We start from the raw sequence: 56,774 nt of genomic DNA on the forward strand, positions 1-56,774 counted from the left end.
GTAGACACACTATGTGCTGGATTACCTTCAGAACTATGTGCACAACTTGAAACAGAATCACAAGTCATAAAAATAAAGCTAGAGCGCAGAAAAATGAGTAAGGTTGTAACAGTAATAGAAGGTATAGACGATAAAACCTTTGACTTAAAGAAGCTTGCTTCTTACCTAAAAACAAAGTTAGCTGCTGGAGGTACTCTAAAGAACGGTAGAATAGAGATACAGGGAGATCATAGATCTAAAGTAAAGAAAATATTGGTCGAAGAGCTGGGATTCAATCCTGATAACATAGTATTCATTGAAGAAGGAGGATCATGAACCAGTAAAAGAGGCCAGTAAAAGAGTAGAGTTAATGAAGTATAATAGTTTCTATGGCTCCAGTAATGATATATGCGATCAATCCAAAGTTTTTGTTTTACTTAATACGAACTTATTTATCTATGTTGGGTTCTGTACGCACTAGAGCAGTCAGGGCGAGAGCTCTTCATCACGAAATCAGCCGGTTTGCATAATCATCATTCAACTCAATATATGTATCACAACACTTATCGTTTAATGAGAGATAAAACATATCTGGCTAGATGTAGTGCTGGATTAATACCTGTAGCTTTTTGGATACCTCTCCATTGCGGAGACGCATTAACCTCAAAAATTACGTATCCTTTCTCGGTTTCAGCTACATCTATCCCGGCATAGTGAAGTTTTAGAACCTTCATAACCTTGAAGATAATGGTGTGAAGCTCTTCACTAAGTTTAGTTATGGGTATTGGTTTAGCTCCTTGAGCTATGTTGGTTTTCCATTCATCTTTTGAATTCTGTACACGATAATAAGCTGCGACAATTTCGTTACCTACGACAAGGATCCTTATATCTCTACCAGGCTTTTCTATGTATCTCTGAAGATATATAGGTTGTTTAAGTTGCGCTAGCGTTCTAGCTATTGTGTAAGTTACATCAGGGTTTTCAGTCATAACTATTCCGAAGCCCATACTCCCTATCACAGGCTTTATGATAGTTTTACTCCATTGTTCTGTAACCTTTGATGGTAACATAAAATCTTCTGTTACGAGGGTCTTAGGTACCGGTAGACCGGCTCTATTTAGAAGTAGTAAACTATAGTACTTATCTCTGGCTACAACTATAGAATCCACGGGATTAATCACAGGAATACCAAGTAACTCTAAGTGTCTAAACACATTACATCTCCTAAGGAAATTCTCTAGGGTTATTGTTGAGCCTAGATCCCTTAGAATTACGCCATTGAATTCTATAGGTCTTGATGTAGCTAGATGGAGTATAGTATCGTCTCCTTCACCAAAGACTGAAACAAGTTCAGAAGGTCTTACGTATATTGCTGAAGCACCTAGATATTCTAGAGCAAGTATTATCTGTCTAACACTCCATGGCGGTACCGCTTTATCAGCTACAACCGCTATCTTCATAAAAGATCACTTCAACGGTTTTAAGTTCAATAACTGCAGAGCTTAGCTAAGTTTAAGAATCTTGATGAAGCACTTTAATCAGAAGTGTATGCCAAATAATTGCAGTATTCGAAATATTGATAATATTGATAGAGAGATTATGAGAGATATGGGTATCGAATCTAAAGCCATATATCCTCCGATTACCAACACCTTGCTTTCACTCTCTAGAGATCTATACATGAATATAGATGGAAGTATATCAGAACCTAGAACTATTCCCATAATTGTTGAGAAAGGTAATATGTAGTAGATATCTTCACTATACGTTATAGCTATCGATAGAAGTACGAATGATAATGTGTATCTAACCACATTAACAAGAATCATCTTCTCTGTTGCATACGTATGTACTACGGCTATGGCTATAGCTAATGATAGTAACAGAATTAGGTGTTGTATTTCTACGGTCTTGCATATCATCAGTACTAGTGTAGAGTATAATGGAAGTAAAAAGCCGCAACAGTTAATGGCGATACCATTGATTAGTGGTAAACGTATCGATCGACATACTTTCTTGGGGTTTGCTATACATGGCATCACTATAGCTAGAAAAGTAATGGTTAGTATATTCAAACAATTCAGTAGTAAACAATAAGAGGTATACACTGTTAACAAAAGGATCATCATAGTTCTCTGAATGAGCCATAGTTTTAGCTTGTTTTTCTTCATTCTCAATCATAACTAAAGATTGATTGAGTAACACCATATAAATACATCATCGCTTGCTGGAGCTATAGGTAACCGATATACACAAAATAAGGGCATCATTTAAAGCATCTCCATGGCATAATTTGTTTAAGTACTTTAAGTAACTCATATATTTACATCTATAACTGTTATATGTTTGATGGCTGGAAGAGATACATTAAAGATCTTGGTGGTATTGATCATGGCATAGGTTTTTGTAGAATTATGCACATGACCATGGATAGATATATCAGGTCTAAGATCGCTATCTATATACTCAATTATCTTATAACCTAAGAAATAGTGAATCTGTGGTGGCTCTCCTTGTAGAGTTACAGATGTTGAGGCATAATGTGTTACAAGTATTGATAATCTATACTCTCTACATATATTCAGTAATTCCTTAATTTTTCTGAGCCTATTGCTATACAAATTCTCTATACATGGAATATTCTTTTTCTGCCACGTAGTCGGTCTCTCAAGTACCCCACGACTACCTACAATACATATTTCTGCGTCCTTAATCTCGATGATAGTATATTCATCATCTAGCCATAGAACTTCCGGATACATCTCTCTATATCTGTGTTCAAAGCCTATGTACTCTTCATTACCGAATACAGCTACTATAGGAATACGTCTAGGATTTTTATTGACAAGCTTATTGAGAACAGAGATAATGGGCTTCATGTTATCTATAGAATTCTTTTCCACCATATCGCCTGCAAGTATTATTAAATCAGCTTTTTGATTCACAAGTCTTAACGTAGTTATAGAGGCAAAGAAAAGCGGAAGATATCTAGGGCTATGGACATCAGATACTGATACTATATGTAACATAACTAAACGTCACCAATAAGATAAGTTCATTAACACTTAAAATAGATTTGCATCTTCTCAGCACTATTAAGAGGTGTAAAGCAGTATGATAAAGCCTAGGGGATGTAATGCCTCTGGACATAAAGGATGGATTGAACTTAAGTGCAGGTTATGTGCTAAAAAACTCTACATAGGTGATGACATAATATATATGTGTCCCAAGTGCGGTAGCAAATATGAAGCTTACTTCTGTATAGCAGATGCTAAGAAACTTCACATGAAATGTCCTTATTGTGGTTCAGAGCTGAACCTTTTACTGAATCTTTAATGAATATCTTAACAAAAACTAAGAGATAAAAGACGATTACTAGAGTTTGATGGGTTATTGATGTTTTGTTTGTTCGTTAATTGACTCGGCATGATGATTCAAAATACGATTAGTAATTTTGAATATTCTGAGCTGGGTTGAAGGAAATGAATAATGTTGGTGTCCAGAAGATAATAATAGATAATCATAGAGAGATTGCTATAGTCAATGTAAATCAAGATACAGTTATAGCCATTATAGATGCTGTAGTGAAGGCTACAAAAAGAGATGAATATGTGGAGTTAACGAGCTTTAGCATAGTTGAAATAGCTAGAAAGAAGATTGTTGCAGTACATATATGTGAAAATGCCTATGGATACACACTATATGAAGAAGCACTATGTTTAAAAAATCAAGATACATGTACGGTCATGTCCTATATAGCATATATAATGTGTAATGAAGGGAGTTGCGAGGAGGAAAAGCTTATTAACACAGTTAAATGTATTGCATCCAGATATTAAAATGAGTACCACGTCAGGAAAGAGACTTAGCTTTTAAATTCTGTAGTGATACTCAAAGTTACATATAGGTGTGAACATGAGGCAGGAACTCGCATTGAAAAAACTTACCGAGTATGTAGCTAGAAAAGCAGCTCTATTAGGTCAGAAATATGAACTAAGAGAACTTGTAACACCTTCTATTGTATCAATGATGGATAAAGCCATAGATAAGATGGTGGCGACTATAGTTAAGAGAAATGGAGGATTATGGTGCAATCTTTGTGATAAGGGGCCCTTCACAAAAAGGGGATTTTATCTGCATCTCGTAAGAGTTCACTCAAGAGATATAGAGTTCATGGTTAAAGAAGAGATGAAGAAACTTCTAGAAGCGGTAAACCGTAAATCCTCACCAGTTTAGGTTTGTTTTAGGAGCTGGTGCATGGTAAGAGTGTACGCTTTTGATGTAGATGGAACATTAACACCGATTAGAAGTTGCTGGAGATTCATTCACAATATTCTCAATACTGTGCACAGATCTAGAAACTATTCAAAGTATTTCTTTGAAGGTTTGTTAAGCTATGATGAATGGGTAGCAATGGAGCTAAATCTATGGAAAAATATAGATGTTGAAGTCTTCAAAAGAATTGTGTATGCTATTCCATGGAGAAACGGTATAGAGGATTTAGTAGAATTTAGGCATAAAAAGTCTAGAGACATATTTATAGCTATCTCAGGGGGGTTTAATTTCTTAGGTGAAAGAGCGGTACATGAACTCAAATTCAATTCATATATAGGTGTAGAGTTAGAAATATTGAATGGAAGACTTACAGGTTATGCATTGAGTTATCCAGATTTCAATGGTAAAGGTACGGAATTGATAGAGTATCTGCGTAGCAATAGTATAGAGTATAGCGAATTGATATGTATAGGTGACAATATCAACGATATCGATATGTTTAGACACTGCGATGTCTCGATAGCTTTCTGTCCTTCAAAAAACTTAAGAAGAGATTACATCAACATCTTTATTAATTCATGTAACATAAGAAATCTCGTAAATGTACTTTATACGATCTAATGTAACTACATTTTCACTGATTGCCTTAAACCTTAAGTACCAGCTGCATTATACTAACTAAGGTTGGTGTAACCAGCTCTTGAATTTGAGAAAGATATTTTATACATGTATAATTATAATGCTAGTGTTTGTCACATTGAACATGGAAAACAATATTTCTGAAGAAGGGTCTGAAAACACAATCAAGGTACGAGATAAAGAGATTTCATGGATTTACCGTAGTAAAGTGAGTAGAGCTAATGTTTACTCAAGTTCTATGCTCGTAGTGGGACCATCAAGTATCGAACACCAAATTGAAGCATTATCGAATCTGGATATAGATCAAGGAACAATATCAAATTTATCATATGTTTTTGTAGGTGGCGAAAGACTGTTCTACCAGTTCACTTACACATATTCCAATCTCTCCATACTTATTGACAGCAATATAGTGGTAAACAAGGATTACATAATTGTTCAATGGTTTAGCTTAAAAACAAATCTCCAGGTTAATTCAGGTAATTCTTCTTTTAAATATATGCAGATAAACGATTATGTAAAGGATACTATAAAGAAACTTAACTTGTCTATGATCGAGAACTGGAATACTTTAATGACAGTATTGAGAACAAAAAATGAGGTGCGTGAATACATAAATATATATGATCTCTATATAAATAAGACCAAGTATATCGGGTACCTGGGCTTAAATGATGATACGTATATTTGTCTTAATAGAATACCCATGTATACCTGGATCGAAGTTAACGAAGTCGTGAAAGATAGTAAGCATAATACAATGTATAGGATAGAAAGTATAAATGGTGATGAAGTAGCATCAGTCACAAGCTCTTTGTCTTGCATGATTCCTATAATTGGTATAGTTAATGATATCATCAAGAATCTCGAAATACGGACACTATTTGTAGAGCTTAGCGTCATGAATAAACTTGATATCACAAAGAAGATGAGTGAAATACTTAGAGAATACATCAATAAGGGAATAGAGATATACACACTAATGAGCCATACGGTAGACAGATATAACATATCTAAATTCGTCATAGAGATACAATATATTTCATATCCCTCGGAAACAGTAATAACAACAGTATTAAGCAACATAAACACAGTAGCTCTTAATGAGGATGAGGATTATATACGTACCCTATTAGCTGAAATAATCCAAATCTACAGAGATATTTGCTATTGCAATAATACAATAGATTGGGCAAATATGATAGCTACAGCAAAAGTAAAGCGCATTTATACAGATACCTTAAATGAGGATCACACAAAATACACTTTGACAACTGTTTCCCCAAAACAAGTGTCAGTTTTAGTGCTTATAACATTAGTATTTGTTGCGGTTCAGGTAATGGTAATACTATTTATAATTCTTAAAACATTTAGAGAGGCAACATAAAATTTAACTATATGTATATAACTATGTGTTTCTGCATCACTACTTAATCTATTTATCTATGTCTTCTTTATATCATGCTCAGTATATGCCTATACTAACTAAAGCTTCTATTCGTTGCCCATTTATAAATTTAGTTTCAACTCCTCTAAATTTCAGTATACTATCCACGAACTCCTTCTTGAGATGCTCTATTGGATTGTATTCTTTGGATCCCAAAACAAAGTTACATGAGTATCCAAATGATGGAATCCATACTTGGTATTCTAGATGGTATCTATAGATGTTCTTAATAGAATTAGCTATGGAGTTATAAACATCTCTATAGAAGAATGCTGAACCGGCTTGTGTAACGACTAGACCATTGTTGCTTAGAATCCTATGTATATCTCTATAAAAATTCTCGCTATAGAGTGGTCCAGCTATATCGCTTGAATATGGATCCGTTAGATCTAGTATGACGATATCGTATACTTCCTTTGCTTCAGAGACAAACTTTAAACCATCTTCAATTATTATCCTAGCTCTTGGATCATAAAACGCATTTCCATGGAATGAAGGCAGATATTCTTTCGAAACTTCAATAACATCTTCATCTATATCAACCATAACAGCTAATTCTACTGTTTTATGTTTTAAAACTTCACGCAATGTAGCTCCCTCACCTCCACCAATTATCAAGACCTTGGTTGGGTTAGGATGAAGCACCATAGCTGGATGAACTAGAGATTCATGGTATACGTGTTCATCTGCTTCACTACTCTGAATATATCCGTCGAGAATAAGGCTTCGTCCAAAATCCTCCACCTCTGCTACTACTATCTCCTGATATCTGGATCTCTTTACAACATGTACCTGTTTAACTCTTAAACTCATTGTACTTCCTCTTCCTATACCTTGGGTAACAACTAAACCGAGCAGCCTATATCACCTTGTGTCAATAGTTTCTGGAGATCACATAGTAGTTCTAGGCGTTTTAAAGTTCTAGGTTATATAGTTTTTCTGTGGTTTTGTTGAACCATTAAATATAAAAATCTAGCTAGAATTAATAGTGTTCAGCTGTAAAACAATTCAATAGATGATGTGCATGCTAAATACTGAAAAATGATGAAGGGCCAAAGCGCTGATTCTAAATTTCAATTACTGTAATGGAACTCACTGTATACAGTTTTCATCGACATTTTTTAATAGCTAAACCTCTTATGAGTCGTGATTCGTATCTATTTAACTCAACTCTTTTACCATTTATTAGCAAGGATATCATCATAGGTGATGTAGATTCTATGCATACCTTCTTACTTACCTCGATACCTAGACTGATAACCTTTGCAAGAAGGGAGCTATCAAACGAACATAAAATACGTGTAATAACTATCTCTGTTCCTTCAACAAACTCTGTTAACGGTAGATCACTTATATTATCTGTAACTGAACCCGGTATAGGATTTCCATGTGGGCATCGGCTTGGTTTCTGCATATATATCCAAAGCCTATCCAATATTTCATCTGGTAAATGTTCGAACATATGTGCGTACCTATGCGATTCTATAAGATCAAATCCTAAGTGAAGATGAAGAAAGGTTTCAGCAATTCTATGTTTCTTAATAGCATCTTCAGCTAATCTTCTACCTTTTTTTGTTAGCTTAACACCCTCATATGGTATCCATCTAATGTAGTCTCCTTCAGCTAGTTTCTTCAAAGTTTTAGAAACAGTAGCAGGCGTTACATTAAGCTCTGTCGCAATATCTTGGGTTTTAGCAATACCATATATTTCCTCAAGTCTATACATGGCCTTAAGATAATCCTCTAATGTCTTAGTCTGTATCTTGAAGTGTTTCACAACCATAGCTAGTTCCAGTAGAGATTATAGAATAAAGCTATATAAACATTAAACTATAAATAATGTTAATAAAGTATCTTCAAATACCGAATAAGGTTACGGAGTGGTACTATTATGTTTATGTATCTCAGTCCTTAATAACTACTCTGTAGGATAAAGCAAATTGTTGAAGCATCAACGTTACTGAGATTGTCAAAGGTTATATTTATGGGCATCTCAGTTCACGTACATAAGAAGATTAAGACTGTACCAAAATTCATAAACAGCATAGTGGGTATTGGATCAAGGAATAGTTTAGTCATACATCAAGATTCCACATCTTTAAAAGAACTTAGCGAAGCAGTAGAAGATATCGCTGGGGTGCTTATGAATATTGTTGTTATTGGTAAAGAGAAGAGAAAAATATGTAGGCATTTTGAGCCTGTGAAAGGTGTGTGCAATTTCTTGAATCTAGACAACAACATTCCTACACTAACAACAATACCAGATGGGGGCAGATTCAAAATACTTGTTTCATCTCATCCCGAGATATGTGCTGTGTGTCCCTATTGGTCTACCAGAAGTTAATATCATTAGACGTATTTCTTATGTTAATACTTAACAATACTTTATATTCATATAAACAATACTTTACATAGTGGTAGGTAGATTATGCTAATTGTGGCTCTAGATCCACCTATAAATGTTGGTTCAGAGAAATGGGTTACAGAACGATACAAAGTATTAAGGGATATAGTAAAGGGATTCAAGATAGGATTACCGGCTATAGTTAAATACGGCATCAATTGGTTAAATAATCTATTTAAAGACTACGATGGTCTCTCAATAGCGGATCTTAAGCTAGCTGATATAGGAGATATAATGGCTTTAACGGCAACAATGCTGAGGAATGTGGGTTTCAATGCCGTTATTGCTCATGCATTCGTAGGATACGAGAAAGGTATAGAGGTGCTAGCTAAGGTATGTGAAAAAGAGGGCATTAAGTTGATACTAGTTGTATCAATGTCTCATGAAGGTTCTAAGGAATTCATAGATAGACATATAGATGAATTCGTAGATACAGCAGAACGTGTTGGTAGCTGGGGTGTTGTAGCACCAGCTACACGACCTAATGTAATACAATACATTAGATCAAAAGTTGGATCGAAGATAAAAATAATTTCACCTGGAGTAGGAGTGCAGGGAGCAGAACCTGGTGCAGCTCTTTGTGCTGGTGCTGACTATGAGATAGTTGGTAGAGCTATTACGTATTCAGATTTGGAAAAAGTAAGAGAGCTGGCACATGGTTTATTAGAGTCTCAGAAGAAGAGGTTATTGCTATGTCGTGGCTAGCTGTAGAGCTATTTAGAAAGGGTATGATAAAGATAGGTAGATATAAACTTACTTCGGGTCTAGAAAGCCCATTCTATATAGATTTGAGGCAACTCTATAGCTATCCTGATGTTATTGAAAAACTCGTAACAGAATTATGTTCTGCTTGGGATCTAAGTAGCTACGACGTTATTGTCGGTATAGCTACCTCAGGCCTAGTGTTAGCATCATTCATAGCATGTAGGCTTAATAAACCTCTATCTTATGTTAGGATAGACAGAAAGGCTCACGGTACGCAGTCTATTGTTGAAGGTGTTGTAGAATCAAAAAGCTGCCTAATAGTAGATGATGTAGCAACTACTGGAGGATCTATAGAACATGCATATAATGCCATAAAGGAGGTTAGGGGTATACCAATAGCAGCATTAGTGGTTGTAGATAGAGAACAAGGAGCAAGAAAGAAGATAGAGTCACTCGGTATGAAGTTCTACAGCTACATTAATGTATCAAACATCTTTAAACATCTTTATGAGAAAGAGTTAATCGATACGAGAACCTATGACGAAGTTATTAACTACATTAAGCGTTTTAATCAAGATCTATAGATAGTGTCCAAAGAGTTCATCATTGTAGACAGAAATGTTTTATAGTTTACAGATAGTAGCATTAGATTTGGGCATAAAGATGGTCACATCATTTAAAAATAGAGATGTAGTATCAATACTGGATTTCACTAGGAAGGAGCTTGAGACATTGTTTGAGTATGCAGATAAATTCCGCAAAGTTGAGGGAAAATTGAATCTATTAAACGGGAAGGTGGTCTCTCTCGCTTTTTTTGAACCATCTACTCGTACAAGGCTCAGTTTTGAAGTAGTAGCAAAACGTCTAGGTGCAGATGTTGTATCGATCATAGGTGAGGAAGCCTCCAGTATAGCTAAAGGCGAAAACTTGGCAGACACAATACGTATGCTTGATGCATATTCCAATATTATAATTCTAAGACATAGATATGAAGGAGCAGCAAAATATGCTGCAGAAATAGCCGAAAACCCTGTTATCAATGCTGGTGATGGTATTCAACACCATCCAACACAAGCTATGATCGATCTATATACAGTAAAGATACTCTTTGGATCAATCGATGGATTAGTGTATGTTGTTTTAGGGGATCTTAGATATGGAAGAGCAGCAATGTCATTCATATACGGTCTTTCTCTATATAAGCCCAAGAAGTTGTATGTAGTTGCTCCTCAACTATTACGTATACGTAGCGAAGTTCTACAAATACTGAAAGAAAGAGGTCTACCTATCGAAGAGAAAAATGATGTGAGAGAAATAATCAGTGAAGCAGATGTTCTATATGTTACACGTATCCAGAGAGAAAGGTTTCCAGATCCTATGGAGTATGAAAAAGTTAGAGGTTCGTATATTGTTACATTAGATCTTCTAGAGAAAGGCAAGTCTACATTAAAAGTTCTACACCCTCTACCAAAAGTAGATGAAATAGACCATAAAGTTGATACATCAAGATATGCAGCCTACTATCTTCAAGCTAGATTAGGTGTACCCCTAAGAATGTCTTTATTATCTTTGGTTTCTGGTGTAGAGATATGAGTTCAGAAAACATACACACGTTGGTGGTTCCAAAAATACTGAATGGAACTGTCATTGATCATATACCAGCAGGTAGAGCTCTAGACATACTAAAGGTGTTGAATATAACTGGTGGAGAAGGCTGGAGAATAGCGGTACTATTGAATGTTGAGAGCAAGAAGTTAGGTAGAAAAGATATAATAAAGATAGAGCGTAGAAAATTAACTTCAGCAGAAGTAAACGTTATAGCACTCATAGCTCCTACAGCAACTATAAACATTATCGAGAATTTTGTTGTAGTTGAGAAGTTTAAGGTAAATGTGCCAGAGATTATAGAGGGTGTAATTAGATGTCCGAATCCTACATGTATATCGAATAAAGAACGAGAACCGGTAAAGTCTAGGTTTAGAACATTATCAAAGGATCAGCTTGTATTTCGTTGCGAATATTGTTCAACCATTGTAACTAGAGATGATATACTAAAGCTTATCATAAGATGAATGTTATGTCTATTAAACCTGCCAAAATATTAAGGATAGATAGAATAGCTGAAAATACGTATCTCTTAGCTGTAGAATTATTTACACATGTAGACAGTATCTCTCCGTTCAATTTTTTTATGGTTTGGGTACCTCGCGTAGATGAAATACCCTTAAGTGTGGCATTTGTAGACAACAACATCATATATTTTCTATTCAAAGTTAAGGGTCTAGGTACAGAAACACTCTCTAAAATGTGTAAAGGTGAGATAGTAGGTTTAAAGGGGCCTCTAGGTAGAGGTTTTATCGTTGAAGACTATACGAAAAGTGTACTAGTGATAGCTGGAGGTATAGGTATAGCTCCCATCCCTTTCTTCATATATAGGTCAAAATACAAGAAGCTCGATGTTGTATGGGGAGTTAAACGAAGAGAAGAACTATTTGATTTAAATAGATTTAATCAAGATATTGGAGATAGGTATAGATTATTTATGGCAACAGAAGACTGTAGCTATGGTTTCTGTGGAACAGCTTTAGAGAGGCTAAAGAATATTCCACTAGAAGATTATGACATCATATTAGCAGTAGGACCACAACCTATGTTGAAAGGTATATGCGAATACATAAGAAACACTAACCTAGAAGCATATGTAGCTCTTGAAACAATGGTTAAATGCGGCATAGGTCTATGTGGTAGCTGCTTCATTAGAGCATCAAACAAGCTTCTCTGTATAGATGGACCAGTATTTAGATGTGATGAGGTGATACAGCATCTTGGAAAGACTAATAATAGCAAAAACATATGAAGATGGTTATTTGAAAGAGATAATGGTGTTAGTTAATAAAGGTATTGTTGAAAGAAGATTTAACTATATCGACAAGAATCTATGTAGAGATTATGAATGTATAGATCTTCGTGCTAAAGGCATACTTCTCCCAGGGTTCATAGATATCCACGTACATTTACGTGGACTTAAACTTAGTTATAAAGAAGATGAAGAAAGCGGTACGAAGGCTGCTTCTAGAGGTGGTTTTACAGCTGTTGTAGATATGCCTAACACTTTACCACGAATAGATAACAAACAAGCTCTTCAAGAAAAAATAGAAGCACTTAAGCTAAAGAGTAGAGTTGATTTTGGAATCTATGTATCTCCAGCAAAAGACTATAGGGAAATGTATGACATGTTGTATGAAGAAGGTGTTGTAGGTGTAAAATTCTTTCCTCAAGATCTTCACCTATTCCCCAAGATCCTCAATATTACTAGTTCCAGAGATCTAAATAGAATAGTGATTGTTCATGCAGAACATCCATATATGGTGAATGATTGTGAAGCTGGTTCTAGATGGATGTGTAGACCTATTGAAAGCGAGCTTTCAGCTCTAGATATTGTTCACATGCATGTTAAAGAAAATATGAAGATCCATATCACACATATAACAAATGTTCTAACACTATCTTTAGCAAAAAGATATAAATTCACTACAGATACTTGTCCACACTATCTCTACTTAGATTCTTCTCACGAGAAGGAAATGGGCTGTATAGCTAAAGTAAATCCTCCTCTTAGAACTCCTTCAACAAGATACTCATTATTGAAACTACTGAAAGCATTTGATGCAGTTTCCTCTGATCATGCGCCTCACAGTTTCGATGAGAAACTTCTTGATTTCTCGATGTGTCCATCAGGTATAGCTTCTCTAGAATTGACTGCTTCCTTAATCCTAAACTTAGTAAATTTAGGTGCTATAGATCTAGATGACGTTGTAAAGCTCTTATCTCGAGGTCCCTCCAAAATACTTGGGCTTAAGAGATGGGGATGTACGTATACTGGTTGTGTAGCTAGTTATACTGTAGTGGATATGAATAAAGAATTTTGTGTCGATCCTGAAACATTTTATTCGAAATCTAGATTTTCGCCCTACAAAAAGAATGTATTAAAGGGTGTAGCTACAGCAACTATAGTCAGAGGCGGTATTGTTTATATCGATGAAGGATATGAAGAGAAAATCAAACCTGAACCTTTAACAAAGTTTATGGTGAATTGATCATGCTAGAAACAGTTGTAGCCACAATAAGTCTTAGACATCCTGTAATGAATGCTAGTGGTATACTTGGAACACATAGAGAACATATATCAAGACTTGTAAGTTATGGATTAGCTGCTGTAGTTACAAAGACCATAATCCCAGAACCTAGGGAAGGTTATAGTCCACCAATAATAGTTGAGCTACCTACAGGTGGATTAATTAATGCTGTAGGTCTAGAGAATCCTGGTAAAAATATTATTAGAGAGCTTGTAGAGGAAGCTAAAAAATATGGCACACCTATTATAGTTAGTATTGGTGGTAGAAATGAAGATGAATTCATTGAGGCTGCTGTAGAGGCGGATATGAATAAAGCTGATGCTGTAGAGCTTAACTTAAGTTGTCCTCATACCAAAGGGTATGGCGTCGAGATAGGGGTAGATCCTAAGAATGTGTACTCAGTAGTTAGAGCAGTTGTTTCAACAATAAAGATACCTGTTGTAGCTAAACTAGGGTTAAGCGATAGAGTAGTTGAATCAGCAGAAAAAGCATTAGAGGCAGGAGCCAAAGGTTTAACGCTCATAAACACAATAAAGGCTATATATATAGATGTATATTCTTTAAAGCCTGTATTAACGAATATCTATGGAGGTCTTTCTGGTACCCCAATACATCCTATAGCTGTCAGAATTGTCTATGATGTGTATAAAGAAACTAAAGCCGATATAATAGGATGTGGAGGGGTAGTAAACTGGCAAACAGCAGCAGAAATGATTCTAGCTGGAGCAAAAGCTATTCAAGTAGGAACAGCATTAATGCGTGATCCAAAGAGAATTGTAGAAGATATAGTTAAAGGATTGAGTGAATGGCTAGAAACAATAGGAATGAAAGAAATTTCACAAGCAGTTGGTCTCGCTCATAAGGTGTAAAGGTGTGCCTATACTTGTTATAGCAACATTAAATACGAGTTTAGCGATGGAGATAAATCGATACATTAAAGAGTTGAGTAATAAATATTCATATATAGTGACATATGTATGGGAATACTTGCCTCAACACTCTCTAGAGATACAATATTTCCATAAACCATTGGCTAAACTCGAGAAAGACTTTGAACAAATAGTAAAACTAAAGGAATTGATAGTATTTGTGAACACTATTTGCATAGATTCTGTAAGACAACAATTAATGAATTACATAGACAGTAAGGTGGATAACGTTGTACTAATTGATTATTGTCTCAATCATGTTTCTTGTTATAAGAATCTACTATCGCTACCTCCGTATATTACTATCGTAAAAACATTCATAGACCGTATAACCACAATTTTTTCAAATATCGACGAAATATTGATACGTATAAAGATATGCAGAGAATGCTTGAAGACTCTTTCTATTCTACATAATATCGATACTATCAAGACTATAGATCTGTTCCAAGAACTAATAAGACAAGTTATTAAAAATCATTACAGAATAGAAATTTCAATTAATACGATTACAGAATTTCTTTTAACTGCAAGAGGGATAGTGAAGGGGTACAGAGAAAAGAGAACATATATGTATAGAGTTGAGATATCTGAAGAACATACGAATAAAAGCTACATGCTACAACTTTTAGCAATCCTATTGTTAATAACCGATGGATATAATAAAGCTATGAGAAACATCTGCATCTCAGACATTGGTCTAGATGAAGGACTTTACTCAATCTTCTTTGCATATCTCGTTAAACATGGTGCAAATATCTCTGTGAACATACTCTAGATAATGTTATATTAATGATGTAGTGACACAATACTTTACTAATTGCTAAATACTAGCTAAAGATGTTTCACAATATATAGTGTTGTTTCAAAATCCTATAGAATTACTTCTATTGAGGCAATTTTAATTTATTTACCAGCTATAGACATATTTACCAATACAAGGATAAATAGTTTGGGATAACGATATGGAGTCTAAAAAACGTATAGCCATATATTTGGTAGTGATAATTGTTTTGGCTAGTATTACCGTATATAGCTATTATTATCTAGTGAGAGAAAGTGATAAAGAGGTAACTCCAAAGACATTACCAACAGAATTCACATCTCCAATTACACAAACAACACCTGTGGAGATCTCAACACCTATAACGAATACCATTAGAGATGAGGAAGACATCACAAAAAACACATTAACTACACCTACAACTTCTTCGCAAGAAACAGTAACCACAGTTACTGACTATACTACTAGTATAGCTAGTCAGCCACCTTTATATCACTCACCGACAGAGACCTCTCCACAGGAAAAGGGTCTCGCTATGAATATAATCTATTATCCCAAAACAATTATTTCGTGTTACGAGAAAATCGAAGTAATGTTCAATATATCGAACCTAATGTACAGAAATCCATACAACTCAAGCGACATAGATGTTGTAGGATACATCTATACACCAAATAACGAGGTTATCAAAATTCCAGCGTTCTACACAAGGAACTACACGATTCAAAGTATGGGATCGAGGGAACATATAGTTTTATTCAATACGCCACCTCTCTGGGCATTACGTTTTACACCAAAAGTCTCTGGAGAATATAGGGTAGTTATAGAGGCTAGAAACAGTAGTGGGGTAAAAATTTCGAGTGAAGAGCTGAAGATACAGGTTTCTGAATGTAGAAACAAAAGAGGATTCATATCAGTTGATGAATCAAAGAAATTCTTGGTGTTTGAAGACGGATCTTCAGAAATAATGATAGGCATAAACTTAGCTTGGCCTCCAAACAAACTTGAGGCTATATCCTTCTATAGCTCATGGTTCAAAAGACTTAAAGAATTAGGTGTTAAGGTTGTACGCATAGGTCTTGTTCCATGGTCTCTAAATCTAGAATGGAGTAATTTGAATCGCTATAGTTTAGCAGATGCAGCAAGAATAGATGAAATCATCAGATTGGCAGAAGAACATGATATCTACATAATATTTGTGTTTATGTGGCATAACGAACTTGCAGATGATTGGGAAAACAATCCATATAATGCTTTAAGAGGAGGGCCTATAAAGAATCCTGAAGAATTTTGGAGTAATCCCATAGCCATAGATATATTCAAGAATAAGGTGAGGTACATAATCGCTAGATGGGGTTATTCGCCACATATACTTGCATGGGAATTAGCCAATGAAGCTGATCTAACATCAAACTTCTTTAGTATTAGAGATGCTTTTGTTAATTGGGTTAAAGAGATAAGTAGTTATGTAAAGTTACTTGATCCCTATAAACGACCTGTAACTGTAAATCTTGCAGACTATAACTCAGAACCAAGAGTATGGAACATAGAGAGTATAGATTTGATAACAGTCCATAGATATGGACCCACAGGGTTTAAGGATATAGGATCCTCAATACCAAGTATAATAGATTCTCTATGGAATACCTATAGAAAGCCTGTAGTGATAACAGAGTTTGGTGTAGATTATAGATGGATAGGGATGCAGGGATTTACTGGAATTCCGTATTGGGCTATAGATAGAGAAGGTATAGGTCTTCATGAAGGATTATGGAGTTCCACTTTATCAGGATCTCCTATATCGGCCATGAGCTGGTGGTGGGATACACAGATAGAGAGATACAACCTGTTCTATCACTTTAAAGCTTTATCTGAATTCCTAAAAGGTGTTGACCCAGTAAAAGGAAGACTAAGTAGATTAAATGTATATGTAGAATCAGCTTCAACTATCGAAGGTAATACAACTTCCTTAATACTTTATCCAAGTGCTGGATGGATCTGGGTTTCACCAGTAAAACAGAACATCTACACTATATACCCTAACGGAAAGATAGAGGGTGATACATCGCTACTTAGTGGCTTTGTGTACGGTAAAGGACATAACCAGCGGACTCTGAATCCCATATTCATAGTTACGTTTCTCGATAGAGGTAGAATGATCTTGAATGTAAATTCTGTAGGAAGAGGATCAGCAGTAGTATCGATATATGTCAATAACACAAAGATAGAGGAGAAAGTGTTACCCGATATAGATGGTAAAAGTGATGAAGATGCTAATGAGTATAATATCGACATTACAATAGATTTTGAACCTGGTACATATGAGATTAGAATAGATAATGAAGGTATAGATTGGTATACATGGAACTACATAGTATTCGAAAACACTATATACGCTTCAGCAAAGGTGCAGGCAATAGGTTTAGGTAATAAGAGTTTTGCAATAATGTGGATAAGGAATACAGACTTTAACTGGTGGAATTATGCAGTATTAAACAAATCACCTATACCTCTAAAGAATGTAGTGATTTCAGTAGAAGGTTTAGAAGATGGTATGTATGTAGTTGAGTTTTGGGATACATTTAGAGGAGAAGTAGTAGAAAGTAAAGAGGTAATGGTTACTCAAGGAAAAGCATGCATATCAATAGATAGTTTAGAGAAGGATCTAGCTTTAAAGATGTATAAAACAGAGTAAATATAGAATACAAAGCAGATACCAATGTTTCAACACTTTTATTATCTATTTTGTTTGTATTCACAATATCTCTACATAACATTACAATATTGAACTCTATAGATGGTCGGATACCAATAGATATACTCATAGGGCTCTCTACATGTATAGTTTATGTTACATTTATCAAAATCATTAATTAGGTGATTTATAGAATATGAATAGGGTGTATCTATCTCCTAAATCCTTGTTTATAATCATACTCATAGTCATTATTATAGTGTCAAGTTTAACTGGATATATTATTAGACCATCTTTTAAATCTATTGAAAGAACGATAACATTAACAGAAACAGTAATATCGCCTACAACAGTCTTTATTACTGAAACACTAATTCAACCAATTGAGAGAATAATAACATTAACTAGAACAGAAACTGTAACCTATACTGAGGCTATGATATCAAATTATGTTACCTCATCTCTATTAGCTTCACTACCTACACAATCATTCATACCTATCTCTACTACAGAATCCTCATTACCTCCAGATGTCTATGTAGAATTAGGGGAAAGACTCTCTACAGTAATGCCATTCATATATATATCAGTAATAGTATAAGTTATACTGAAGACCTAGGTTCTATGCCTAATAGATGGATCATTAATGGTTCTTACGAGTTGATAGAGAAAGGTTTAGCAATACATGCTATAGATGCTTGTATAATTGCATATAATAATGTAGTTAAGATAGAGGGATACAAGGTCTACAACATTCAACTCGCTATATCGAGGATAGATGGCGAAATTCGGATATCTATGTCAACAATTTCGCAACTAAATGTTAATCGATTCATAACCATACTGATCGACAGATACATATATACTTATGTGTATCTTCAGGACAAGAGGGTTACTAATCAGAGGTTTATTGATCTCGAGAATGTAGATAGTATAGACATCCTATTTGCGTATGCTCTATCTGCTGTTGAGGTATTTGTTAAGCGTAAGGATATCGATACTGATTGGATTCTTTTAGCACAAGTATCAACACCACAACTCTGGCTATATAATGTTAGAATCTTGGTAGAGGTATGCAACTCTTCAGTAGTTGTAGAGGGTATGACTGTATATGATTTGGCTGGTACTGGTATAAGGGATCTTAGACCTGTTTTTGATTGGAGTGATGGGAAATATAACCCAAGATCTATTCTAAAAGATTCTGAAGGGTACATGATATTCTTTGCTACAGCAGGATTCTATCGTCAGCCATTAGGCATTCTTATTCTTAGGACAAAAGACATGATTAGTTATGAGCCAATTAAGCTTGTTATCATCAGGGGTAACCCTAGTTATACAGGTCAGGGTGCTCTATTTAAGTGGATTGATGGAAATATACACGGCTACTTAATGAATTGGGGTGGATCTTATCAAGGTGATCTTCACAGAATAGTTAGAGTTGTTTTTGATGAAAATTTCAAACTGGTTGAACTTAATGAAAACATAAGACTAGTGAATGCACCACCAGGAGGTAGATGGGGGCACTACGATATAGCTATATTTAAATTTAATGGGAAATGGTATGCAATTACATCAAGTTTTACAGCTGGAACTATACTGTGGGAGATAGAGGATCCTACATCAACGGTTTTTACCTATGTTAAAACAATATTCGAGAGAGGTCGTGAAAATCCCTGTATATATCCTGTTACTACATCTAACGGCGAAATAAGGTTCATGATGTCATTGGCCACAGATACAGAATTTGGTAGTCGTCATAAAATCTATGTATTTGACACACACTTCAACCTTTTAGAGGAATACGACATCATTACATATAGAGTTTGGTCAGCAGGTCACCCATTTTACCTAGATCCATGGTACATCTACATAAATCAAGACCAATCTCCCACAAGAACTTTTCAAAACTCAGGTATATGGCCTGGAGCATATATAGAGGTATATAGACTTAAGACAAACTATAGGCATCACATTGAGGAGAAATAGAATCCTACAGACTGGTCTCAGTAATATAATTGATACTTTAGTAAAATATAGTTGAATGTAGTTCTATTGCTGGAGCCGCCGGCGGGATTCGAACCCGCGACTTCCGGCTTACGAGGCCGGCGCTCTACCCGCTGAGCTACGGCGGCAACCGTTTGTTAAATTGTTAATACAGCTTTAAAAATTGATTTAGCTTTTCCTAATCTAGATATTGGTATGATAAGTGATTTTTAATTAAGTAATGTGTTAGATCTTGATGTTGATGTAAAGTTGTGGCGGGCCCGCCGGGATTTGAACCCGGGACCTACGGGTTAAAAGCCCGCCGCTCTACCTAGCTGAGCTACGGGCCCTTTCTTTTTGTGGTTATTTATGGTTGAGTAGTGTGTTGGTTTTTCTGTGTTAAAAGCTTTTTGCTGAATTGTGCGAGATACATTTATAAGTGTGGTTCTGTGTGTAGAGGTTACTGCTGAGTAATAATGTTGGTTGGATTATTAGATGGTGCGTAGTTAATGGTCGCTAGAAGGAGGGGTTCCTCAATAAACGTAAAGATACTAGAGCATGAGCTTGTGCCTCGTCATGAAGTTGTATCACTTGAAGAAGGACTTGAGGTTCTGAAGAGATACGGTATAAGGCCGGAGCAGCTACCATGGATAAGGTCTAGAGACCCTGTAGCTAGAGCTATTGGTGCTAAACCTGGAGATATCGTTAAGATCGTTAGGAAAAGTCCTACTGGTGGAGAGGTAGTTGTTTATAGATATGTAGTTCCTTAAACATGGTGAAAAGGTTATGAGCTCTATAAATATTGTCGATAGAGAGAATGTATATGCATCACTAGGTCCTATGCCTAAAGCACATACAAAATCAGAGATCTTATCACCTGATGACCGCTGGGCTATAATGGAGTTATATATCAGAGAGAAGGGATTGACCAAACATCATATAGAGTCCTATAACTCCTTTATTACTGATCTTCTAAAAAAGATAATACTCGAAGAACCCGTTATCGAGACATCGATACCTGGTTACAAGGTCTTAATAAAAGGTCTTAGACTTGGTGATCCACAGGTAAGAGAGATAGATGGAAGTATAAATAAGAACATAACCCCTATGGAATGTCGTCATAGAGATTTAACTTATGCAGTTCCTCTCTATGTGACATTTGTTCCCTATGAAAATGATATACCAGAGAGCCCTGTAGAGATAATGATTGGAGAAATACCCCTTATGGTTAAATCTGTTAAAGATCCTCTATCTAAAATGGATCCAGAAGAACTTGTAAAGATAGGTGAAGATCCTAGAGATCCAGGAGGTTACTTCATTATAGATGGAACAGAACGTATAATAGTAGCACAGGAAGATCTAGCCTCCAATAGAGTTATCGTTGATTATGGTCAAGAAGGGTTAAACATAACCCATACAGCTAAAGTCGTTTCTTCAACTATAGGTTATAGAATACCGATTATACTTGATAGACATAAAGATGGAACACTACATGTATCGTTTCCAGCGGTTCCCGGCAAAATACCTTTTGTTGTACTGATGAGAGCGCTAGGTTTAGAGAGAGATATAGATATAGCTCTAGCTGTATCACCTGATCCAGAGATACAGAAAGAGCTTTTTCCATCCTTTATACAGGCAGGCGAAATAGCTACGGTAGACGATGCTTTGGACTATATAGGGTCTAGGATAGCTATAGGTCAAGCTCGTGAAAATAGGATAGAGAGGGCTAAATACGTTATAGACAGATATCTTCTTCCTCATTTAGGTGTTTCATCTGAGTCTAGAACTAAGAAAGCGTTATTCTTAGGTCAAATGGTGTGTAAACTTCTAGAGCTTGTCTTAGGACGTAGACCTCCGGATGATAAAGATCACTATGCGAATAAGAGGGTAAAACTCGCTGGAGATATGTTGGCATTACTGTTCCGAGTAGCGTTTAAGGCCTTTCTTAGAGACTTAAGGTATCAAATAGAACGTGCAAAAGCTAGAGAAAGAAAGATAAACCTTGCTCTCTACATAAGAAGCGATATTATAACTGAAAGGATAAAACATGCAATGGCTACAGGAACGTGGATAGGTGGCAGGACAGGTGTTACACAGATAATAGATAGAACCAACTGGCTTTCATCTATGAGCCACATGAGACGCGCTATCTCGCCATTAAGCAGAAGCCAGCCCCACTTTGAAGCGAGAGACCTCCATGGAACACAATTTGGAAGAATGTGCCCCTTTGAAACACCAGAAGGACCTAACTGTGGTCTCGTCAAGAATCTAGCTCTTTCTGCAACAATAACTGTTGGTGTAGATGAAAAAGTAGTAGAAGTTACGCTCTATCAGCTTGGCGTAGTACCGCTAATCGAGATATTCAATAAACTTAGAGATAATGAGTTAAGCTATGAGGTAATATCTTCATGGAGCAAGGTGTATCTGAACGGTACACTAATAGGTTATCATCCTAATGGATTAGAACTAACTGAAAAGGTCAGGGAGATGAGGAGAAGAGGAGAGATACACTATGAAGTAGGTGTGGCGCACTACAAGACAAAGTTTATAGATGAAGTCTATGTAAATTGTGACTCCGGAAGAATTGTCAGACCGTTATTCATTGTCAAGAACGGTAAATTAGTGATATCTAAAGACATTATAGAGAAGGTTAAGAGGGGAATGATGTCTTTTGAGCACCTTCTAAAGAATGGTTATGTAGAGCTTCTGGATACGGAAGAAGAGGAAAACGCGTTAATAGCCATAAATCCAGAAGATATAGCCAAGGAACATACACATGTAGAAATATGGCCGCCAGCAGTAATGGGTACAACGTCTTCAACTATACCGTATGCTGAACACAACCAGTCACCAAGAAATACATATCAATCTGCTATGGCTAAACAAGCGCTCGGCCTCTATATGTCTAACTTCATGCTTAGGGTTGATACTAGAGCACACTTACTACATTATCCACAGATGCCTCTTGTTCAAACACGTGCACTATCAGTAATAGGATACAATGATAGGCCTGCTGGTCAAAACTTCGTTGTTGCTGTTATGAGCTACACAGGATATAATATGGAGGATGCAGTTATAATGAATAAATCGTCTGTTGATAGAGGTCTGGCTAGATCGAACTTCTTTAGGCTGTATGCTACAGAAGAATTGAGATATGCTGGAGGACAAGAGGATAGAATAGAGATACCTGACACTAAGGTTTTAGGGTATAGAGGTAAGGAGGTTTATTCAAAGCTTGAAGAAGATGGCATTGTTAAAGTTGAGGTCGAAGTTAGAGGTGGTGAAGTACTTATAGGTAAGACAAGTCCGCCTAGATTTATAGAGGAATACAAAGGATATGGAATACTGGCACAAAGAAGAAAAGACTCATCTATTCCTGTTAGACATGGAGAAATAGGGTGGGTTGATGCAGTATTCGTAACAGTTACCCGTGATGGAAATAGACTCGTTAAAGTGAGAGCGAGAGACTTAAGGATACCTGAAGTAGGTGATAAGTTCGCTTCTAGACATGGACAAAAAGGTGTTATAGGAGCATTAATACCTCAGTATGATATGCCTTACACATCTGACGGCATAACACCGGATCTGATAATAAATCCACATGCACTTCCATCAAGAATGACTCTGGGTCAATTAATGGAGAGCATAGGTGGTAAGGTAGCAGCTCTCAGAGGTAGATTTACTGATGGAACACCATTCTTTGAAGAGAACATAGAGGATCTAAAGAAACAATTACTAGTATTAGGCTATCCTATGGATGGTACGGAGCCTATGTATGATGGAAGGACAGGCGAACTTATAGGATCGCCAATATTCATAGGTATAGTCTATTATCAGAAGCTGCACCACATGGTTGCCGACAAAATGCACGCTAGATCCAAGGGACCTGTACAACTTCTAACGAGACAGCCTACGGAAGGTAGAGCTAGAGAGGGAGGGCTAAGGCTTGGGGAAATGGAGCGTGATGCCATAATAGGCCATGGGGCTTCAGCCTTACTAAAGGAGAGATTATTGGAAAGTTCTGACAAAACTGTTGTTTATGTTTGCGATCAATGTGGGTTTATCGGTTGGTATAATAAGAAAAAAGAAATGTATGAATGCCCTATACATAAAGATAAGGGAACTCTTCACCCAGTAGTAATTCCATACGCTTTCAAGTTATTGATACAGGAGATGATGGGTATGGGCATAAAACCAAGACTCGTACTTTCGGATAAACATGAACCATACATAGGAAGCTAAATGGGTGGAGTTGATGACACTAGACGAAGAAAAGATAATAACAGCCATTAAGTTCGGCATACTGTCTCCAGAAGAAATCAGGAAAATGTCTGTTGTCGAGATAAAATCTTCAGAAACGTATGATGAAGATGGGTTACCAGTTTCAGGTTCTGTTATGGATCCCCATCTAGGTGCAATTGATCCTGGCCATATATGTCCTGTATGCGGTAACAGTATAAAGATATGTCCAGGTCACTTTGGTCATATAGAGCTTGCTTTACCGGTTATAAATGTTCTCTATGTCAAACATATTCATGATTTGCTTAAAGCTACTTGCGTTAACTGTGGACGAATCAAGATACCTCCAAACGAGCTGGAGAAATACTTTAGGTATTACAAGAAACTCAAAGAAAGACATCCCTATCTGGCTAAGAGATTTTCTGAGTTCATCAAGAAGAAAACCATAAAAACTACTGTATGTCCTCATTGTGGACATACACAACCAAAGATAAAGCTTGAGAAGCCTACAACATTTGAGGAGCAATACGAAGAAGCTAAAGGTTCGACGCGATTGAATCCGCTGGTGATTAGGTCTAGACTCGAGAGGATACCTAACGAAGACCTGGAGCTTCTTGGCTATGATCCACAAGAATCTCGACCAGAGTGGATGGTTCTAACAGCTTTACCTGTTCCACCAACACCTATAAGACCTTCTATACTCATAGAAACTGGTATAAGGTCTGAAGATGACTTAACACATAAACTTGTCGATATTGTTAGAACTAATGAGAGACTTAGGGAACATATAGCTTCAGGAGCCCCACAGATAATAATAGATGATCTTTGGGAGCTTCTGCAGTACCATGTAACGACATATCTAGATAATGAAGTTCCAGGACTACCGCCAGCTAAGCATAGATCTGGTAGACCTTTGAAAACACTTTCCCAGAGATTGAAAGGTAAAGAAGGTAGATTCAGGGGCAATCTCTCTGGAAAACGTGTTGATTATTCAGCTAGAACAGTGATAAGCCCCGATCCATACATTAGTGTGAACGAGGTTGGGGTACCAATAGATATAGCGATGAAGTTAACTGTACCAGAGAGGGTTACAGAATGGAACTTGGAGGAGCTAAGGAAATGTGTAATAAATGGACCGAATAAATGGCCTGGCGCAAACTATGTAGTTACACCCGATGGTAGAAGAATAGATCTCAGATACGTTAAAGATAGAAAAAGTCTAGCAGAATCTCTTTCACCAGGATACATCGTTGAGAGACATGTAAGGGATGGAGATATAGCTTTATTCAATAGACAACCATCTCTACATAGAATGTCTATTATGGGCCACATAATAAAAGTTCTACCGGGAAGAACATTCAGATTACATCTATCTGTTTGTCCACCGTATAATGCGGATTTCGATGGAGATGAAATGAATCTACATGTACCGCAGACAGAAGAAGCAAGAGCAGAAGCTAGAGAACTCCTCAAGGTACAAAACAACATACTCACACCAAGATATGGAGGTGTAATTATAGGGGCTCTACAAGACTACATAAGTGGTGCATATCTGCTTACGGTAAAAACAACGTTATTGAGTAGAGAAGAGATCATGGATCTTCTATCAAGTGCCGGTATTGTTAAGGAATTCCCAGAACCTGCAATACTATCACCAAAAGAACTATGGACAGGTAAACAGATCATAAGTATGTTCTTACCAAATGACTTCAATTTCCATGGTAGAGCTAATATTTCGGCAGGTCATCTAAAGTGTGAAGATGTTGAATGTTTCTGGGACTCCTATGTCGTTGTTAGAAAGGGTAAACTCCTTCTCGGTGTACTAGATAAGAAGAGCATAGGTGCTGAACAGCAAGATAGTCTGTACTATTTTCTTGTAAAAGAGTATGGTCTTGATTTTGCCGCGAAATTCATAGACCATGTATTTAGGATATTCATACGTATCTTAGAGAAGAAAGGGTTTACGCTGAGACTTGATGATGTTGCTATACCTGATAAAGCGAGAGAAGAAATAAACGATATGATATCCGATGCATTTAGGAAGGTCAGTAAGTTTGTTGAACAGTATGTAAAGGGAGAACTAGAGATAGTGCCTGGAAGAACTTCTGAAGAAAGTTTAGAGATAAAGATTCTTGAAGTATTGGCTGAAGCCAGAGATAAAGCAGGTGAGGTTGCAGTAAAATATTTAGATCCATTCAATTATGCATTCATAATGGCTAGAACAGGTGCTAGAGGAAATGTACTTAATTTGACTCAGATGGCTGCAACATTGGGTCAAATGACGGTGCGAGGAGAAAGAATATGGAGAGGATACATGGGTAGAGCTCTATCGCATTTTGGTAGAGATGACATAGGACCGCTTGCTAGAGGATATGTTGTGAACAGCTTCTATAGCGGTCTTTCACCTCTTGAGATGTTTATTCATGCAGCAGGTGGTAGAGAAGGTTTAGTTGATACAGCTGTAAGAACATCTCAAAGCGGTTATATGCAGCGTAGGCTTATAAACGCTCTTATGGATCTCTATGTCGAATATGATTATACAGTTAGAGATTCTTGGGGCTCAATAGTGCAGTTTGTCTATGGTGAAGATAGGGCAGATCCATCGAAAGCACCTCATGGAATGTCTGTAAATGTAGAAAGGATTGTTGAGAAGGTGATAGAATGGAAAGCGTAGAAAACCCTGCAGAGATCATGCACATTAAGGAGATTGTAGAGAAAAGATTGGCGAATAAAGCTCCGAAGAAAACCATAGATGAGATGGTGTCGTATTTAACTAGATACAGATTGACAGAAGATGAGGTTAACCAAATACTCGATAGATTAGAGGAAGAGCTTAACGATAACGCCATAGAGCCCGGGGAACCTGTAGGTATAGTAGCAGCACAAAGCATTGGTGAACCAAGTACGCAAATGACTCTAAGAACATTTCACTATGCAGGTGTGAGAGAACTTAACGTTACTCTAGGTCTGCCTAGACTAATAGAATTAGTAGATGCTAAAAAAGTTCCTTCAACGCCACTAACTTATGTTTATCTAGAGGAACCTTATAGATATGATAGAGATAAAGCTATAGAGTTAGCTAGAAGAATCGAACTAACGAAGCTCATCAATGTTGCATCAAAGATAGACATAGACTTGGCCACAAATACAGCGATAGTTAGCTTAGATCCTGAGATGCTAAATGATAAAGGATTAGATATAGATGAAGTGACTCAAGCCTTGAAGAAACATATTAAGAGGGCTGAGATTTTGGTAAGCAATGAAAATCCCTATGATATAGTGATACGGTTCGAGGAGCCCATCAATCCCTTGAAGGTTGAAAAAATAAGGGATAGAATATTGAATGTGAAGCTGAAAGGTATAAAGAACATAAATAAGGTTATAATCCAGAAAAGAGGAAATGAATATGTATTGGTTTGTGAAGGTAGCAACATGAAGGAACTTATGAGTACTGAAGGAATAGATTATCGTAGAATAAGAACAAATAATATTAAGGAGGTTGAAGAGGTGTTCGGGGTAGAGGCGGCAAGATCGTTACTTATTGAGGAAATAGCGAATGTTCTAGAGGAGCAGGGTCTAGAGGTAGATATAAGACATATAATGCTTTTAGCAGATATGATGACGAGAACAGGCACCATTAGGCAGATAGGTAGACATGGTGTAGCAGGTACTAAAGAGAGTGTTCTTGCTAGAGCATCATTCGAGATTACCGTTAAACAACTTGTGGATGCGGCAGTACATGGTGATACCGATGATTTAGAGGGAGTAGCAGAAAACGTTATAGTCGGGAATTATGCACCTGTTGGAACAGCTAGAATAAAACTTGTTTATAATCCAAATATAAAGATATGAAGAAGGTGAAGAAACATATCAGTTCAAAACCAGACAATAGATAACGTAATAAAATTCGTGGTGAGAACAGGGAAGATAGTCATAGGCTTCAAAAAAACATTAAAACTGATAAAGCTTGGAAAAGTAAGATACGTAGTAATAACCTCAAACACACCAGAAGATATAAGATCTGATATAGTGCACTATGCATCACTATCAAGTGTTAACATCATATCGTTTACAGGTACCAATAAAGAACTAGGTAGTGTTATAGGAAAACCATTTGCTGTATCAGTTTTAGGAATAATTGATACAGGTCAAGTACCACCAGAAATGCTCAATAATCTATCGGATGTAGGTGGGTGAAGCCATGGTGCAGAAAGCAACAGATGTGAAACCAAAAATGGATGTAAAGCTAACAATGGATGAATTAAGATATATTTCACTATTTCAAGATATAACAGGAGTTACACCGAAAGACTGTATAGTAAGTGAGGATCTGAATCTAGTGGTATTTGTTGTAGATAGCGATAAACTTGGGCAAGCCATAGGTAGGAGAGGTGGTAATGTCAAGTATGTCAGTAAGGTTATAGGAAGAGACATAGAGGTAGTTGGATGGGCAGAGGATCTAAAGGATTTCGTTAAAAATATCTTCATGCCAGCTAGAGTTTACAGAGTTCAGCTCATAGATGGAAGAGATAAGAAGGTGTTGTACGTGTATGTTGATCCGAAAGATAAAGGATTGGCTATAGGTAAAAACGGTAGAAATGTAACTAAAGCACGAGTATTACTTAATCGTTACTTCGCTATAGGCAATGTAGTGATAATGTGATATCCTCTATGAATGGTTTTAAACTAAGAATTATGCAAAACCTGTGAGGTAAAAAGAATGCCTGGAAGTAAAGCACCTCTTGGCATATATTCGGCTAGAAAGCTTGTGGCCAAGAGAAAGAAGTTCAGGTGGAGTCAAAGAGATTACAGAATCAGGATACTGAAACTTAAAGAGAAATATAATCCTTTGGAGGGGGCTCCGATGGCTAGAGGAATAGTTCTAGAAAAAGTTGGTGTTGAAGCTAGACAACCAAACGCAGGTGTTAGAAAGTGTGTACGTGTTCAAATAGTTAAGAATAGTAAGGTTGTTACAGCTTTTGTGCCATACGATGGAGGACTAAATTTCATTGATGAGCATGACGAAGTATTGATAGTTGGTATAGGTGGAAGCAGAGGAAAATCAATGGGTGATATACCGGGTGTCAAGTTCAAGGTTATAGCAGTTAATGGTGTAGCTTTAACAGAGTTACTAAAGGGCAAAAAGCAGAAGCCTTTGAGGTAACGTGTATATGTCTACTGAGTCAGCTACTCAGCAAGTAAAAGAACTTCCAATAACTGATTTAAGTTCATTAAAGCTGTTTGGTAAATGGAGCTACATAGATATTGTTGTGACAGATCCAAGTCTAAAGAAATACATATCGCTAAAACCTGTAATAGTTGCACATACAGGAGGGCGTCATGCAAGAAGAAGATTTGGCAAAGCTGAAGTACCTATAGTCGAACGACTGGTAAATAAGCTGATGAGGAAGGCTAAGAATATTGGTAAGAAGCATCTCGCTTACAATATAGTCAAAATGGCTTTTGAGATAGTAAACCTCAAAACAAATGAAAATCCTTTGCAAGTATTTGTGCGAGCTATTGAGAATACAGCTCCAAGAGAGGAAACAACAAGGATAATATATGGAGGTATAGTGTACCATGTGGCTGTTGATGTTGCACCGATGAGAAGAATAGATCTAGCTTTAAGGCATATAGCTGAAGGAGCTTACTTATGTTCATTTAGGTCTTCTAAACCTATCGAAGAATGTCTAGCAGATGAGATAGTGGCAGCAGCTAGTTATGATACCAAGAGCTACGCCATTCAGAGGAAAGAGGAAATAGAGCGTATAGCTTTAAGCTCTAGATAGAGATGGATCAACTATCTGAGTTCTTTCCAATTTATTTACGATTTGGTGAGGCTACATAGATTTATAAGTTCTAGCCTTATTCAAATTTAGGCAGAATCAAGAGATAACTGAGTGTGTAACCTATGAGCTCGAAACCACATTTAAATCTTGTAATCATAGGACATGTAGATCATGGTAAAAGTACGTTAGTAGGACGCCTACTAGTTGAAGCAGGTGCTGTAGACGAGAAAACATGGAAAGAAGTGGTAGAGTCAGCTATTAAGGCTGGCAAAGAGAGTGAGAAATATGCTTGGCTTCTTGATAGACTTAAGGAGGAGAGAGAACGTGGTTTAACGATATCTTTGGCCTATAGAAAGTTTGAGACAAACAATATATACTATACAATAATTGATGCACCAGGTCACAGAGACTTTATCAAGAACATGATTACTGGTGCTAGTCAAGCAGATGTAGCTGTACTAGCAGTATCGGCTAAGAAAGGCGAATTCGAGGCTGGTATGAGTCCCGAAGGTCAGACAAGAGAACACATACTTCTCGCTAAAACTATGGGTATAGATAACCTAATCATAGCTATAACGAAGATGGATACCACAGAGCCACCTTATTCAGAAAAAAGATTTATTGAAATAATAGAGATATTGACAAAATTCCTTAAAGCTGTCGGATATAGACTTGATACCATAACAGTAGTACCTACAGCTGCTTGGGTAGGAGATGGTGTTACGAAGTACTCTCAGAATATGCCTTGGTGGAATCAGCAGAAAATAGAGGAATTAAAGAAGAAATATGGTTTAAATGGTAGTTTGACACTATATGAAGCACTTGATAATGTGAAGCCTCCACCAAAACCGATAGATAAACCATTGAGGATACCCATATCTGAGGTATTCACTATATCTGGTGTAGGTACTGTACCTGTTGGAAGAGTTGAAACAGGTGTACTAAAGGTAGGCGATAGGGTCATATTCATGCCTCCTAATGTGGTTGGCGAAGTGAGGACTATCGAGATGCATCACCAGAGAATAGAACAAGCACTACCTGGCGACAATATAGGTTTCAACGTCAGAGGTATATCTAAAGAGCAAGTCAAAAGAGGAGATGTGGTTGGACATGCCACAAATCCACCTACTGTTGTAGAAGAATTCACAGCTAGAGTTATGGTTGTTTGGCATCCATCTGCTATAGCCCCAGGCTATACACCAGTTATACATGCACATACAGCTAGTATTGCATGTAGAGTAACCGAGATAGTGGCGAAACTGGATCCAAGGACAGGCCAGGTAATGGAAAAGAATCCACCGTTCATCAAGCAGGGAGATATAGCTATAGTTAGATTCAAACCCATAAAACCCATGGTTATAGAGAAGTATAGCGAATTTCCACAACTAGGGAGATTTGCTTTAAGAGATATGGGTAAGACAATTGGTATAGGAATAGTCATGGATATCAAACCTGCAAAATCTGGATAATCATCTACATAGATACCCATACTTTACTTAAGGTTACAAGAAATGTCAACAACGATAAGGATCAGACTCTGGAGTTCAAATGTAGATAACCTAAATTATGTTGTATCACAGATAGTCGATATAGCAAAAAGCGCTGGCGTGAAACTAAAAGGTCCCATACCATTACCGACAAAAAGATTAGCAATACCAATACCAAGACTACCACATGGAGAAGGCACAAAAGTTTGGGACAAATGGGAAATGAGAATACATAAACGCATAATAGATATAGAGGCAAATGAGTACGTAATAAGACAAATCATGAGAGTCAGAGTACCAGAAAATGTCTATATAGAGATTGAAATCAAAAGAAAATAATGTAACTACAATAAAAGTACTCAATAAAGTATTTAAATAAATTAGTGTCAAACTGACTATAGAAATGAATTGAAATAATATCTATTTCATCTAGATGTTTCCCAGATGTCATATCCTTCAAATCTTTTGATTCGTGCCGGGGTGCCCGAGCGGTCTAAGGGGCCGGCCTGGAGAGCCGGTGCGGGATATCCGCACGCGGGTTCAAATCCCGCCCCCGGCGCCAAACAAATAAACAAACACAGTTATTATAAATAATTTGTTTAGAGGTATGTCTTATATCCAAAATACTATTGTATGAGAGATCTACATGTCATTACCTAGAACCTTAGTTACCTCTAAGAATGTTAAGAATACAAAGCGTGTTTATATGGAGTATCAAGTGGATATGCATTGATCAGATGATGCTTCCTGATACCTAATTGTCTTAGAGGTGAGCGATGGGAACACAAGCTATTTATATTATGATGATCGTTTTGTAGCTGTAAAACTAATAGATTTGATGTGGTTATATAGTTATGTATTACTTTAATCAATATTGCTAGTTAACCGTTAATTTCTAACTAGAGGTCTTATAATACTGTCTGAGCTAGAAGCGTTAGATAGGGTGCTCAGTCTACTTATAGTGTGGTAGTTCTATTACATTATTTGGATGTAGCATTGAAAATCTATTCCAAATCTTTAACTTCTGATATCGATGATTTAGACCATCACTATATATCTGTGTAGACACTTATATTAGTCATAATATTGCTAATTACATTAAGTAGGACACTAGGTATGTATTTGTGTTTAAAAGGAAGTGAGAATAAGTACATGTTGTAAACGGTCAAAGCCAAGATAAAAGATATACTTAACTCTTACTTAATAGATATAGATATAGAGTGTAGTGAAACCGATTAAAGGTATCTGATCTCAAAGGTTTAGATGTTAAATATATAGCTAAGATCAGTTTGTAAGATAGGTGAAACCAGGATATCCACAATATAGTTATATTAGTGTCTGCAACAACATTTTTAAACTTTTAAATAAGTGGTGAAAGTAGTTATAAACTGCTAGAAGATGGTGCCGTCAATTGAATTCAAAACTCTTACTAGAATTGGATCATGTAAAGGCCTACTATAGACAAGTTATAGGTCCTCGTGTAAGAATCATTAGGGCTGTTGATGATGTTTCTTTAAAGATTTATGAAAGAGAGGTTGTAGGTGTTGTTGGTGAATCGGGTTGTGGTAAGTCTACGATGGCCAACGTGATAATGATGAATATCAGACCTCCGCTAAGATTTGTAGAAGGTTCTGTAAAACTCTATACACCCAAAGGTGCCATAAGTCTAGAAAGGCTTGGCAAGGATGAGGTAAAGAATAGGATATGGGGACGCGAAATAGCTATAGTTCCTCAATCGGCTTTAAATGCACTCATGCCTACGCTAAAGATTAAGCGTATTGTCTATGATGTTCTCAGAAGTCATATATCTGATATAGATATGGACAAGGTTGTGGAACTTACATTGAGAAGATTTAAAGAGTTGGGTCTTCCTGAACGTGCTGTAGATATGTACCCGTTTGAGCTTTCTGGAGGTATGAGGCAAAGAGCTGTTATAGCTATATCAACGCTTCTGAATCCAAGAATTCTGCTAGTCGATGAGCCTACTTCAGCATTAGATGTAGTTACACAGAAAATGGTCTTAAAGACATTCAAAGATGTGTTTGAGAAAGAGATCATAAAGACCATAGTATTTATTTCACACGATATTGCTACAGTGAGACAGATAGCTAATAGAATGATTGTTATGTATGCTGGAAAAATAGTTGAGGACAGTCCCACGGAAGATATAGTTTCTAAGCCTTTACATCCCTATTCTGAAGGATTGATAGGCTCTGTTTTAACTCCAGAAGAAGAAGTAAGGAGAAGAGGTCTTAGGTATATTCCGGGCCAACCTCCAGATCTAGCTAATCCACCACCTGGCTGTAGATTCCATCCCAGGTGCCCATTTGCTATGGATGTATGTAGAAGAGAGGAGCCACCTCTAATAGCTATTGATTCCAACAGGTATGTTTCGTGTTGGTTATATATGAAGAGGTGACAAACTATGGTGCTACTTGAAGTTAAAAATCTGACTAAAGTGTTTGAGTCAGGATTTGTAAGGAAGAGACATATTGTTGCTGTCGATAATGTATCATTATCTATTAGAGAAGGAGAGATAGTTTCACTTGTTGGTGAATCCGGTTCAGGAAAAACCACAACAGCTAGGATGATCTTAAGGTTGCTACCACCTACATCAGGAAACATATATTTTGGTGGAAAAGACATCTGGAAGGACTTAAGGTCAAGTAAAGATGTGGTAGATTACTGGAGAAAAGTTCATGCAGTATTCCAAGATCCTTACTCAAGCTACAACCCATTCTACACAATAGATAGAATATTGAACCAAGCGCTCAAATTAATGAATATAGATCCTAAATCGCCCGAAGGCGAAAAGCTGATGAATGAAGCTCTAACTTACGTAGGTCTACAACCAAACGAGGTTCTAGGCAAATATCCACACCAGTTATCAGGAGGACAGAGACAAAGAATAATGATTGCACGATGCTGGCTCCTAAGACCTAAACTCATACTAGCAGATGAACCTGTATCTATGGTCGATGCATCAATCAGAGGAGCTATAATAAAGTTATTCATGAACATGAGAGATGATTATGGTACATCAGTTGTATTCATTACACACGACCTTGGTCTAGCATACTATGTATCTGACAGAATCCTCGTAATGCACAAAGGCAAGATAGTAGATGAAGGAACACCTGACGAGCTACTGAAGAAACCGAAACATGAGTACACAATTAACTTGATATCAAGTGTACCAACTCTATACAGAAAGTGGAGCCTGTAAGACTAAAAACAAATTACATTCCGTGCGACTATATATTAATACTATGAAATATGGGTTATACAACAATGTATTTATGAGCTATTTTTACCTCATCATATATCTAAGAACAGGATCAATTACTGTTCAATTATTGTACTATTAAACTGAATTCATGATTACGAGATGGTTTCTATGTCTAGCATGATCCATAATTACGATCTAATGTTGGTTTTACCGTTAGTATGAGCCTCTTAAGAGCTACGCTACATAGCTACATATTAGAACAAATGCATTAATAAACTAGCAGATAGATTATCTTAACTAAATATTGAAATAGATCAAACGGGCATATGTATGTCCAAGAGAAAATATAAGCAATTAAATAAGGTTATGGTGTTATATATTGTTCTAGCCATAGGTCTAATAATGCTTACTTCTGGCTGGATCTATATGATAGCTATTGGAGGTGTGAAGATTATAGAAAGACCCTATGTGGTTAGTATCCCCAGAAAATACTTTGGAGAGATACTTTTGTCACCTCCAGGCGAGCAAAGACTTAGTATAGAAACTATACTTGAGGTGAATAATTTTACTGCTAGAGGAGGAGTACTAGAGGATATAAAACAATTCTCTATTACTAACAAAAGTTATATCCTTATAACAGTAAAGATAAAAGGAAGAACGTTGGATGGCTCAGCTATATCATTAACCATTCAGGCATACGATGCAGATAGTGGTGAACTTATAGGTTCCGGTGGCATTATGAATAGGTCTAGTGTAGTAGATGGAGAGTATATTGTGAGCGCATTACTTGAATCGGGTAAGTATCTGCTTAAACTGCTATCGAATAGCGATACATATATAGAGTATCTAGCATTGCGTGGAATATACTATGACCAACTCACAAATCCTGCACTCTCTATAAGTTTTACACCAGAGGAATTCTATCATCATACGCTTTACTATGTTGAAAGAGTAGATCTAAGAGATCTATGGATCTCGGTAGCAGCCATAGTATCGGGTCTAATGCTTATACAGATTTCGTTAGTAATAGCTATGTTTTCATCTAAAACGTATGGAATAGAGCCACCAGTAATTAAGACGAAGAAACGGTAAATCATGAAAAGGTTATTATATACATTGTATACAAGATGTTCATATACCGTAAATAATCCTAACAATTTTTTTAAACCGGTAAGAAAACTGTCTATTGATAGGTGTGCTAGAAATGAAGAAAGAAACTGTGATAGCAATATCAATAATAGTGGTTCTTGTCGGCTCTCTTCTATACATACTTTTCACGATACAGACGCCCGTCACATTACCTACAGTTAAACCCAAAGGCAATTTCACTCTCATGATAGCAACTACATGGAGTCAGTGGCATATAGATGATTTCAAGCAATGGATGTTTTATGTAAGTGGTCAAGGACTTGGAGGAGTTCTAGTTAAAGCTCCCGCAACTCAAGAATTAGGAATAAAGACCTTAGAATTTATCCGTGAGAATGATCTGACAAGATGGGTTGAATTAGCTAGAAGCGGTAACATATCTGGTTTTACGGCACTACCTATGGCTCGATATAATGCTACATGGCTATGTGAACAAGGAGCATTTAAACCAATTGAAGATCCCACAATTCTTGAGCTTGCAAAAAAACTACCTGCAGTATTCAAGGACTATACATCGGATGGTAAGCTATGTTGGATTGCAACGGATTTTGTAACAGTAAACAACTGGTTTATTAATGCTAAAGCTGCTGAAGAACTTGGTGTACCAGTTCCTTCATCATGGGAAGAGTTATTAGATCCCAAATATGCTTCTGTTTTACTTAACAATGGTTATATAGCTGTTATAGGTGGAGTTGATAGAGACCCAATAAGGGCAGCATTTCATGTACTTTTACAGAAATATGGCTGGAATAAAGGCTGGGTATATATCACGTATCTCGCAGGCACATCATATTTAGCACGTTCATTACCTGAGGCTAGAGATGATGTTATATACCAGTACGAAAAAGTGATACTAACAATACTAGATCTAGAAAGAGCTTTACTAGGGCTTCCCTATTCCAAGGATCTAAGACTTGTGTTTCCAAAAGAAGCAACAGCAATTAGGGTTTCACCAATAGGTATCGCTAAAGCCGCAAATGAAGATGCTACTGAAGGTATGTACAGACTCATAAGATACCTTTTGAGCGAGGGACAGAATGAAATATATATGAAGAGGTGGCAATCAGTATTTCCGGTACTTCCAACGAATCATACAAGTACATACATAGTATATCAAGAACCGGCTACAAAGAACGTATACTTAGAATTCAATGAAAAGATTATGGTTGATTTACAGGAAGCCACTGATGTATATACTGAAGTATTATTCAAAGATAGCGATGTACACAAACTCTTACGGAATATAATAAAGTTCTTAGCCGAAAAATACCAGAAAGGTGAAATAGATTTAAACAAATATTACGAGTTTCTAGGTAGGGTAGGAGAACCAGTTGAATTCACAAATCCATTAACAAATACTAAGACGAGATTTTCAATGGATGTATCTAGTCAACTCGCAGAAGCACTAAAAACAGGTTCTTTACAAAAACATGCATTATATGCTGCATTCAAAGAAGCATTGCTTGCTAAGCTCCAGCAGATAGCATTAGAACTTGGTGCACAGCTGTAAGCACCTATATATTTGTGTCACAATCTCGTAAATCATAAATCAATTATTTTTATCTTAAGTGTCCAAAATGTTGTTGTAGTATTAGTGTTCCACATGATAGTAACATATACAAAATAATTCAAGATTAAGGTTATTTTATCTGGCGATGTCCAGTCCATACTGAGTAATAAAGTTAAACTCATTAAAACTTATAAATATGTTGTCCCAACATTATATTTTCTGGGGTACAAAATGTATATGATTAAATATAAAGTAGTTATATTATCGATATTGACAACAGCATTAATAACGCTCTCAGTGTTTGCTTCACTTCCCACAAAAGCACAAGCGACAACACCAAGACAACAAACCCTTATTATAGCTTATTCAGGTACAACTCCAACATTAAACTGGAATCCTTTAGCAACTGGAGCAATAGGTATTGAAGATAATGCTAGACATTTGCTATTCTTACCCTATTCCGCACTCAATGGTTATAACCTGCGCTGGACGTTCATATTAACTAAGAGCCTTGAGTTACGAGGAGACGAGATTGTTGGCAGGATAAGACTATGGGATGAAGCAAGATGGAGTGATGGAACACCTCTAACTGTTGACGATATAATAGGTAGTTTCAACTTGAGTAGAACAATTGGTGGAGGTTGGTGGGGTGATTGGTTCTTATACAACTATGCTAAAGTGGATGAAAAAACAGTAGACTATTACATAGGTAGAAGACCTGGTCAAGATTTGCCAAAAAGAGAAGACATAAGATCTGTAGTACAAGGAGGAATTATGTACGGAAGACCTATACCATATCATGTTCTAAAACCTTTAGTGGATAGTATGGGTGATGCTATAAAGACACAGTGGCGTAATGATGATCCAAAGAAGCAGGTTGTTTCAGGACCCTACAAGCTATACTACTATGACTCTGTACAGATAGTATACGAGAGAATAGATGATTGGTGGGGTAAGAATATTTTCGGTCTTCCTGCACCAAAATATATAACATTTGTCTACTTTAGAGATGCGCAACAAGCTGTTATGGCTTTAATAAATGGAGAAGTAGACTTCTACTCTGGGTATATACCAAATCCCGCAGATATAATTAGAGCAGGACTTGGCACATGGTACAAAGATACACCATACTTCCTACAAGGAGGTGCTAGCTGGCTTCACTTCAATTTCGCAAGACCCTACTTCCAAGACATAGCTGTTAGAAGAGCTATTGCATGGACAATGCCTTGGAACCAGATAATACAATATGCACTACTAGGGTTATCAGTACAGCCATCTATGACTGGATTAGCTGATATGTATCCGCATCTGAAAGATTTCGTGAATAAAGATGCTTGTAGAACGTATTGGGGTACTGAGACGTGCAGACCTCAGCAAAACATAACAAAGGCTATCGAGATACTCAATGCTGCAGGCATAGTGGACAATGATGGTGATGGCATCAGAGAACTTCCTGATGGAACTTCACTAAAATTCACAATAAGTGTGCCAGCAGCATGGACAACACATGTTGTGGCTGCACAACTTATAGCTAACGCACTTAAACAGATAGGCATGAGTGTTATAGTTGATACCCTAGATTATAGGGTATGGGACCAGAACATCAGAAGAGGAGAATTTGATGCAACAATAGGCTGGGGTGTTGGAGGAGCTATAGGTACAGCTACACCATTCACAGATCTATATGGTAACATGTTCGAATATGCTAACTACAAACAATGGGCTCTATGGAGTAGCTATACAGATGATGAAGTGACGTCATTCATAAATGAAATGAATTCCAACTATCTATTTCCAGAAAGATTGAAGAGAGTCGTATGGACTTTCCAGGAAAGAATTGTATTCGAGAAACTACCTGCAGTACCGGTATTCCACAACCCTGTATGGTATGCTTACAACACCAAGTATTGGGAAGGATTCCCCAATGCTGAAAGTCCACCAGAAGAACAATTCGTTATGTCATGGTGGGGCGCAACTCCATGGTACTTCCTGATCAGACCTAAGGGACAACAGCGTGCAACTCCATGGTTCCTAAAGCATGTATCTGAAGGAGGAGCCTCAATACATGGATGGTACGATCTCTTCGCATCACAAGCTAAATGTATATATGATGCAGAATTCATAAAGTGGGAAGCAAAGCCTCCAGTAGCTACTACTACTCCAACGCCTAGTCCTACTCCAACGCCTAGTCCTACTCCAACGCCTAGTCCTACTCCAACGCCTAGTCCTACTCCAACGCCTAGTCCTACTCCAACGCCTAGTCCTACTCCAACGCCTAGTCCTACTCCAACGCCTACTACTGTTATCTCTGAAGTCGTAACTACCACAGTTAAGGTTATATCAACTGTGACAATAACTTCAACTTCTATAGTAACTCAACCAGCCTCTATATCTACTGTTGTAGAGACTGTAACTCAAACTGATTGGTCTCTAACAATAGTATTAGCAGTAGTAATGTTAGTAGTAGGATTGGCAGTCGGATATCTAGTGAAGAGAAAGTAAAAGTAAGTAATAGACAGATACTTTAAATCTATATAATATTTCATATTTTCTAATATTTTTTATTTCAACTTACATAATTGATAGCTGCTACATAATTGTCTGTTTTTGTTATAGTATATTGCACATTATGTATCAATTATAACTAGCGGTCTAGATAAAGTTTAAAAATTCTGTTAACAGTTATAAGCTATGAATCCTTTGAAATTGAGGTAATAATTTTGGGTAGAGGAAACACTATTAAGCAGAAGTCTCTAGTAAAAATATTAACAGGTCCGATGACCATATACATAGTGTACAAAATGGCAATGTTCATTGTTGTATACATATTAGCACTTATGTTAGTATTCATACTGCCTAGGGTAATACCCGCAAATCCTTTTGCCGGGTTACTTCAAAGGATCATATCAGCATACATATGGAATCCCGAACTTATTCCTGAGGTGTATCAACAAGTTCTAGAGTATTTCCCATTTGATAAACCTGTGTATGAACAATTCATGATATTCTTGCTGGGCGCATTTAGAGGCGACTTTGGAGTATCTATAGCATTTTTCCCGATGAGGGTTACCGATATCATAATGATGGCTCTACCATGGACACTAGCTCTTATGATACCTTCAACATTAGTGTCATGGATCGTAGGCAACATACTGGGTGGATATGCAGGCTACAAAAGAGGTTCTATGTTCGAGAGAACAATGGTTGGATATTCCTTTATAGTATCTTATGTACCTCAATACTGGCTAGGCATGTTGCTACTGTTCGGATTTGCTTATGCCGTTAGATTGTTTCCAGCATATGGAGGCATATCTGCAGGTATTACGCCCTCGCCTACGTTGACATTTATTGTAGACTTCCTATGGCATTACACGTTACCGTTTCTAGCGATATTCATAATCAGTATGGCTAGATGGATGAGTAGCATGAGGATAATTATCTCAGCTGAACTAGGATCAGATTACATACACTATAGCGAGAGTTTGGGGGCAAAGGATAGTATAGTATATGGATATGCATTTAAAAATTCACTTCTACCCCAAGTAACAGGTCTAGCCTTATCTATTGGAGCAGCTATATCTGGACAAGCACTTGTAGAAGCAGTATTTTCATATCCAGGTATGGGTTACTATCTACAGCAAGCAATAGGGCAAATAGATTATCCACTGATTCAAGGAATATTCGTTATAACAATAGCTGTAACATATCTAGCCAATTTCTTGGTGGACTTCATATACATGTTAATAGACCCTAGAATAAGAATTGGGGGTGGATAAGCAATGGGTGTAAGGGTTTCAGCGAATCATCACAAGTTTCTTATCTCGAAATTTAAAGAATCAGTATTGTTGTATACATTGTTTAAGAATAGACGATTTATGATAGGTCTAGTTATGTTCCTAGTTCTACTGTTGATGGGTTTGGTAGGATCATTACTATATCCGAGAGATCCTCTAGCATTTGCTGAATATCCTCCAGACTTGCCTCCATCTCTAGAATTTCCTCTGGGAACAGACAGAGGTGGTAGAGATGTATTTGCACAATTCCTACATGGTATACGGATGTCGCTATATGTTGGATTTCTAACAGCGATAATATCTACAATAATAGGATTAGTAATAGGAGTGACTGCAGGGATAAAGGGGGGAGTGCTAGATGAGACATTAATGGGTTTAACAAATCTTGTACTGGCTATACCATCGTGGTTAGTAGCTTTGCTCATAGCATCAATAACACCAGCGGAACAACGAGGACCAGAATTCATGGGATTGCTACTAGGTATATTCTCTTGGCCATGGTTTGCAAGAGCTGTTAGAGCCCAGTTCCAGAGCTTAAGAGAAAGAGAATTTGTAGCATTATCAAGAATGGCGGGATACGGAGATCTAAGGATAGCATTTGAAGATCTACTTCCACAAGTTGGAGCATTTATAGTTTCATCATTTGCAGGATTGATGGCAACAGGTATTGGTGGCGAAGCGGGCTTAGCTATAATTGGTGTAGGAATGACTAGATATGTATCTTTAGGAATGATCTTGTTCTGGGCCGGCACATATCAAGCATATATAAAAGGTACGTGGTGGTTATTTCTTCCAGCAGGTATAGCAATGATTATACTAATGGTATCGTTACAGATGATTTCAGTAGGGCTTGAACAACTATTCAATCCAAGATTAAGAGAAATCTAATCAAGATATTTTTTCTATAGTATTCACGGTAACATCTTTACTTTCAATGTATCTTTAAGATATAATGAAATTAACATTCAATGCAGTAAAAGTAAAAGCCAAGGATATTAATGTTAATTTATCAGTATTGAAATTGGTTATAGGTTTTGCCATAGAGCATGCAATCCTCAAGGAAGTTGCCAAGAAATAGAATAACTAATTATTTTTGTCGTTTAGCAAAACTGTATTAGATGAATTTAATTATATGAAATCATCAGTGAAATTACTATCAACAAGAACTGGGTTAATTATTCTATTAATTATACAAATATATTAGTCAATAAGATTTATTTTAGAACAACCTCGTGTTTGTATCAAGGTGTATCTTAGTGATATATCAAGACCCAACATCGTTGATATGGTTTATAATAATGGGAGCAATAATAGATTCTATTGATCCGTGTATATATGTTCTGTACGTTTCTCTATTAACAGTTTCTGCTACAGATATTCGTCATGTAATGAAAATATCATCATCATTCATATTGTCGGTATACATTGGGTATCTAGTATTTAATGCTATACTAAGGTTTGTTTTAAATATTGTATCGCCTTCGCGATCAATTTTATCGTTTGTTCTAATTCTATACGCATTAGCTTTAATCCTATATACTTTATTACTCGAGAGAAATAATGTAGAAGATATCTGTAGAGAAGATAGGCCTCTGTGTAGATTCATAAATAGATTTGATCTGAGATTAAGGACTTTGAATATTTTCAGTGTAGCTGTTATAGGATTTTTGGCCTCCTTTACTATATTGCCTTGTAGTGCTGGAATGGTTTTAGCATTCAACATAGTTACAAGAGATTTAGGGTTTAGTGCATGGATACCATTAGCAGCACTTTATACAACAGTATTTGTTTCACCATTACTACTGATATCGTTGGCAGTAATAGGTTTAACCAAGATTAAGAATGTATATGAATTAATTCTAAGACACCAGAAACTAGTCAAAATCTTAGGAGGAATCCTAATGATTTTGGTGGCGATACTGATTATATTGGGTTTGCCGATACTTTGATTTATACCATAGCTAATTCCAATAAGCTTTCGGATAGCATTGATATTTATCAGCTGTATAGAGTATAGATAAAGCTATAAGTTGCTAAACTTTGTTCAATATATATGTTACATTAGAGTGGTGAAGCGTTTTGAGTCTAGGTGTTAGTGCTTGGTGGAAAGAGGTATGGAGTTGGGATAGGGTTAAACAGGCTATAAGTACTCTTCCTGGAAGACTAGGGTTTGAGAAAGACAGAGAGTTAAGGTTTTTCAGGCTCAGAGTTGATGTAGAGAGTGGTGAAGTCTATGACGAGATTCTAGCCAGATTCTTAAGTGAAAGAGAGAGATATGGTCTCTACTTCATCCTCTATAGATATTCTCAAACGGATAAAGAAATCGAAGAGATAGGAGAATATGTAACGTTATCACAAATATGTCCAGCTCTCCATTGCCCTATGGTTAAACAAAACATGAATGCATTTGAGAAAGTTTTCGGATACAAACAAGGTTTGCTCTATAAAGCGGCAGAAGCCTTTGGTTACGAGAAAATCGATATAGGAGACGAAGCAGTAAAAATCTACATACTGCCTAAGGTTCCTATAGTGATAAGTGTATGGTTAGGTGAAGAAGAAATACCACCCTCTGTCTCGATACTCTATGATAAATCAGTAACACATTATCTAGATTGTGAAGCATCATCAATTATGGCTGGAGTAACGCTTACAAGACTAATAATCTCTTCAGTGAAGAACCTTAACGTATATGTACAAGGTGTAGAGTATAGCTATAGATATCAATGTTCTGAATAGATTATAAATAATCATGGAATAGACCAAAAATACCTCAAGTAAAGTCTTTGTAACTTTATCCCAGTTCTTAGCTTTAATTCTGAAGAACAAATAAAGCAGTTGAAATATACAGCCTCAGCACCTAATACCTCAGAAACAGCTACATCCTTCACTGCCTTCATCTACAGGATATGTAGAGATGAAGTATATAAACCATAAGAGAATAGCTTCAATAGAGTATAGAGTTATTATGGTACTGATAAAGTAGAGGAACAGTAGGAAAATGTGGAAATAGTATGATATAGGTATGTAGGGAGAACTATAGAGATCTGCGACATAGATTCACTATGGAATGATATTTAGACACAATCTTAGTAATAGAATTATTGTTTCTGGAAGAGGGTATGAACCTAAATACAAAATCTCTTCTCATAGTACAGTTAAACAGCATGAAATACTATTGAGGAAATATCATCCAATTAAGGTTCTGAATATTTTCGTAAAATCTTTGGTGGGGCCGCGGGGATTTGAACCCCGGACCACGGGGGCCCAAGCCCCGCATTCTACCAAGCTAAACTACGGCCCCAGTTTAATCTGAGAAAGCATTATTTTGTGTATTTTTTAAGTTATTGTGGTGGCAGTCGATGAGATTGTTTCAATTGGTTGTTGTTCTATGAATGTACTGTAAGTTTGAGGAAAATCTATGGTGTTTATTAATGATGTATATAGTGCGGATATTGTTATCTCTATTATATCTTGCTCGTTTCTATCAATATCTATTTCTCTACCAAGGAGTATCTTTAGTATTGATTTTGATGATTGAATTACGTCTCTTCCTTTGATAATGTTTTTCATGTATGTCAATATCTGGTCTATTTCCTGTTCTCTTAAGTTCGTGATAGGTTTTACGTATTCTCTTAGCGCCGAAACAGTTGAAAACCTAATCTTTATGCCAATAACATCAGCTATATTGTGAAGTGTATAGAGAGACTCAGGAATACAGTCTATGTATTCCTTGATTGAGGAAAAATTATCTTCGCATAGAGAGTACACACATATGGCTAGATCTTCTAAAGTGACAAACATCCCTATCTACCACGTTAATCACTATGTTATTGATAAATATATGAGTTAGAAGCCTAAAAAAGACATAGAAATTAGTGCCGCCGGCGGGACTTGAACCCGCGACCACCGGATCTCCCAGGTAAAGGCTTATGAGTCCGGCGCTCTAACCAGGCTGAGCTACGGCGGCTAACGCTAATAATTATTGCTATAGGTAAGTTTATAAGCTTCATCTATTTTTTGCAAACTTTGGTCCATACCTTTATTTAAGATACTAAATAAAATGCTGATTAAGGACCCCTAGCACTATTCTGAAGTACATGGTATATCTGTTCTAGAATCAGCCCTTCTAAGCATCATCATGTCTCAGCTATGGCCGCCACATTCATCACATCTTTGGTTTATTTTCGGTATGCCTAACCTATTTTTAAGTTACTAAGAGATATAATCTTATTTGGTGAACATTTACGAGTGAATGCATAACCAAGTTTATACAGATAGTACAAGACGCTAGAGCGCCGTTTACGATAGAGGTTGTCAGATCTATTGCGAAACTGTGTGGTGAAGATCCCTACAAGCTTTGGCACTATATAGCTTCAAGATCAGGATCTTCTATTTCAGTGCCTGTAGCTTCTTCGATAGCTAAAACAGAGAGTCCAAACATACCTGACACTAAGTCTATATCTACAACACTATGCTGGAGATGTTTTGCATGTGGTAAAGAATTCAACGATGTTAAACATCTTGTAAACCATATAACTTTCTTTGTTAGACAGAAAGACAAGAATCATTTAGAGTTGTACAGAAAGATTAAAGAACATTCAGATAAAAGTAGTAAATCGTTTACGCAGGTAGCTGAAGAAATGTTAAAGTGCTAAACACTACATCTATAGATATCGCTAAGACCCAAGGAATCGAGTTTCATCTGGATATCTCTGATATCTATAGATCTAAGATCAATAGTTGTCGCTTCGTCAATAACCTTATCGATATCGAATTCAGAGATACCAACTCTAGCTTCATACTCTTTAACTTTGTCTAGATTAGCTCGAGGAGTAATCCTTCTAGCACCTAATGTGCAATATTCTTCAATCTTTATGGAGTACTCGTAGGTTCCTATTCTTCTAGCAATAAATGTTATCTCATCTTTATCCATACCTATTAAAGGTCTTAGAATAGGTATTCTAATAGCTTCCTCTATAACATATATGTTGTTTAGTGTTTGTGAAGCTACTTGGCCAAGACTTTCACCAGTAACTAGCGCTAAAGCGTTTACATGTTTTGCTAATCTCTCTGCTATTCTGTTCATAGTTCGTCTAAGAATCACTACGATATACTCTTCGGGCACACTGAGAGCTATAGTGGCTATAAATGGACGTATATCGATGATATGCATTTTCGGTCTATACCCATACATCCATCCATCCGCTAAAACCTTAGCAACCATACTCACGCTCCATACATGTCTCTCTCCGCCTATATTGAATAGAACTAGATCTACTTCACAACCACGTTTAAGAGCATACCATGTAGCTACAGGAGAATCTATACCTCCTGAGAAAAGAGAGAGCACTTTACCTTCAACACCTATAGGTAAACCTCCTGGTCCATGGATTACTTTATCATACAGATAGGCACTATTTCCCCTTATCTCTACGTATGCTGTGTATTCTGGGTTCTCGAGATTAACCTTAGCTCCACCAGCTTGAAGAAGCATATATCCCAGGGATTTCTCAACGTCTTTGCTTGTGAAATTATGTTGACCTACTCTTCTAGCTCTAACAGCAAATACTTTACCCTGTATTCTATTCCTAAAGAAATTCAATGCTTTATCAACAAGCTCATTAAATGAATTAAAAGATACTTTAAATACAGGAGAAGAACTTACAACACCCATCACATATGCCAAAATCTTTGACGCAGCTAGAGACTCTTCTTCATCATTAAAACAACATAACCACAATCTGCCTCGAGATACATGGACAGAAGCCATGATGTTATTTGTTGCAAGCGCATCTTCTATATTCTTAGACAATCGTTTCTCCATTCTTTTTCTACTTAATGCACCTTTTAGAGATACTTCACCAATCCTGATGAGTACAAGCCATCTCTCTTTCATAAAGATTATTCACCAGTGTAATCTGTGATTAGATTTTACTCAAACTGAATAAGTTTTTTATATTACGTGTATCACTATACCACTCTGTGTAAAGGGTTCGGTAGCTGTTGTAGGGGTCTGTATAGTGACTTACCAATGTACTTATAATAGTTATAGAGAATCAATATTTCCTTCACAAAAGATATACAGAGTAGCTGGTGTGTTAATACCAATTCTCGTTCTTTCAGCCCTATTTATTGGATGGAACTATTATGATGTTATGTGGTGGATAAAGTGGTATAAAATAGTTGAAGAGCATCATCTAACAGGTCTCCTAAACCTGTATAGGCTATGCAGATTACCTGATTGCAAGGTTCCTTATCCACCACTAGCCTTTCTGATATTTGTGTCAATATACGCTATAGCATTGTTGTTACCGGCACTCTTTAGACCATTGATATTGAAGTTGTTTTTAGTACTTATACCTGGATTAGTGATCTATAAGATCATGACTAAGTTGAAGGGCAAGGACATCGGGTTAATATGGCTTATATCTATACCTTTTCTACAGATTCTATTTGCTTTACAGTTTGATGTTATAGTTGCATGCATGATTTTTGTATCAGTCTACATGTTTCTAAAGGATAGAATAGATATATCTGCAGTAGCATTAGGGTTAGCCACATTAGTTAAACATATTGCTGTTATATTACTGCCATTCTATCTCTTGGTTCTAAAGCTTAGAGGAGGTGCTAAGAATGTATATAGGTTTCTCTTCATTTACCTAGCCCTTACAGGAGGCATAATCTTACCGTTCTTTATCTCAACTCCTAGAGAGTTTATAGACCATGTTCTTCTATTCCATTCATCAAGAGCACCACAAGATCTAACGTTTTGGGCAATACCATCAATAATATTAGGAAATAACATATCTTCTGTACAACATTATATAGATAATCTATGGCTTTTCTTCTTCTCTATATGCTATATACTCTTATTCACGCTATTCTATTCACAGATAAAGAAGCATGGTATAGAGACCTCCTGTAAGCTTCTACCCATCTATATATCGATACTACTTCTACTCTATATAACCATGAATAAAATAGGTAATCTAAACTACATGGTGTGGTTTGTACCTACAGCACTACTAGCTCTCAAAAGAGAACACATAACTACTCTATACAGGTTGACAGCAACGATAGGTCTCGTAGGTGCATTAACTTATGCTTTTATGCTTTACATACCACCAGCAGCAGTAAATGCACCTATGTTTATAGTGGAGGATCTAGCTTACTGGAATGCACGTGCCCTAATAGCTCAATCAATAAACTACTACATATTCTATATAGCTTCAGTACTTCAAAGCGTTCTAGCCTATATGGCTAGCTTTATTTATACACCAACAGATTTCGTTTCAGAAGTACCTATCTTTAGGGTATTATACATACATAGATCAGCCATAGTGGTAGCATCATTAATGTCAACACAAATACTTTTAACCATATTATTAGTCACGCTCATAAATTGGATAAAAGAATACTTATAGGTTCTACCCATATAGGGCATCAAAGATCACTACACACTAAGGGTATATATCATCAAAAGATTTAATAACCTTCTAGAGCAATATTATTTCAGTAGAGAATAAAAAGGGAAAACAGATGTACTTCTGTCCAAAGTGTGGATCAACAATGATTGTTAGAAAAAACTCTTTCTTTTGTCCTAAGTGTAGATATACTGCTGAACTGAATTCCACAGAGATACAATACCTAAAAAGATCTACATTACTAAGTAAAGTTCATGAGAAGAAGGTGGATGTCGATAACATAGGCATACCTCTTTCTGCTATACATGACGATAAAATTGTGTGTCCTCGTTGCCATAACAGAGGAGTATACTATTGGAGAAGACATAGAGCATCAGCAGAAAGTTCAGACACAATAGAGAAGGTATACAAGTGTGGTCGATGCAACTATAGCTGGACTGAATTCGAATGAAACGACTATTGGAATCAACATGTATCTCTTGTTATGATGTATCATGATTCCTATATAGTGCTGTTAATCCAAGTTGATATAGGCTGAAGACCACTAAGTGGTTATGGTATCCATCTTTACAGCCATTAAATTAGATCATTTACTACCCAATCAATCTATATTCAGTAGTTATGCTGATGTTAAATAGCTAATAAGAGTAGACGTTATGTTAATACGTATCTATTGAAGTAAAAGCTTATACAATTTCGATCTAGTATATTTGTATCTGAGTGAAGTGGGAGTCCTGTAGAATCTTCTAGAAATGAATATAGATCATTATTGTGTAGATAGTTTTAGAAATAAATGACTAAGTTATCGATAGAGATTAGAAGTGTGTTCAATCAACTTTATGTACATCTGTTAAAGTATTTAGGGGTAGTGATGGTAGGTATACACTAAAGTATTGGTGTGTATACAGAATATGTTGCGAGATTAAGAGGTAGATAGAGGTAGTATTCGTGATGACTAGATCTATCCTATACAAATTTATGCTTATTGTTCTTATAGCTATATGTGCAGTTACGGTTCTGAATCCATTTGAAGCGCTATCTCTAGATAGTATACCGCCTGGAGACGATTCTAGAGCACATATATACAGAGTTTCTGGATTCTTAGAAGAATATATAATAAACAAAGGAATGAGTCTCAAGCAATACAATGGCATGATATTACTAAGTTATGCGCCTCTCTTCTATGTAGTACTGTATCCTTTATCACTAGCATATGGTCCTGTAGCTGCGTACAAGTTTGGCAGGATATTTATCTGTATGCTGTATCTTCTATCTGTTTATTTATTGGTACGTGAGTTAGGTATTAGCCGTAAGATAGCTATACTAATTACACCTATTGCTCTGTATTTTCCAACAATGTGGTTCATATACTACAAAGGTGCCTATCCCTATCTATTTTCATGGAGTTTGACGTTAATTTCAGTCTCACTATTATTAATGTATAGAAGAATACTTCGCTATAAAGTATTGGTGCTCTCAGCAGTAGTGGGCGGATTATCTATTTTAGCACATAGCTATGGCTTAATAAATATAGCAGTCTTTCTGGTTATATGGATGCTCCACAATCTGTATACGAAGGGTTTCAGAGATACTGCGAAGAATTTCTTTGTTTATTTTCTGATTACCTCATCAGTATCGCTACCTTATCTAATTTCGGTACTTATAACGTTTAGAGATGCTTCACCTCTTAATGAGGCTTCTCCCTGTATCTGGATACCCGGTCTAGCTGTAGATCCGATTAATCTATTGATAATCGCTATAAGTATATATACTGTTGTGTATTTTTTAAGAGTAGAGAACAGGTCTATAGGTAGAGATATAATAGCCCATTGTCTTCTTACATATACTCTTATATCCCTTATATCAACTATTCTCATATACATAAAGATTCCAAGTCCACTCCTAATGAAAACCATAGCGCTAATACTTCCATGGAGATTTCTGTACATCAATAATGCAACCTTCATAACATTAAGTTTAGCCTTTAATAGACACATAATTCTATTATCAGAGAAAAGGTCTTCATCATTTCTATTTATAGCAATACTTGTTACCATAGCTCTGATAACTAGTACAATAATTACATCAACATTAGCACTCTACGAAAAACCTATAGATAAAGCATTACCAAGTTTTGTCGATATTGTTAAGAATAGTAGAGTACTAGTCATAGGCACACCTCTAATCCTATCTAATAGCCCTGTAGCTTTCTCTACATCATATAACTATACAACATCTACAGGTTCCTATAATCAAGGTGATCCAACATTTTTCGATTTAACTGTATATTATGAGTGGATTAATACCTTAGTAAAAAATCCAATAGTGCTTGAAAATATTATGGAGCTAACAAGATCAAGATATTTAATCACAGATCTAGACATAGGTATTAAATTTACACCTACAGATGCATCGATAAACACAAGTGAATGGTATTTTAATTCAACAATGATGTGGAGTAAAAGTCTATACAAAATACTATGTCTCTTCAGAAAACCTCTAACCTTAAGCAAATTCAGTAGCTTTATGGTTAAACTCAAAGATGTTGAAAATGCTACAGTTAGAATGTGGATAGTTCAAGAAAATGGACTAGAAGAAGAAATGATCCTTATACATAATGCTATTAACCGCAATAATAGTAATAGCTACATAAGTGTATTCCAACTACCTTACCGAAGATCTGCTGAAGATGTTGTTGTAAGAGGTATCAATATGTACATCTCTGTAGATAGTAATACATCAATTGATCCTAGAACAGGTATAGAGATACGTATGGGAACTCTGAATATGATTAAAATCAATAGCTATAGTTATCGGGGATACATTTTCACTCTCTATGAATATTATAGAGATCCTCCTCTATCAATAGCCTCAAAAGTTGTATTATTTGATACCGAAAACCGTCTACCTAAAATTCTCACACTACTGGCTTCAGAAGGATACAACTCTATATTTATCGTAGATAACCAAAAGATTCCAGAAAATATTGTTGCAGGTGTAGTAACTGATAGTATAGAGAAAGCTAAACAATACATTACGGAAGGTTATAGAACAGTTCTGCTCAAATATGGAGATAAATTCGATGTGAAGAATCAGACAGAGAAATTTGTTTATATAGAAACACCTCTGATTAACTCACACATATTGCCACATGATCCAGGTAATCCGGCGTCATATGTAAATTGGGATAGAATAATTAGTGCAGAGGGTATTCAGAGATACGTTATGGAAGCTACTAAGCTTTGGCACTTCTTAAAGAACTTCATGAACATAAGTGTAGAGGTGTCTAGAGCATCAATTAGGTATAGTCCACCAGAAGTAGATGTTGAAATTAGAAACAATCAAGTCCATCTTATTAAAATTGCGTATACAAGTATATGGAATGCTGATGCAGAACTTCTAAGATCATCTACAGGATTTATAATAGTTTTACCCTCTAACAATACTTTAATCAAAATACAATGGAACCCACCATTGATAGACACAGCTGTACAATACAGTATAGCCACTCTAACTACATCCCTACTCTACGTAGCAGCATCTAAGATAAAGGAGTTCATTAAAAGAGTACCTAAACAAAAGATCTAATCCTTCATCCACTTTTCTGAATAAAATCATTTAATAATTATATATTGTGTTAATACTACATCTATCAACAATATCATAGATATGACCACACATAACTCTATTCTATAGCTTTCTCTAATATGTTCAAGGACCCTTAAGTCTTGTGAACACTAAAACATATAGAGTTCTACTCGTTAATGTTGCTAATCATAAATATATCTTCTGTTCCTAGATATTGAATGATATTGATTATAAATATTAAATTCTATCTTGTGAATAACCTTAAATAATATTTAAGACCACTTAGAGGGTACTGAATTATGTATTGAACAGCTGGAGTCACGCTCTTGTCAATTAGCTTAAGAATGTAGCTGACGTAGGATTTCAAATAAGATACTGTACCAAATGTTACATATACTGTTTATATCTAGTTTAATACTGCTCTAGATATTGGGTATCTAGCAAAAACACATTACTTGATATAAATGCCAAGCATTAGGTTTCATGGATACTCTACATTAAGGTTTTAGATATATCTGTGGTGTCTGTATATTGTATTCGATAGAAATACTCCAGTATGGAATTTTGTATAGTGAGGCATTATTGAGAGTTCATAGTGGCTGAAGACATCTATAAAGCCTTATTAATGGATATTAGATTCAGCTGAAATTATTGTATAAGTATTGATATTGTGTGAGCCATATGCTAGAACACCAAGTAGTGATTTATGTACTAGTGCTTGGAGCTTCTTTTGCTTGGTTATTCCGTAGAATAGGTCTTGTAGATGTTGTTGGGTATATTATTGGTGGGATGTTTCTTGCCTTAATTATGGAGGTCTTAGGGCTAGATATAGAGCCGGCTCTATCGTATACAGAACTTATTTCTTGGATTGGTTTAGTGCTTTTTTCGTTTAAGGTAGGTGCCTCCATTAACTTTAGGTTACTGTCGCATTCTTTTAATCGATTTATAGCATCAGAACTTGTTGTTGTTCTTATTCAGTGGATTGCTAGTGGTTTCATTGCATCAATGTTAGGTTTTGATCTTATAGCTAGAGCTGCTTTGTTTTTTGTATTAGTGAATAGCTCTTCTATAGCTGTTCTAGCCATAGAAAGAGTAAATGTAGAGGTAGTAGTAGAAGCCAAAAATATATCGTATATACAGACCCAGTTAGAGGATTTAATACAGTTCACATTGTTTTCAGTATTTACATCTGTCGGATTGACTGGTTTAAAACCAGAAGCATTTCTAATCCAGATTGTTAAAGTTGGAGCCTTAACCATGTTACTGATATATGTATCTCGATATTTTATAAAATTATTAAGTAGATCACCTTTAATAATAAACAAAGAGGGGAAGTTTTTTACATCCATAGCTATAGCACTTATCTTCACCTCTGTAGCTACACTTCTGGGATTACCTCCACTCTTTGGAGCATTTGTATCTGGCATAGTTTTCTCATTATTTTTAGACCTTAGCGATATAGTTGAAAGATTGGAAGGCCTAAAGGACTTTGGATTGCTTCTCTATTTTTCATCACTAGGTTTTCAATTCTACCTAGGACTTAATCAATCACAAAACCTTTTATCATTGATATCAAGCGGTATATTCATAGGATTACTGGCATACTTATCTAGAGCAATAGGTGTATTTGTAGGTTCTTTACTCTCTGGCTATAGTCTAGAAACATGTTTTGCATTATCTCTATTCCTAACCCCTTTAAGTGAAGTTGGGATAATGTTTATAGATACGCTTGCTAAACAAGGCTTTATCTTACATTATACACTATACCTGCTTATGACTTCATTTCTAACATCTCTAATGACATTCAGTATTACAGTACCACGTCTATTGATCAGGATTCCTCAATTAATAAATCTTGTACCAAACAAGATAAGTCACTTTATAAACGCTGTATCTAGGGAGTATACAAAGTTATTATCATCACTATCATCAACGTTAATCAATGTTATAGTATTTACTTTTATGACCCTCATAATATCGTACATAGACGCTATAATGAAGTACTTTATAGATATAATACATTTACCAAAATTCTTATCAGCTATATCTACTATAATATCAGTTATAGCCATACTGATAATGTTTGTAGCAACAATGAAGAGAATACTGTCATCGATCTTCACAAGGTTTAGTACAGATATAAAAAGAATTGAATCATTAGGTAAGCTATTCGATATAGCTATAGGTGGTTTAGCTGTTACACTTCAAATCCAAATACTACACGACTTTGTATCAAGGTACATGGTAATAGAACCCTTAAATATTTTAACCATAAGCTTAGTCATAGCGATAATAATCATCACATTATACGATCTAGCTATGACCATAAAAAGACACTAAATTATACATAATCCTAGGTTAAGCATTGATATAGAAAACTGATTAATATCTTGATACACAAATTTCTATACCAATTAGAGTTTATAATCCTTCTCTAATTAATGGCTCGAAACCATGCAAGCTGGTACACAACAAGAAGAGCAATTTCTTTACATGATTAGATTTAAAGGTATGAGGTATTAATTCGCTTAAACGTCATATCTTTATCTTATTCGTATTAATTACGTAAGAGATAACAATTATTTCATTATTTACAAATTCAGTTAACATCTGCCTACATGCACCACAAAGTGGCAGAGGTTCTTCGATATTACTTACAACAACTATTGCTGTAAACTCTTTTCACCATTCGTAATAGCTGATGCTATAACAACTCTTTCTGCACATATGGTTAATCCATAGCTAGTGTTCTCTACATTAACCCCTAAGTAAATATTACCGCTAGACGTAAGTACAGTTGGTGTATTGGTATTTTACAAACAATTTGAATAAACTATAACATCTATTGATGGCGAAGGTAGAGTTTATCACTTAAGGGTTAAGCCTGGGGATGTAGGTAAATACGTTTTGTTGTCTGGAGATCTAGAGAGGGTACCCATTATAGCTAAGTACTAGAATAAGTGTTAGGCATGTTTTATCGTATAGAGAGTTTACTACCTATAGTGGTTACTATAAAGGAGTATTCTTGTCTGCAACTAGTACAGGTATTGGTGTACCATCGACTGCGATAGCTGTAGAAGAACTTGCTAAAGTTGGAGCAAGAGGTATTCATAAGAGTTGGTACTTAAGTACTTTAAAACGTGAAATTAGGGTAGGAGACTTGATAATATATACAAGTGCTGTTAGGTTAGAAGGTACAAGTAAACATTACGTTATACTAAAGTACCCAGCTGTTGCTAGTTATGATGTGGTATTAGCGTTAATAGATGCTGCAGAAAATTCTTAGAGTTAGATACCATGTAGGGTTGATAGCTAGTAGTTAGCTTCTATGTAGATCAAGAAAGACTGGGATTTAAAGGGCATCTACCACCTCACAAAAAAGGATTAATAGATTATTTAGGAAATACAAATGTACTAAATTTTGAAATGGAATCATCGGTAATATTTACCTTGACCAATATCTACGGATTAAAACTGGAGTCATCTGCACAGTAATTGCTAATAGAATAACAAACGAATTTATGTCAGAAGCAGGAATAGAGGATGCAATCAAAGTATCAAACAAAGCCATAAAAATACATAGTGAATGGAGTGAAGAAATAGCTAAACTCGGTAAAAATACATAACACTTGATACATAGTAAAAACTAGGAAGAAATAGTTTCCTTTAAATAAACTATAGAAGTCGCAGAAATAGTAGCTATAAGTCTAACTTCTCTAATACTAAGATAATGCCTCTTAGTTACCAATAACTTAGTGTGTAGCTCTATTATGTTTAATACTCATTGTCTATGTAATTCCTTTGCGGTTATATAAAGAAGACGAAATAATGTATGTTTCATGGTAGATTAGCTTCTAAGTCTTTAACCATTAGCTTCATAACAGGTCTTGAGATAATTGATTTAACTACTTAATATAATAAGTTTTATGAAGATTTTTCTATACATATACTTTTTCTTTGATATTGATATCGGTAGACCATGAGTATGTATATCATGCTCTATAACTAGTGCAGTATACAAGGATTAGATGATCTAATGTTAAATATATTAAGGATTTAGGTTCTTCTGTAAATTTATACAAATCTATGTTTAGAGTTCTTTAATTCAAATACAACAATAATTGTGCTACAATAGCACAATTACTGTACTAAAGATTTGGTGTAGAAATTTTAAAATCCTTAGATGTTTTACTAGCGTAGGTTTAATGTGATTTATTGACTACTAAGTATTCTAATAGCATAAGTTCAACAAATACATAATAAATAGCGTAACATTTATAAATAACTTGAAATAACTATTTATGTACTTGTGTATTGCTTTATAATCCCGCTGTACATATATAGTGGATGGGTGTAACATGTCTACTAGATTAAAGAAGGAATTCCTAAGGCTACTAAAAGAAGATGAAGAATTCAAGTATACCGTAATAGGCTACTTAGGGTTAGCAGAACTACTTAAGAATATTGAGAAATTGTGGGAGAATCAGAATAGGCTTTGGGAAGAAGTTAAGGCTTTGAGGGAGGAGGTTTCTAAGCTTTGGGAGAATCAGAATAGGCTTTGGGAAGAAGTTAAGGCTTTGAGGGAGGAGGTT

The 56,774-nt window shown here is 36.1% G+C and carries 51 protein-coding genes and 5 tRNA genes (1 of these 56 running past the window's edge); 45 read left to right on the forward strand and 11 right to left on the reverse strand.

Going from position 1 to position 56,774, the window contains the following annotated elements:
- On the forward strand, window positions 1–315 hold the 3' portion of the coding sequence (locus QXK50_06125; GenBank protein MEM2008731.1) for a translation initiation factor. Its footprint begins 6 nt before the window's first position; only the last 315 of its 321 coding nucleotides appear in the window; the start codon falls outside the window, past its left edge; the stop codon is at window positions 313–315.
- 227 nt (window positions 316–542) lie between these two features.
- Here the strand turns inward: QXK50_06125 and QXK50_06130 are convergent, their stop codons facing one another.
- The 3 genes from QXK50_06130 to QXK50_06140 form a co-directional block, all read right to left on the reverse strand.
- Complete coding sequence (locus QXK50_06130) at window positions 543–1,439, reverse strand: RimK family alpha-L-glutamate ligase (protein MEM2008732.1); 897 nt, start codon at window positions 1,437–1,439, stop codon at window positions 543–545.
- 78 nt (window positions 1,440–1,517) lie between these two features.
- Window positions 1,518–2,018, reverse strand: a complete 501-nt coding sequence (locus QXK50_06135) for a DUF1614 domain-containing protein (protein MEM2008733.1) — start codon at window positions 2,016–2,018, stop codon at window positions 1,518–1,520.
- A gap of 276 nt (window positions 2,019–2,294) precedes the next feature.
- A complete protein-coding gene (locus tag QXK50_06140) occupies window positions 2,295–3,008 on the reverse strand; it encodes a metallophosphoesterase (protein ID MEM2008734.1) in 714 nt (237 codons plus the stop codon).
- Window positions 3,009–3,093: 85 nt separating this feature from the next.
- Between QXK50_06140 and QXK50_06145 the strand changes: the two genes are divergently transcribed.
- From QXK50_06145 to QXK50_06165, 5 genes are all read left to right on the forward strand, one after another.
- Entirely contained in the window at window positions 3,094–3,315 is a 222-nt protein-coding gene (locus QXK50_06145) for a hypothetical protein (protein MEM2008735.1), read from the forward strand.
- A gap of 146 nt (window positions 3,316–3,461) precedes the next feature.
- Window positions 3,462–3,818 carry a hypothetical protein gene (locus QXK50_06150; protein MEM2008736.1) on the forward strand — a complete coding sequence of 119 codons (357 nt, stop codon included), beginning with the start codon at window positions 3,462–3,464 and terminating at the stop codon, window positions 3,816–3,818.
- A gap of 76 nt (window positions 3,819–3,894) precedes the next feature.
- Window positions 3,895–4,215 (forward strand): hypothetical protein, encoded by a 321-nt coding sequence (locus QXK50_06155; GenBank protein MEM2008737.1) that lies wholly within the window; start codon window positions 3,895–3,897, stop codon window positions 4,213–4,215.
- Window positions 4,216–4,236: 21 nt separating this feature from the next.
- On the forward strand, window positions 4,237–4,875 hold the full coding sequence (locus QXK50_06160; GenBank protein ID MEM2008738.1) for an HAD-IB family phosphatase: 639 nt from the start codon (window positions 4,237–4,239) through the stop codon (window positions 4,873–4,875).
- Window positions 4,876–4,954: 79 nt separating this feature from the next.
- Complete coding sequence (locus QXK50_06165) at window positions 4,955–6,280, forward strand: hypothetical protein (GenBank protein ID MEM2008739.1); 1,326 nt, start codon at window positions 4,955–4,957, stop codon at window positions 6,278–6,280.
- A gap of 78 nt (window positions 6,281–6,358) precedes the next feature.
- On the opposite strand, the gene QXK50_06170 is transcribed toward QXK50_06165, so the two are convergent.
- On the reverse strand, window positions 6,359–7,153 hold the full coding sequence (locus tag QXK50_06170) for a spermidine synthase (GenBank protein MEM2008740.1): 795 nt from the start codon (window positions 7,151–7,153) through the stop codon (window positions 6,359–6,361).
- A gap of 295 nt (window positions 7,154–7,448) precedes the next feature.
- Window positions 7,449–8,123, reverse strand: coding sequence for a metal-dependent transcriptional regulator (locus tag QXK50_06175; GenBank protein ID MEM2008741.1), 675 nt, complete (start codon window positions 8,121–8,123; stop codon window positions 7,449–7,451).
- 201 nt (window positions 8,124–8,324) lie between these two features.
- On the opposite strand from QXK50_06175, the gene QXK50_06180 reads away from it, so the two are divergent.
- The 12 genes from QXK50_06180 (at window position 8,325) to QXK50_06235 (ending at window position 19,979) form a co-directional block, all read left to right on the forward strand.
- On the forward strand, window positions 8,325–8,684 hold the full coding sequence (locus QXK50_06180; GenBank protein MEM2008742.1) for a hypothetical protein: 360 nt from the start codon (window positions 8,325–8,327) through the stop codon (window positions 8,682–8,684).
- 84 nt (window positions 8,685–8,768) lie between these two features.
- The gene (locus QXK50_06185; GenBank protein MEM2008743.1) at window positions 8,769–9,449 is read left to right on the forward strand and encodes an orotidine 5'-phosphate decarboxylase / HUMPS family protein; all 681 of its coding nucleotides are present in this window, start codon (window positions 8,769–8,771) and stop codon (window positions 9,447–9,449) included.
- Window positions 9,437–10,033: a phosphoribosyltransferase family protein gene (locus QXK50_06190; protein ID MEM2008744.1), complete on the forward strand. Its 597-nt coding sequence runs from the start codon at window positions 9,437–9,439 to the stop codon at window positions 10,031–10,033. Before QXK50_06185 ends, QXK50_06190 begins: the two co-directional genes overlap by 13 nt.
- Before the next feature lie 34 nt (window positions 10,034–10,067).
- Window positions 10,068–11,042 (forward strand): aspartate carbamoyltransferase, encoded by a 975-nt coding sequence (gene pyrB / locus QXK50_06195; protein ID MEM2008745.1) that lies wholly within the window; start codon window positions 10,068–10,070, stop codon window positions 11,040–11,042.
- Window positions 11,039–11,521, forward strand: coding sequence for an aspartate carbamoyltransferase regulatory subunit (pyrI, locus tag QXK50_06200; protein ID MEM2008746.1), 483 nt, complete (start codon window positions 11,039–11,041; stop codon window positions 11,519–11,521). Before pyrB ends, pyrI begins: the two co-directional genes overlap by 4 nt.
- A gap of 5 nt (window positions 11,522–11,526) precedes the next feature.
- Window positions 11,527–12,306, forward strand: coding sequence for a hypothetical protein (locus QXK50_06205; protein ID MEM2008747.1), 780 nt, complete (start codon window positions 11,527–11,529; stop codon window positions 12,304–12,306).
- The gene (pyrC, locus tag QXK50_06210) at window positions 12,275–13,546 is read left to right on the forward strand and encodes a dihydroorotase (protein ID MEM2008748.1); all 1,272 of its coding nucleotides are present in this window, start codon (window positions 12,275–12,277) and stop codon (window positions 13,544–13,546) included. Before QXK50_06205 ends, pyrC begins: the two co-directional genes overlap by 32 nt.
- Before the next feature lie 2 nt (window positions 13,547–13,548).
- On the forward strand, window positions 13,549–14,454 hold the full coding sequence (pyrD, locus tag QXK50_06215; GenBank protein MEM2008749.1) for a dihydroorotate dehydrogenase PyrD: 906 nt from the start codon (window positions 13,549–13,551) through the stop codon (window positions 14,452–14,454).
- 4 nt (window positions 14,455–14,458) lie between these two features.
- On the forward strand, window positions 14,459–15,292 hold the full coding sequence (locus QXK50_06220) for a hypothetical protein (protein ID MEM2008750.1): 834 nt from the start codon (window positions 14,459–14,461) through the stop codon (window positions 15,290–15,292).
- Window positions 15,293–15,479: 187 nt separating this feature from the next.
- Window positions 15,480–17,993 (forward strand): hypothetical protein, encoded by a 2,514-nt coding sequence (locus QXK50_06225; GenBank protein MEM2008751.1) that lies wholly within the window; start codon window positions 15,480–15,482, stop codon window positions 17,991–17,993.
- A 196-nt stretch (window positions 17,994–18,189) separates the two neighbouring features.
- On the forward strand, window positions 18,190–18,594 hold the full coding sequence (locus QXK50_06230) for a hypothetical protein (GenBank protein MEM2008752.1): 405 nt from the start codon (window positions 18,190–18,192) through the stop codon (window positions 18,592–18,594).
- A 23-nt stretch (window positions 18,595–18,617) separates the two neighbouring features.
- Window positions 18,618–19,979, forward strand: coding sequence for a hypothetical protein (locus QXK50_06235; GenBank protein ID MEM2008753.1), 1,362 nt, complete (start codon window positions 18,618–18,620; stop codon window positions 19,977–19,979).
- A gap of 70 nt (window positions 19,980–20,049) precedes the next feature.
- Here the strand turns inward: QXK50_06235 and QXK50_06240 are convergent.
- Both QXK50_06240 and QXK50_06245 read right to left on the reverse strand, forming a co-directional pair.
- Window positions 20,050–20,125, reverse strand: a tRNA-Thr gene (locus QXK50_06240).
- Between the two features lie 124 nt (window positions 20,126–20,249).
- Window positions 20,250–20,326: transfer RNA gene (locus tag QXK50_06245), tRNA-Lys, on the reverse strand.
- Between the two features lie 159 nt (window positions 20,327–20,485).
- Between QXK50_06245 and QXK50_06250 the strand changes: the two genes are divergently transcribed.
- From QXK50_06250 to QXK50_06345, 20 genes are all read left to right on the forward strand, one after another.
- Window positions 20,486–20,746 carry a DNA-directed RNA polymerase subunit H gene (locus QXK50_06250; protein MEM2008754.1) on the forward strand — a complete coding sequence of 87 codons (261 nt, stop codon included), beginning with the start codon at window positions 20,486–20,488 and terminating at the stop codon, window positions 20,744–20,746.
- A gap of 16 nt (window positions 20,747–20,762) precedes the next feature.
- On the forward strand, window positions 20,763–24,218 hold the full coding sequence (locus QXK50_06255) for a DNA-directed RNA polymerase subunit B (GenBank protein ID MEM2008755.1): 3,456 nt from the start codon (window positions 20,763–20,765) through the stop codon (window positions 24,216–24,218).
- A 13-nt stretch (window positions 24,219–24,231) separates the two neighbouring features.
- Window positions 24,232–26,889, forward strand: a complete 2,658-nt coding sequence (locus tag QXK50_06260; GenBank protein ID MEM2008756.1) for a DNA-directed RNA polymerase subunit A' — start codon at window positions 24,232–24,234, stop codon at window positions 26,887–26,889.
- A complete protein-coding gene (gene rpoA2, locus QXK50_06265) occupies window positions 26,877–28,067 on the forward strand; it encodes a DNA-directed RNA polymerase subunit A'' (protein MEM2008757.1) in 1,191 nt (396 codons plus the stop codon). The genes QXK50_06260 and rpoA2 overlap by 13 nt, the downstream gene beginning before the upstream one ends.
- Window positions 28,068–28,103: 36 nt before the next feature.
- The gene (locus QXK50_06270) at window positions 28,104–28,412 is read left to right on the forward strand and encodes a 50S ribosomal protein L30e (protein MEM2008758.1); all 309 of its coding nucleotides are present in this window, start codon (window positions 28,104–28,106) and stop codon (window positions 28,410–28,412) included.
- 4 nt (window positions 28,413–28,416) lie between these two features.
- Entirely contained in the window at window positions 28,417–28,878 is a 462-nt protein-coding gene (locus QXK50_06275; protein ID MEM2008759.1) for a NusA-like transcription termination signal-binding factor, read from the forward strand.
- A 57-nt stretch (window positions 28,879–28,935) separates the two neighbouring features.
- Window positions 28,936–29,379, forward strand: coding sequence for a 30S ribosomal protein S12 (locus QXK50_06280; protein MEM2008760.1), 444 nt, complete (start codon window positions 28,936–28,938; stop codon window positions 29,377–29,379).
- Between the two features lie 7 nt (window positions 29,380–29,386).
- Window positions 29,387–30,004 carry a 30S ribosomal protein S7 gene (locus tag QXK50_06285; protein MEM2008761.1) on the forward strand — a complete coding sequence of 206 codons (618 nt, stop codon included), beginning with the start codon at window positions 29,387–29,389 and terminating at the stop codon, window positions 30,002–30,004.
- A 122-nt stretch (window positions 30,005–30,126) separates the two neighbouring features.
- Window positions 30,127–31,473 carry a translation elongation factor EF-1 subunit alpha gene (gene tuf, locus QXK50_06290; GenBank protein MEM2008762.1) on the forward strand — a complete coding sequence of 449 codons (1,347 nt, stop codon included), beginning with the start codon at window positions 30,127–30,129 and terminating at the stop codon, window positions 31,471–31,473.
- Window positions 31,474–31,515: 42 nt separating this feature from the next.
- Entirely contained in the window at window positions 31,516–31,830 is a 315-nt protein-coding gene (gene rpsJ, locus QXK50_06295) for a 30S ribosomal protein S10 (GenBank protein ID MEM2008763.1), read from the forward strand.
- Window positions 31,831–31,965: 135 nt separating this feature from the next.
- Window positions 31,966–32,053 (forward strand) — tRNA-Ser (locus tag QXK50_06300).
- A gap of 849 nt (window positions 32,054–32,902) precedes the next feature.
- Complete coding sequence (locus QXK50_06305) at window positions 32,903–33,910, forward strand: ABC transporter ATP-binding protein (GenBank protein ID MEM2008764.1); 1,008 nt, start codon at window positions 32,903–32,905, stop codon at window positions 33,908–33,910.
- A 6-nt stretch (window positions 33,911–33,916) separates the two neighbouring features.
- Window positions 33,917–34,717, forward strand: a complete 801-nt coding sequence (locus tag QXK50_06310; GenBank protein MEM2008765.1) for an ABC transporter ATP-binding protein — start codon at window positions 33,917–33,919, stop codon at window positions 34,715–34,717.
- A 333-nt stretch (window positions 34,718–35,050) separates the two neighbouring features.
- On the forward strand, window positions 35,051–35,812 hold the full coding sequence (locus QXK50_06315) for a hypothetical protein (protein MEM2008766.1): 762 nt from the start codon (window positions 35,051–35,053) through the stop codon (window positions 35,810–35,812).
- 112 nt (window positions 35,813–35,924) lie between these two features.
- Complete coding sequence (locus QXK50_06320) at window positions 35,925–37,376, forward strand: extracellular solute-binding protein (GenBank protein ID MEM2008767.1); 1,452 nt, start codon at window positions 35,925–35,927, stop codon at window positions 37,374–37,376.
- A gap of 231 nt (window positions 37,377–37,607) precedes the next feature.
- Entirely contained in the window at window positions 37,608–39,878 is a 2,271-nt protein-coding gene (locus QXK50_06325; protein MEM2008768.1) for an ABC transporter substrate-binding protein, read from the forward strand.
- 218 nt (window positions 39,879–40,096) lie between these two features.
- Window positions 40,097–41,152, forward strand: a complete 1,056-nt coding sequence (locus QXK50_06330; GenBank protein MEM2008769.1) for an ABC transporter permease — start codon at window positions 40,097–40,099, stop codon at window positions 41,150–41,152.
- Window positions 41,153–41,155: 3 nt separating this feature from the next.
- Window positions 41,156–42,058 carry an ABC transporter permease gene (locus QXK50_06335; protein MEM2008770.1) on the forward strand — a complete coding sequence of 301 codons (903 nt, stop codon included), beginning with the start codon at window positions 41,156–41,158 and terminating at the stop codon, window positions 42,056–42,058.
- A gap of 368 nt (window positions 42,059–42,426) precedes the next feature.
- Window positions 42,427–43,119: a transmembrane electron transporter gene (locus QXK50_06340; GenBank protein ID MEM2008771.1), complete on the forward strand. Its 693-nt coding sequence runs from the start codon at window positions 42,427–42,429 to the stop codon at window positions 43,117–43,119.
- 130 nt (window positions 43,120–43,249) lie between these two features.
- Window positions 43,250–43,906 (forward strand): DUF3786 domain-containing protein, encoded by a 657-nt coding sequence (locus QXK50_06345; GenBank protein ID MEM2008772.1) that lies wholly within the window; start codon window positions 43,250–43,252, stop codon window positions 43,904–43,906.
- 488 nt (window positions 43,907–44,394) lie between these two features.
- On the opposite strand, the gene QXK50_06350 is transcribed toward QXK50_06345, so the two are convergent.
- The 3 genes from QXK50_06350 to QXK50_06360 form a co-directional block, all read right to left on the reverse strand.
- Window positions 44,395–44,471 (reverse strand) — tRNA-Pro (locus QXK50_06350).
- 35 nt (window positions 44,472–44,506) lie between these two features.
- Window positions 44,507–44,971 carry a hypothetical protein gene (locus tag QXK50_06355; GenBank protein MEM2008773.1) on the reverse strand — a complete coding sequence of 155 codons (465 nt, stop codon included), beginning with the start codon at window positions 44,969–44,971 and terminating at the stop codon, window positions 44,507–44,509.
- Window positions 44,972–45,046: 75 nt separating this feature from the next.
- Window positions 45,047–45,137, reverse strand: a tRNA-Met gene (locus tag QXK50_06360).
- Between the two features lie 430 nt (window positions 45,138–45,567).
- Between QXK50_06360 and QXK50_06365 the strand changes: the two genes are divergently transcribed.
- A complete protein-coding gene (locus QXK50_06365; protein MEM2008774.1) occupies window positions 45,568–45,825 on the forward strand; it encodes a hypothetical protein in 258 nt (85 codons plus the stop codon).
- On the opposite strand, the gene thiI is transcribed toward QXK50_06365, so the two are convergent.
- Window positions 45,822–47,066, reverse strand: coding sequence for a tRNA uracil 4-sulfurtransferase ThiI (gene thiI / locus QXK50_06370; protein MEM2008775.1), 1,245 nt, complete (start codon window positions 47,064–47,066; stop codon window positions 45,822–45,824). The two genes, QXK50_06365 and thiI, sit on opposite strands and share 4 nt — an antisense overlap.
- Window positions 47,067–47,190: 124 nt before the next feature.
- Here thiI and QXK50_06375 point away from each other — a divergent pair, with 124 nt between their 5' ends.
- The 6 genes from QXK50_06375 to QXK50_06400 all read left to right on the forward strand — a co-directional run.
- Entirely contained in the window at window positions 47,191–48,594 is a 1,404-nt protein-coding gene (locus QXK50_06375; GenBank protein ID MEM2008776.1) for a glycosyltransferase 87 family protein, read from the forward strand.
- 115 nt (window positions 48,595–48,709) lie between these two features.
- Complete coding sequence (locus QXK50_06380; GenBank protein MEM2008777.1) at window positions 48,710–49,045, forward strand: hypothetical protein; 336 nt, start codon at window positions 48,710–48,712, stop codon at window positions 49,043–49,045.
- Between the two features lie 500 nt (window positions 49,046–49,545).
- Window positions 49,546–52,182, forward strand: coding sequence for a hypothetical protein (locus tag QXK50_06385; protein ID MEM2008778.1), 2,637 nt, complete (start codon window positions 49,546–49,548; stop codon window positions 52,180–52,182).
- Between the two features lie 681 nt (window positions 52,183–52,863).
- Window positions 52,864–54,522: a cation:proton antiporter gene (locus tag QXK50_06390; GenBank protein MEM2008779.1), complete on the forward strand. Its 1,659-nt coding sequence runs from the start codon at window positions 52,864–52,866 to the stop codon at window positions 54,520–54,522.
- Between the two features lie 685 nt (window positions 54,523–55,207).
- Entirely contained in the window at window positions 55,208–55,468 is a 261-nt protein-coding gene (locus tag QXK50_06395) for a hypothetical protein (protein ID MEM2008780.1), read from the forward strand.
- 1,072 nt (window positions 55,469–56,540) lie between these two features.
- Window positions 56,541–56,774: hypothetical protein (locus QXK50_06400; GenBank protein MEM2008781.1), on the forward strand; the 234-nt coding region annotated here is incomplete at its 3' end.

Source organism: Ignisphaera sp. (assembly GCA_038831005.1).
Lineage (GTDB): Archaea > Thermoproteota > Thermoprotei_A > Sulfolobales > Ignisphaeraceae > Ignisphaera.

Bases quoted from the DNA above. Each gene is read 5' to 3' on its own strand.
- QXK50_06130 (MEM2008732.1), bottom strand. From the start codon at position 1,439: ATGAAGATAGCGGTTGTAGCTGATAAAGCGGTACCGCCATGGAGTGTT.
- QXK50_06135 (MEM2008733.1), bottom strand. From the start codon at position 2,018: ATGCCATGTATAGCAAACCCCAAGAAAGTATGTCGATCGATACGTTTA.
- QXK50_06140 (MEM2008734.1), bottom strand. From the start codon at position 3,008: ATGTTACATATAGTATCAGTATCTGATGTCCATAGCCCTAGATATCTT.
- QXK50_06145 (MEM2008735.1), top strand. From the start codon at position 3,094: ATGATAAAGCCTAGGGGATGTAATGCCTCTGGACATAAAGGATGGATT.
- QXK50_06150 (MEM2008736.1), top strand. From the start codon at position 3,462: ATGAATAATGTTGGTGTCCAGAAGATAATAATAGATAATCATAGAGAG.
- QXK50_06155 (MEM2008737.1), top strand. From the start codon at position 3,895: ATGAGGCAGGAACTCGCATTGAAAAAACTTACCGAGTATGTAGCTAGA.
- QXK50_06160 (MEM2008738.1), top strand. From the start codon at position 4,237: ATGGTAAGAGTGTACGCTTTTGATGTAGATGGAACATTAACACCGATT.
- QXK50_06170 (MEM2008740.1), bottom strand. From the start codon at position 7,153: ATGAGTTTAAGAGTTAAACAGGTACATGTTGTAAAGAGATCCAGATAT.
- QXK50_06175 (MEM2008741.1), bottom strand. From the start codon at position 8,123: ATGGTTGTGAAACACTTCAAGATACAGACTAAGACATTAGAGGATTAT.
- QXK50_06180 (MEM2008742.1), top strand. From the start codon at position 8,325: ATGGGCATCTCAGTTCACGTACATAAGAAGATTAAGACTGTACCAAAA.
- QXK50_06185 (MEM2008743.1), top strand. From the start codon at position 8,769: ATGCTAATTGTGGCTCTAGATCCACCTATAAATGTTGGTTCAGAGAAA.
- QXK50_06190 (MEM2008744.1), top strand. From the start codon at position 9,437: ATGTCGTGGCTAGCTGTAGAGCTATTTAGAAAGGGTATGATAAAGATA.
- pyrB (MEM2008745.1), top strand. From the start codon at position 10,068: ATGTTTTATAGTTTACAGATAGTAGCATTAGATTTGGGCATAAAGATG.
- pyrI (MEM2008746.1), top strand. From the start codon at position 11,039: ATGAGTTCAGAAAACATACACACGTTGGTGGTTCCAAAAATACTGAAT.
- QXK50_06205 (MEM2008747.1), top strand. From the start codon at position 11,527: ATGTCTATTAAACCTGCCAAAATATTAAGGATAGATAGAATAGCTGAA.
- pyrD (MEM2008749.1), top strand. From the start codon at position 13,549: ATGCTAGAAACAGTTGTAGCCACAATAAGTCTTAGACATCCTGTAATG.
- QXK50_06225 (MEM2008751.1), top strand. From the start codon at position 15,480: ATGGAGTCTAAAAAACGTATAGCCATATATTTGGTAGTGATAATTGTT.
- QXK50_06230 (MEM2008752.1), top strand. From the start codon at position 18,190: ATGAATAGGGTGTATCTATCTCCTAAATCCTTGTTTATAATCATACTC.
- QXK50_06235 (MEM2008753.1), top strand. From the start codon at position 18,618: ATGCCTAATAGATGGATCATTAATGGTTCTTACGAGTTGATAGAGAAA.
- QXK50_06250 (MEM2008754.1), top strand. From the start codon at position 20,486: ATGGTCGCTAGAAGGAGGGGTTCCTCAATAAACGTAAAGATACTAGAG.
- QXK50_06255 (MEM2008755.1), top strand. From the start codon at position 20,763: ATGAGCTCTATAAATATTGTCGATAGAGAGAATGTATATGCATCACTA.
- QXK50_06260 (MEM2008756.1), top strand. From the start codon at position 24,232: ATGACACTAGACGAAGAAAAGATAATAACAGCCATTAAGTTCGGCATA.
- rpoA2 (MEM2008757.1), top strand. From the start codon at position 26,877: ATGGAAAGCGTAGAAAACCCTGCAGAGATCATGCACATTAAGGAGATT.
- QXK50_06275 (MEM2008759.1), top strand. From the start codon at position 28,417: ATGGTGCAGAAAGCAACAGATGTGAAACCAAAAATGGATGTAAAGCTA.
- QXK50_06280 (MEM2008760.1), top strand. From the start codon at position 28,936: ATGCCTGGAAGTAAAGCACCTCTTGGCATATATTCGGCTAGAAAGCTT.
- QXK50_06285 (MEM2008761.1), top strand. From the start codon at position 29,387: ATGTCTACTGAGTCAGCTACTCAGCAAGTAAAAGAACTTCCAATAACT.
- tuf (MEM2008762.1), top strand. From the start codon at position 30,127: ATGAGCTCGAAACCACATTTAAATCTTGTAATCATAGGACATGTAGAT.
- rpsJ (MEM2008763.1), top strand. From the start codon at position 31,516: ATGTCAACAACGATAAGGATCAGACTCTGGAGTTCAAATGTAGATAAC.
- QXK50_06310 (MEM2008765.1), top strand. From the start codon at position 33,917: ATGGTGCTACTTGAAGTTAAAAATCTGACTAAAGTGTTTGAGTCAGGA.
- QXK50_06315 (MEM2008766.1), top strand. From the start codon at position 35,051: ATGTCCAAGAGAAAATATAAGCAATTAAATAAGGTTATGGTGTTATAT.
- QXK50_06320 (MEM2008767.1), top strand. From the start codon at position 35,925: ATGAAGAAAGAAACTGTGATAGCAATATCAATAATAGTGGTTCTTGTC.
- QXK50_06325 (MEM2008768.1), top strand. From the start codon at position 37,608: ATGTATATGATTAAATATAAAGTAGTTATATTATCGATATTGACAACA.
- QXK50_06335 (MEM2008770.1), top strand. From the start codon at position 41,156: ATGGGTGTAAGGGTTTCAGCGAATCATCACAAGTTTCTTATCTCGAAA.
- QXK50_06355 (MEM2008773.1), bottom strand. From the start codon at position 44,971: ATGTTTGTCACTTTAGAAGATCTAGCCATATGTGTGTACTCTCTATGC.
- thiI (MEM2008775.1), bottom strand. From the start codon at position 47,066: ATGAAAGAGAGATGGCTTGTACTCATCAGGATTGGTGAAGTATCTCTA.
- QXK50_06380 (MEM2008777.1), top strand. From the start codon at position 48,710: ATGTACTTCTGTCCAAAGTGTGGATCAACAATGATTGTTAGAAAAAAC.
- QXK50_06385 (MEM2008778.1), top strand. From the start codon at position 49,546: ATGACTAGATCTATCCTATACAAATTTATGCTTATTGTTCTTATAGCT.
- QXK50_06390 (MEM2008779.1), top strand. From the start codon at position 52,864: ATGCTAGAACACCAAGTAGTGATTTATGTACTAGTGCTTGGAGCTTCT.